At 56.9% G+C, this 55,316-nt stretch carries 58 protein-coding genes, 2 tRNA genes and 2 pseudogenes (2 of these 62 running past the window's edge); 28 read left to right on the top strand and 34 right to left on the bottom strand.

What is annotated here, in order from left to right; all coding sequences use genetic code 11:
* Positions 1-201 carry the 5' end (the start) of a PQQ-dependent sugar dehydrogenase gene (locus BVL55_RS02520; RefSeq protein WP_075995586.1) on the bottom strand. 906 nt of this gene lie to the left of the window's left edge, so only the first 201 of its 1,107 coding nucleotides appear in the window; it begins with the start codon at positions 199-201; its stop codon lies beyond the left edge, outside the window.
* Between the two features lie 96 nt (positions 202-297).
* Positions 298-1,212 (bottom strand): hydrogen peroxide-inducible genes activator, encoded by a 915-nt coding sequence (locus tag BVL55_RS02515; RefSeq protein ID WP_075995585.1) that lies wholly within the window; start codon positions 1,210-1,212, stop codon positions 298-300.
* A gap of 44 nt (positions 1,213-1,256) precedes the next feature.
* On the opposite strand from BVL55_RS02515, the gene BVL55_RS16355 reads away from it, so the two are divergent.
* The 3 genes from BVL55_RS16355 (at position 1,257) to BVL55_RS02505 (ending at position 4,686) form a co-directional block, all read left to right on the top strand.
* Complete coding sequence (locus tag BVL55_RS16355) at positions 1,257-1,469, top strand: hypothetical protein (RefSeq protein WP_156892389.1); 213 nt, start codon at positions 1,257-1,259, stop codon at positions 1,467-1,469.
* A 64-nt stretch (positions 1,470-1,533) separates the two neighbouring features.
* On the top strand, positions 1,534-3,702 hold the full coding sequence (katG, locus tag BVL55_RS02510) for a catalase/peroxidase HPI (protein ID WP_075995584.1): 2,169 nt from the start codon (positions 1,534-1,536) through the stop codon (positions 3,700-3,702).
* Positions 3,703-3,984: 282 nt separating this feature from the next.
* A complete protein-coding gene (locus tag BVL55_RS02505; protein WP_075995583.1) occupies positions 3,985-4,686 on the top strand; it encodes a hypothetical protein in 702 nt (233 codons plus the stop codon).
* Here BVL55_RS02505 and BVL55_RS02500 read toward each other — a convergent pair.
* The 4 genes from BVL55_RS02500 to BVL55_RS16695 form a co-directional block, all read right to left on the bottom strand.
* Positions 4,646-5,560 (bottom strand): bifunctional 5,10-methylenetetrahydrofolate dehydrogenase/5,10-methenyltetrahydrofolate cyclohydrolase, encoded by a 915-nt coding sequence (locus BVL55_RS02500; RefSeq protein WP_075995582.1) that lies wholly within the window; start codon positions 5,558-5,560, stop codon positions 4,646-4,648. The genes BVL55_RS02505 and BVL55_RS02500 overlap by 41 nt on opposite strands.
* A 46-nt stretch (positions 5,561-5,606) precedes the next feature.
* On the bottom strand, positions 5,607-6,512 hold the full coding sequence (gene folD / locus BVL55_RS02495) for a bifunctional methylenetetrahydrofolate dehydrogenase/methenyltetrahydrofolate cyclohydrolase FolD (RefSeq protein ID WP_075995581.1): 906 nt from the start codon (positions 6,510-6,512) through the stop codon (positions 5,607-5,609).
* 317 nt (positions 6,513-6,829) lie between these two features.
* Positions 6,830-7,342 (bottom strand): 3'(2'),5'-bisphosphate nucleotidase CysQ family protein, encoded by a 513-nt coding sequence (locus BVL55_RS02490; protein WP_244530613.1) that lies wholly within the window; start codon positions 7,340-7,342, stop codon positions 6,830-6,832.
* Positions 7,303-7,647, bottom strand: coding sequence for an FIG domain-containing protein (locus BVL55_RS16695; protein ID WP_162841432.1), 345 nt, complete (start codon positions 7,645-7,647; stop codon positions 7,303-7,305). Before BVL55_RS16695 ends, BVL55_RS02490 begins: the two co-directional genes overlap by 40 nt.
* Positions 7,648-7,759: 112 nt before the next feature.
* On the opposite strand from BVL55_RS16695, the gene BVL55_RS02485 reads away from it, so the two are divergent.
* Positions 7,760-8,521 (top strand): sulfotransferase-like domain-containing protein, encoded by a 762-nt coding sequence (locus BVL55_RS02485; protein WP_075995580.1) that lies wholly within the window; start codon positions 7,760-7,762, stop codon positions 8,519-8,521.
* Positions 8,522-8,539: 18 nt separating this feature from the next.
* Here BVL55_RS02485 and BVL55_RS02480 read toward each other — a convergent pair whose 3' ends face one another.
* The 5 genes and pseudogenes from BVL55_RS02480 to BVL55_RS02460 form a co-directional block, all read right to left on the bottom strand.
* On the bottom strand, positions 8,540-9,307 hold the full coding sequence (locus BVL55_RS02480) for an HpcH/HpaI aldolase family protein (RefSeq protein WP_075995579.1): 768 nt from the start codon (positions 9,305-9,307) through the stop codon (positions 8,540-8,542).
* 24 nt (positions 9,308-9,331) lie between these two features.
* Positions 9,332-10,150 (bottom strand): glycosyltransferase family 2 protein, encoded by an 819-nt coding sequence (locus tag BVL55_RS02475; RefSeq protein WP_075995578.1) that lies wholly within the window; start codon positions 10,148-10,150, stop codon positions 9,332-9,334.
* Between the two features lie 101 nt (positions 10,151-10,251).
* Positions 10,252-10,605 carry an arsenate reductase (glutaredoxin) gene (gene arsC / locus BVL55_RS02470; protein ID WP_075995577.1) on the bottom strand — a complete coding sequence of 118 codons (354 nt, stop codon included), beginning with the start codon at positions 10,603-10,605 and terminating at the stop codon, positions 10,252-10,254.
* A gap of 2 nt (positions 10,606-10,607) precedes the next feature.
* Positions 10,608-11,686 (bottom strand): annotated as a pseudogene (locus BVL55_RS02465) (quinone-dependent dihydroorotate dehydrogenase).
* The gene (locus tag BVL55_RS02460; RefSeq protein WP_075995576.1) at positions 11,683-12,054 is read right to left on the bottom strand and encodes a DUF952 domain-containing protein; all 372 of its coding nucleotides are present in this window, start codon (positions 12,052-12,054) and stop codon (positions 11,683-11,685) included. Before BVL55_RS02460 ends, BVL55_RS02465 begins: the two are co-directional and overlap by 4 nt.
* A 213-nt stretch (positions 12,055-12,267) precedes the next feature.
* On the opposite strand from BVL55_RS02460, the gene BVL55_RS02455 reads away from it, so the two are divergent.
* Complete coding sequence (locus tag BVL55_RS02455) at positions 12,268-12,762, top strand: hypothetical protein (RefSeq protein ID WP_075995575.1); 495 nt, start codon at positions 12,268-12,270, stop codon at positions 12,760-12,762.
* Here BVL55_RS02455 and BVL55_RS02450 read toward each other — a convergent pair.
* From BVL55_RS02450 to BVL55_RS02440, 3 genes are read right to left on the bottom strand one after another with little or no spacing between them, the layout of a single operon-like run.
* Positions 12,750-13,139 carry a thioesterase family protein gene (locus tag BVL55_RS02450; RefSeq protein WP_075995574.1) on the bottom strand — a complete coding sequence of 130 codons (390 nt, stop codon included), beginning with the start codon at positions 13,137-13,139 and terminating at the stop codon, positions 12,750-12,752. The genes BVL55_RS02455 and BVL55_RS02450 overlap by 13 nt on opposite strands.
* Positions 13,136-13,594 carry a thioesterase family protein gene (locus BVL55_RS02445; protein ID WP_075995573.1) on the bottom strand — a complete coding sequence of 153 codons (459 nt, stop codon included), beginning with the start codon at positions 13,592-13,594 and terminating at the stop codon, positions 13,136-13,138. Before BVL55_RS02445 ends, BVL55_RS02450 begins: the two co-directional genes overlap by 4 nt.
* Positions 13,591-15,450, bottom strand: coding sequence for a hypothetical protein (locus tag BVL55_RS02440; protein ID WP_075995572.1), 1,860 nt, complete (start codon positions 15,448-15,450; stop codon positions 13,591-13,593). Before BVL55_RS02440 ends, BVL55_RS02445 begins: the two co-directional genes overlap by 4 nt.
* A 93-nt stretch (positions 15,451-15,543) precedes the next feature.
* On the opposite strand from BVL55_RS02440, the gene BVL55_RS17150 reads away from it, so the two are divergent.
* A complete protein-coding gene (locus BVL55_RS17150; RefSeq protein WP_280161712.1) occupies positions 15,544-15,666 on the top strand; it encodes a hypothetical protein in 123 nt (40 codons plus the stop codon).
* A 135-nt stretch (positions 15,667-15,801) separates the two neighbouring features.
* Positions 15,802-16,449, top strand: a complete 648-nt coding sequence (locus BVL55_RS02430; protein WP_075995570.1) for a response regulator transcription factor — start codon at positions 15,802-15,804, stop codon at positions 16,447-16,449.
* A gap of 87 nt (positions 16,450-16,536) precedes the next feature.
* On the opposite strand, the gene BVL55_RS02425 is transcribed toward BVL55_RS02430, so the two are convergent.
* The gene (locus tag BVL55_RS02425) at positions 16,537-20,019 is read right to left on the bottom strand and encodes a PAS domain-containing hybrid sensor histidine kinase/response regulator (RefSeq protein ID WP_342097863.1); all 3,483 of its coding nucleotides are present in this window, start codon (positions 20,017-20,019) and stop codon (positions 16,537-16,539) included.
* A 325-nt stretch (positions 20,020-20,344) separates the two neighbouring features.
* On the opposite strand from BVL55_RS02425, the gene mscL reads away from it, so the two are divergent.
* Positions 20,345-20,767 carry a large conductance mechanosensitive channel protein MscL gene (gene mscL, locus BVL55_RS02420; protein WP_075995569.1) on the top strand — a complete coding sequence of 141 codons (423 nt, stop codon included), beginning with the start codon at positions 20,345-20,347 and terminating at the stop codon, positions 20,765-20,767.
* 168 nt (positions 20,768-20,935) lie between these two features.
* A complete protein-coding gene (locus BVL55_RS02415; RefSeq protein WP_075997832.1) occupies positions 20,936-22,126 on the top strand; it encodes a serine hydrolase domain-containing protein in 1,191 nt (396 codons plus the stop codon).
* Between the two features lie 3 nt (positions 22,127-22,129).
* Here BVL55_RS02415 and BVL55_RS02410 read toward each other — a convergent pair whose 3' ends face one another.
* On the bottom strand, positions 22,130-22,357 hold the full coding sequence (locus BVL55_RS02410) for a hypothetical protein (protein ID WP_075995568.1): 228 nt from the start codon (positions 22,355-22,357) through the stop codon (positions 22,130-22,132).
* A gap of 640 nt (positions 22,358-22,997) precedes the next feature.
* Between BVL55_RS02410 and BVL55_RS02405 the strand changes: the two genes are divergently transcribed.
* Positions 22,998-24,062 carry a tyrosine-type recombinase/integrase gene (locus tag BVL55_RS02405; RefSeq protein ID WP_244530568.1) on the top strand — a complete coding sequence of 355 codons (1,065 nt, stop codon included), beginning with the start codon at positions 22,998-23,000 and terminating at the stop codon, positions 24,060-24,062.
* 521 nt (positions 24,063-24,583) lie between these two features.
* Here BVL55_RS02405 and BVL55_RS02395 read toward each other — a convergent pair.
* From BVL55_RS02395 to BVL55_RS16345, 4 genes are all read right to left on the bottom strand, one after another.
* Positions 24,584-24,916: a PadR family transcriptional regulator gene (locus BVL55_RS02395; RefSeq protein ID WP_075995565.1), complete on the bottom strand. Its 333-nt coding sequence runs from the start codon at positions 24,914-24,916 to the stop codon at positions 24,584-24,586.
* Positions 24,917-25,200: 284 nt separating this feature from the next.
* Positions 25,201-26,424, bottom strand: a complete 1,224-nt coding sequence (locus BVL55_RS02390) for a type IV secretory system conjugative DNA transfer family protein (RefSeq protein ID WP_075995564.1) — start codon at positions 26,422-26,424, stop codon at positions 25,201-25,203.
* 60 nt (positions 26,425-26,484) lie between these two features.
* On the bottom strand, positions 26,485-26,910 hold the full coding sequence (locus BVL55_RS02385; protein WP_075995563.1) for a hypothetical protein: 426 nt from the start codon (positions 26,908-26,910) through the stop codon (positions 26,485-26,487).
* A 47-nt stretch (positions 26,911-26,957) separates the two neighbouring features.
* On the bottom strand, positions 26,958-28,133 hold the full coding sequence (locus BVL55_RS16345) for a hypothetical protein (RefSeq protein WP_156892385.1): 1,176 nt from the start codon (positions 28,131-28,133) through the stop codon (positions 26,958-26,960).
* A gap of 175 nt (positions 28,134-28,308) precedes the next feature.
* On the opposite strand from BVL55_RS16345, the gene BVL55_RS02375 reads away from it, so the two are divergent.
* The gene (locus BVL55_RS02375; protein WP_075995561.1) at positions 28,309-29,106 is read left to right on the top strand and encodes a TIGR02391 family protein; all 798 of its coding nucleotides are present in this window, start codon (positions 28,309-28,311) and stop codon (positions 29,104-29,106) included.
* A 287-nt stretch (positions 29,107-29,393) separates the two neighbouring features.
* Here the strand turns inward: BVL55_RS02375 and BVL55_RS16690 are convergent, their stop codons facing one another.
* The gene (locus tag BVL55_RS16690; RefSeq protein WP_075995560.1) at positions 29,394-29,588 is read right to left on the bottom strand and encodes a hypothetical protein; all 195 of its coding nucleotides are present in this window, start codon (positions 29,586-29,588) and stop codon (positions 29,394-29,396) included.
* 343 nt (positions 29,589-29,931) lie between these two features.
* On the opposite strand from BVL55_RS16690, the gene BVL55_RS02365 reads away from it, so the two are divergent.
* A complete protein-coding gene (locus BVL55_RS02365) occupies positions 29,932-30,336 on the top strand; it encodes an SRPBCC domain-containing protein (RefSeq protein WP_075995559.1) in 405 nt (134 codons plus the stop codon).
* Positions 30,337-30,614: 278 nt separating this feature from the next.
* Here BVL55_RS02365 and BVL55_RS16685 read toward each other — a convergent pair whose 3' ends face one another.
* Positions 30,615-30,845, bottom strand: a complete 231-nt coding sequence (locus tag BVL55_RS16685; RefSeq protein ID WP_075995558.1) for a hypothetical protein — start codon at positions 30,843-30,845, stop codon at positions 30,615-30,617.
* A gap of 300 nt (positions 30,846-31,145) precedes the next feature.
* Between BVL55_RS16685 and BVL55_RS02355 the strand changes: the two genes are divergently transcribed.
* Positions 31,146-31,481 (top strand): hypothetical protein, encoded by a 336-nt coding sequence (locus BVL55_RS02355; RefSeq protein ID WP_075995557.1) that lies wholly within the window; start codon positions 31,146-31,148, stop codon positions 31,479-31,481.
* A 251-nt stretch (positions 31,482-31,732) separates the two neighbouring features.
* On the opposite strand, the gene BVL55_RS02350 is transcribed toward BVL55_RS02355, so the two are convergent.
* From BVL55_RS02350 to BVL55_RS17145, 4 genes are all read right to left on the bottom strand, one after another.
* Entirely contained in the window at positions 31,733-32,599 is an 867-nt protein-coding gene (locus tag BVL55_RS02350; RefSeq protein WP_205410835.1) for a PD-(D/E)XK nuclease domain-containing protein, read from the bottom strand.
* Positions 32,600-32,611: 12 nt separating this feature from the next.
* On the bottom strand, positions 32,612-32,788 hold the full coding sequence (locus tag BVL55_RS16340; protein ID WP_156892384.1) for a hypothetical protein: 177 nt from the start codon (positions 32,786-32,788) through the stop codon (positions 32,612-32,614).
* Positions 32,789-32,911: 123 nt separating this feature from the next.
* On the bottom strand, positions 32,912-34,435 hold the full coding sequence (locus BVL55_RS02345) for a recombinase family protein (RefSeq protein WP_075995556.1): 1,524 nt from the start codon (positions 34,433-34,435) through the stop codon (positions 32,912-32,914).
* 183 nt (positions 34,436-34,618) lie between these two features.
* Positions 34,619-34,753 (bottom strand): hypothetical protein, encoded by a 135-nt coding sequence (locus tag BVL55_RS17145; protein ID WP_280161709.1) that lies wholly within the window; start codon positions 34,751-34,753, stop codon positions 34,619-34,621.
* A gap of 334 nt (positions 34,754-35,087) precedes the next feature.
* On the opposite strand from BVL55_RS17145, the gene BVL55_RS02340 reads away from it, so the two are divergent.
* Positions 35,088-35,414, top strand: coding sequence for a helix-turn-helix transcriptional regulator (locus BVL55_RS02340; protein WP_205410834.1), 327 nt, complete (start codon positions 35,088-35,090; stop codon positions 35,412-35,414).
* Positions 35,401-35,871 carry a hypothetical protein gene (locus BVL55_RS02335; RefSeq protein ID WP_075995554.1) on the top strand — a complete coding sequence of 157 codons (471 nt, stop codon included), beginning with the start codon at positions 35,401-35,403 and terminating at the stop codon, positions 35,869-35,871. The genes BVL55_RS02340 and BVL55_RS02335 overlap by 14 nt, the downstream gene beginning before the upstream one ends.
* Before the next feature lie 116 nt (positions 35,872-35,987).
* Here the strand turns inward: BVL55_RS02335 and BVL55_RS02330 are convergent, their stop codons facing one another.
* Positions 35,988-36,566, bottom strand: a complete 579-nt coding sequence (locus BVL55_RS02330) for a tyrosine-type recombinase/integrase (RefSeq protein WP_075995553.1) — start codon at positions 36,564-36,566, stop codon at positions 35,988-35,990.
* A 201-nt stretch (positions 36,567-36,767) separates the two neighbouring features.
* Here BVL55_RS02330 and BVL55_RS02325 point away from each other — a divergent pair, with 201 nt between their 5' ends.
* Positions 36,768-37,205 carry a retropepsin-like aspartic protease gene (locus tag BVL55_RS02325; RefSeq protein ID WP_162841431.1) on the top strand — a complete coding sequence of 146 codons (438 nt, stop codon included), beginning with the start codon at positions 36,768-36,770 and terminating at the stop codon, positions 37,203-37,205.
* 135 nt (positions 37,206-37,340) lie between these two features.
* Here BVL55_RS02325 and BVL55_RS02320 read toward each other — a convergent pair.
* Positions 37,341-37,415, bottom strand: a tRNA-Thr gene (locus BVL55_RS02320).
* Positions 37,416-37,575: 160 nt separating this feature from the next.
* Here BVL55_RS02320 and BVL55_RS02315 point away from each other — a divergent pair.
* The 10 genes and pseudogenes from BVL55_RS02315 (at position 37,576) to BVL55_RS02270 (ending at position 43,646) form a co-directional block, all read left to right on the top strand.
* Complete coding sequence (locus tag BVL55_RS02315) at positions 37,576-37,770, top strand: hypothetical protein (protein WP_156892383.1); 195 nt, start codon at positions 37,576-37,578, stop codon at positions 37,768-37,770.
* Positions 37,771-37,986: 216 nt separating this feature from the next.
* On the top strand, positions 37,987-39,276 hold the full coding sequence (gene murA, locus BVL55_RS02310) for a UDP-N-acetylglucosamine 1-carboxyvinyltransferase (RefSeq protein WP_075995550.1): 1,290 nt from the start codon (positions 37,987-37,989) through the stop codon (positions 39,274-39,276).
* 128 nt (positions 39,277-39,404) lie between these two features.
* Entirely contained in the window at positions 39,405-39,833 is a 429-nt protein-coding gene (locus tag BVL55_RS02305) for a DUF2948 family protein (RefSeq protein ID WP_075997830.1), read from the top strand.
* Between the two features lie 26 nt (positions 39,834-39,859).
* Entirely contained in the window at positions 39,860-41,152 is a 1,293-nt protein-coding gene (hisD, locus tag BVL55_RS02300; protein ID WP_075995549.1) for a histidinol dehydrogenase, read from the top strand.
* A gap of 68 nt (positions 41,153-41,220) precedes the next feature.
* Positions 41,221-41,705 (top strand): annotated as a pseudogene (locus BVL55_RS02295) (UPF0262 family protein).
* A 95-nt stretch (positions 41,706-41,800) separates the two neighbouring features.
* The gene (locus BVL55_RS02290) at positions 41,801-42,205 is read left to right on the top strand and encodes an arsenate-mycothiol transferase ArsC (RefSeq protein ID WP_244530611.1); all 405 of its coding nucleotides are present in this window, start codon (positions 41,801-41,803) and stop codon (positions 42,203-42,205) included.
* Positions 42,206-42,346: 141 nt separating this feature from the next.
* The gene (infA, locus tag BVL55_RS02285) at positions 42,347-42,565 is read left to right on the top strand and encodes a translation initiation factor IF-1 (RefSeq protein ID WP_075995548.1); all 219 of its coding nucleotides are present in this window, start codon (positions 42,347-42,349) and stop codon (positions 42,563-42,565) included.
* Positions 42,566-42,574: 9 nt separating this feature from the next.
* Complete coding sequence (locus BVL55_RS02280) at positions 42,575-43,198, top strand: Maf-like protein (protein WP_075995547.1); 624 nt, start codon at positions 42,575-42,577, stop codon at positions 43,196-43,198.
* Between the two features lie 2 nt (positions 43,199-43,200).
* Positions 43,201-43,398 carry a DNA gyrase inhibitor YacG gene (gene yacG / locus BVL55_RS02275; protein WP_075995546.1) on the top strand — a complete coding sequence of 66 codons (198 nt, stop codon included), beginning with the start codon at positions 43,201-43,203 and terminating at the stop codon, positions 43,396-43,398.
* A 173-nt stretch (positions 43,399-43,571) separates the two neighbouring features.
* Positions 43,572-43,646 (top strand) — tRNA-Phe (locus BVL55_RS02270).
* A gap of 85 nt (positions 43,647-43,731) precedes the next feature.
* Here the strand turns inward: BVL55_RS02270 and BVL55_RS02265 are convergent.
* Positions 43,732-45,360 (bottom strand): GMC family oxidoreductase, encoded by a 1,629-nt coding sequence (locus BVL55_RS02265; protein ID WP_075995545.1) that lies wholly within the window; start codon positions 45,358-45,360, stop codon positions 43,732-43,734.
* Between the two features lie 249 nt (positions 45,361-45,609).
* Between BVL55_RS02265 and BVL55_RS02260 the strand changes: the two genes are divergently transcribed.
* Both BVL55_RS02260 and BVL55_RS02255 read left to right on the top strand, forming a co-directional pair.
* Entirely contained in the window at positions 45,610-46,770 is a 1,161-nt protein-coding gene (locus BVL55_RS02260; protein WP_075995544.1) for an efflux RND transporter periplasmic adaptor subunit, read from the top strand.
* A 3-nt stretch (positions 46,771-46,773) separates the two neighbouring features.
* Complete coding sequence (locus BVL55_RS02255; protein WP_075995543.1) at positions 46,774-49,881, top strand: efflux RND transporter permease subunit; 3,108 nt, start codon at positions 46,774-46,776, stop codon at positions 49,879-49,881.
* 15 nt (positions 49,882-49,896) lie between these two features.
* Here BVL55_RS02255 and BVL55_RS02250 read toward each other — a convergent pair whose 3' ends face one another.
* From BVL55_RS02250 to BVL55_RS02230, 5 genes are all read right to left on the bottom strand, one after another.
* Positions 49,897-51,930 carry a 3-hydroxyacyl-CoA dehydrogenase NAD-binding domain-containing protein gene (locus tag BVL55_RS02250; protein ID WP_075995542.1) on the bottom strand — a complete coding sequence of 678 codons (2,034 nt, stop codon included), beginning with the start codon at positions 51,928-51,930 and terminating at the stop codon, positions 49,897-49,899.
* 140 nt (positions 51,931-52,070) lie between these two features.
* A complete protein-coding gene (locus tag BVL55_RS02245; RefSeq protein ID WP_075995541.1) occupies positions 52,071-53,060 on the bottom strand; it encodes an ABC transporter substrate-binding protein in 990 nt (329 codons plus the stop codon).
* Between the two features lie 17 nt (positions 53,061-53,077).
* Positions 53,078-53,953: an ABC transporter permease gene (locus BVL55_RS02240; RefSeq protein ID WP_075995540.1), complete on the bottom strand. Its 876-nt coding sequence runs from the start codon at positions 53,951-53,953 to the stop codon at positions 53,078-53,080.
* Entirely contained in the window at positions 53,950-54,834 is an 885-nt protein-coding gene (locus tag BVL55_RS02235) for an ABC transporter permease (RefSeq protein ID WP_075995539.1), read from the bottom strand. The genes BVL55_RS02240 and BVL55_RS02235 overlap by 4 nt, the downstream gene beginning before the upstream one ends.
* Positions 54,835-54,923: 89 nt before the next feature.
* Positions 54,924-55,316, bottom strand: the 3' portion of a protein-coding gene (locus BVL55_RS02230; RefSeq protein WP_075995538.1) for an ABC transporter ATP-binding protein. Its footprint extends 387 nt past the window's final position; 393 of the gene's 780 nt are visible here — the last part of the coding sequence; the start codon falls outside the window, past its right edge; it ends in the stop codon at positions 54,924-54,926.

Here is a 55,316-nt window from a genome sequence, read left to right as displayed (position 1 = left end):
GCCATCGGCAGAAACAAGCAAGAGATCTCCGCCCTTTTCGGTCACCAGCATGCTGCCGCCGGGCAGAAAGGTCATCGCCCAGGGCTCATCGAAAACCGCGACTTCCAGAGCTGTCAGGCGTGTGCCTTCAGTACCGGCAATGTCAAACGCCTGGGCCGGTGCCGGAAGCAACAGCATTGCAAGAAGCCAATATCGCATCATGATTTTTCCTTCATGCCGGTAATGATGTCATTATCCTGTAAGCGATATATGGGGCGATCCCGCGGCAGGTCACCCCACAAAGCCGTATGACGTTATTCAGGCCGCCTTCTTTTGCGTGGCGGAAGCCAGCACAGCCGTGATCAGCTCACCCAGCGCTATATAATCTTCAATGCGTTGACTTCCGCGGCGCCAGACAAGCCCGATGTCGCGGGACGGACAAGGCTCGGCAAATTCCACCAGTTCAAGCGCGCCGTCGCGGTTTTCAAACGGCACCGCCATTTCCGGGAGCAGGGTCAATCCCATACCGCTGGAAACCAGTTGCACCAGCGTTGCCATGGAGGTGGCCTCGAAATTGAAAACCTTGCCCTCCTGCCTTAGCCCGCAGACATCCAGCGCCTGATCGCGCAGACAATGTCCCTCGGCAAGCAGCAGCAGCCTTTGCGCCGGGATCTCATCAATCTGGATGGGACCGGTCAGCACATCGGCTGCACCCGGTGTCTTGGCGATGATGAAATTGTCGCGCCACAGAAATTGCTCTTCAAGACCGGCATCGGAAACCGGCAGCGCAGCGACCAGAAGATCCACCTCCCGGGCAAGCAAGGCTTCGACGAGATTTGCCGTCAGCCCCTCGCGAATTTCGAACTCCAATTGCGGGTAGCGTTCTGCAGCCCGGGGTACCAGCGCCGGCAAAACATAGGGCGCAATGGTGGGAATGATGCCAAGCCTGAGCTTGCCGGCCAGAAGGCCCGCGCTGCTTTCGGCCATTTCCTCCACCGCCTTGGTCTCGTTGAGAATGCGGATGACTGCCGGCAGCAGACGCTCGGCCAGCGCGGTGGGATAGACCCCGGCACGGCTGCGGTCGAACAGTTTGGCCCCGAGCCGGCGCTCCATTTCCATGATCTGGGCCGACAGGGCAGGCTGGGATACGTGCACGGCCTCTGCTGCATGGGCAAAGTGCCTTGTGCGGGCCAGGGCCTCGAAATACTGCATTTGGCGGAGCGTCAGCTTCATAGCTTTTTCTTATCGATCGTTATCGTTTTTCGTATTGGAAACTATTGAACAAACGCGTTAGACTCAAGCAGATTCAGCCGTTTCCCGCTGCTTGGGCGGACAACGGCAGTGGAGGGAAAGCGTTGAAAAATCATCCAAAACCTGCGCCCATTACGCAGGTGAAGGGTATTTCATTTCATCTGCGCAGGGAGAAAATCGTGACATCAATCTCGCAATTGGCACTGTTGGACAAGCCGACAGCAATCGGCAGAAGATAGAAGCGCCAAACCCTCCCTATCCCGGTATTCAAAGAGAATTTCAGAACAAGAACGGAGACAGACGATGGACGCAAAGACAGAAAACGGCGCAGGCAAATGCCCCGTCATGCATGGCGGCAACACCACCGGCGGCAAGGGAGTATACCAGTGGTGGCCGAACGCGCTTAACCTCGACATCCTGCATCAGCACGACACCAAGACCAACCCGATGGGCAAGGACTTCAACTATCGTGAAGAGGTCAAAAAGCTGGATGTTGAAGCGCTGAAAAAGGACCTGCACGCCGTCATGACCGACAGCCAGGACTGGTGGCCTGCCGACTGGGGCCATTATGGCGGCCTGATGATCCGCATGGCCTGGCACGCTGCAGGCACCTACCGCCTGGCCGATGGCCGCGGCGGCGGCGGCACGGGCAATCAGCGGTTTGCCCCGCTCAATTCCTGGCCGGACAATGCCAGCCTCGACAAGGCACGCCGCCTGCTGTGGCCGGTCAAGAAGAAATACGGTAACAAGATTTCCTGGGCCGATCTCATGATCCTGGCCGGCAACATCGCCTATGAATCGATGGGCTTGAAGACCTTCGGGTTCGGTTTTGGCCGCGAGGATATCTGGCATCCCGAAAACGATATCTACTGGGGTTCGGAGAAAGAATGGCTGGGCCGGGGCCGCTACGAAGACGATGCTGATCCCAAGTCGCTGGAGAATCCGCTCGCTGCGGTGCAGATGGGTCTCATCTACGTTAACCCGGAAGGTGTCGGCGGCAAGCCTGACCCTCAGAAAACCGCATATGAAGTTCGCGAAACCTTTGCCCGCATGGCAATGAACGACGAGGAAACAGCCGCGCTTACGGTTGGTGGCCACACAGTCGGCAAGGCACACGGCAATGGCGATGCCAGCATTCTGGGCGCCGATCCGGAAGGCTGCGATGTCGACCAGCAGGGTTTCGGCTGGGGCAATCCAAATCAGAAGGGCCTGGCAAACCAGGCGGTTACTTCCGGACTGGAAGGCGCCTGGACGACCGAGCCGACGAAATTCGACATGGGCTATTTCGACATGCTCTTTGGCCATGAATGGGAGCTGCGCAAATCTCCCGCAGGCGCCAATCAGTGGGAGCCGGTGGACATCAAGGAAGAGGACAAGCCGGTCGATGCCAGCGATCCTACCAAACGCCAAAACCCGATCATGACCGACGCCGACATGGCGATGAAGGTTGATCCCATTTACAACAAGATCTGCCAGAAGTTCATGGCCGATCCGGAGTACTTCAAGGACACGTTTGCGCGCGCCTGGTTCAAGCTGACCCATCGCGACATGGGTCCGAAGGTTCGCTATCTCGGCCCCGATGTACCGCAAGAGGACCTGATCTGGCAGGATCCGGTTCCCGCAGGCAATACCGGCTACGATATCGATGCGGTAAAGGCAAAAATCGCCGATAGCGGCCTTTCGCCTGCCGACATGGTATCCACGGCCTGGGATAGTGCACGGACCTATCGCGGTTCCGACATGCGCGGCGGTGCCAATGGCGCACGCATCCGTCTTGCCCCGCAAAAGGATTGGGAGGGTAATGAGCCGGACCGTCTGAAGCGCGTTCTTTCGGTGCTTGAGCCGATTGCAGCCGAAACCGGTGCCTCGGTTGCCGATGTGATCGTGCTGGCCGGTAATCTCGGCGTTGAACAGGCCGCGAAGGCTGCCGGTTTTGATATCAAGGTCCCGTTTGCACCGGGCCGGGGCGATGCCACCGACGCAATGACCGATGCCGACTCCTTCGACGCGCTGGAGCCGCTTGCCGATGGCTATCGCAACTGGCTGAAGAAGGAATATGCCGTCAGCCCGGAAGAGCTGATGCTCGACCGCACCCAATTGATGGGACTGACCGCGAGCGAGATGACGGTTCTTGTCGGCGGCATGCGCGTGATGGGAACCAACTACGGGGGAACCGAGCATGGCGTGTTCACCGACAAGGTGGGTGCGCTGACGACGGATTTCTTTGTCAATCTGACCGACATGACCCACAAATGGGTGCCGGCCGATGATGGCGTTTATGAAATCCGCGACCGGAAAAGCGATGCCGTAAAATGGACCGCAACCCGCATCGACCTCGTTTTCGGATCAAATTCGGTTCTGCGCGCCTATGCCGAAGTCTATGCGCAGGATGACAACAAGGAAAAGTTCGTCAACGATTTCGTTGCCGCCTGGACAAAGGTGATGAACGCCGATCGTTTCGATCTCGCCTGATTTTGCCCACATGCATGAGATGAGGCCCGGGTGGAAACGCTCCGGGCCTTTTCTTTTGGCTTTAGAGCGTGTCCTGGTTGGATGGGTTCGTTTGAACGCCGGTAACCGGGTCTTCGGCAAGGCGCAAAAAGCGCAGCACTGCAGGCGCTGTCAGCTTTTTGCAACGCGGTCCGAGGGCCCGGGAACCAGGTTCAGGCGATTGCAGAAAACAAAAGCTATTCAAGACACGCTCTAGACACACGAAGCCTTGCGTTAAGGTGACAATATACGCATATACAACTTATGCGTTTATTCCGCTTCAACCGCATCCGGGCTGCTTGCAGCCTTGGCGTGTGCCTTGCCCTGCAGGCCTGCCTTGCCGGCATTGACCCGGTATTTACCGAAACCGCCAGGGTTGAAATCGGCTCCGGCCTGACGGACCCGGTTGTGGCGTTCCGGGAAGTTTGCCTGACAGGAAGAACCACGCCGCAATCGATTGCTGCACTGGCCCTTGATCAGGGGTGGCAGCCGGCGAATGAGACAGACCTTGAAGCGGTCGGGCTAACAAAGCTGAGGAAGCGCGTTCTCGAAATTCCCGGCGGCGGCGCAAAGGTGAGCGAAGAGCAGCATTTGCTGGCACTGCGATCGGAATCCTACAGCGCTCCGCTGATCCTTTCTGCAGAACGGCGCATTGGCGATGCCCGCACCCGGTCAACACGCTGCGCCGTGTATGCGGAAGGACCTTTCCTCAGCCAATGCGAGGCGATGGGACGGCTGGCCGGCAAGGCTCCTGATTCCAATCAGCGCTATGAGGCAACCGGAGCGCACTTCATCCGCTGGCAGGGGGTTGTTGAAAACCGGCCTGCGGCACTCGGCTGCGAGACAACGCCGCAAAGCCCCACCCTCGCCTATTCCGGCACCGTCCTGTCCTTGACACTGGATTACACCCGGCACAAGGAAACCGTCAGAGCCAGCCTGCCTCGCGCTGCCGCTTCAGCGCGGTAAGCGCATTGCGCATGAGAATGGCCACCGTTACAGGTCCCACTCCGCCTGGCACCGGCGTGATCCAGCTGGCGACTTCCAGCAGCCCGTTTGTGTCGGCATCGCCAACGATGTGCATGTTGCCGTCTGCATCGGTGATCTGGTTGATGCCGATGTCGATGACGGCGGCACCCGGCTTTACCATGTCCGGCTTGAGGAAGCCGGGAATGCCAACGGCCACGATAACCGCATCCGCGCGCCTGGAGTGTGCTGCCACCGAGCGTGTCATGTGGTGGCAGACGGTGACCGTTGCCCCTTCCGACATCAGCATGAAGGCTGCCGGCTTGCCGACGATTTCCGAATGGCCGATCATGACCACTTCGAGGCCTTTCATCGCAAGACCGGTCTCGCGGATGAGCTCAACGGAAGCGGCCGCCGTGCACGGCGCCAGCGCCAGATCGTTATAGACGATGTTGCCGATGGATGCGGGGTTCATGCCTTCCACATCCTTGAGCGGATGAATGGCCGATTGCAGCGAGCGGACATTGATATGGTCGGGTACCGGGCGTTGCAGGATGATGCCGAGGATCGAGGCATCGTCGTTCATCGCGGCAATCCGTGCCTTGCATTCTTCCTGACTAAGGTCACCCGGCCAGAACTGATCCTGGAACGGAATGCCCGCCTTTTCGGCAACGCGTTTCTGGTTGCGAATGTAGACGGCAACTGCATCGATGTCCCCGATGGCAATCGATACCAGCCGGCCAACCTTGCTACCTGTCTTGAGCTCGTCCAACTCGCTGCGTACCGATGTAACGATGCGTTGCTGCAGCGCCCGGCCATCCAGATAACGTGGATCGGTTCGGCCAGCTTGCGGCCGTTCAGCCTGGATGACGTTCATCAGATTATCCCGTAAGCGCAATTCCGGTTTGGTCGAAACGGCCCAATCAGTATTTGGGCGGCTCAACGCCTGCAGCGCGGCAGGCCGAGGCAAGCGTGTTTGCCATCAGCATGGCAATGGTCATCGGACCGACACCGCCGGGTACAGGCGTGATGGAACCGGCGAATTCGGCAGCACCGGCATAATCCACGTCGCCGACCAGCCGGGTTTTGCCCTCGCCTTTTTCGGGCGCATCGATGCGATTGATGCCGACATCGATGACGCAGGCGCCGGGCTTTACCCAATCGCCCTTGATCATCTCCGGCCGCCCGACAGCTGCAATCAGAATGTCGGCAGTGCGGCAAAGGCCGGGCAAATCCTTTGTGCGGGAGTGGGAAACGGTCACCGTTGCGTTGGCGGCAAGCAGCAGGTTCGCCATCGGCTTGCCGACGATGTTGGAGCGGCCGACAACCACGGCGTTGAGGCCGGAAAAATCGTCCGTTTCCAGTGCACGGCGGATCAGCACCATGGAACCTGCCGGCGTGCAGGGAATGAAGGCATCGGCCGTCTCGCCGGTTCCCAGCTTGCCGACATTGAGGAAATGAAACCCGTCCACGTCCTTTTCCGGCGCAATGGTCTGAATAACCTTGCCCTCGTCGATATGGCCCGGCAGCGGCAACTGAACGAGGATGCCATGGATGCGGCTATCAGCGTTCAGCTCTTCGACCTTGGCCAGCAGATCCGCTTCGCTGGTATCGTCGGGCAAGGTATAGGTTTCGGAATGAAAACCGCACTCCTCGGCCTTGCGGCCTTTTGAACGGACATAAACCTGGCTAGCCGGGTCCTCCCCAACGATCACCACCGCGATGCCTGGCACAGTAGCTTTGCCGGACACCAAATCGGCTGTCGCCGCCTTGACCGTCTCGATAACATCGGCTGCTGTCTGTTTTCCGTCGATAACCCTGGCTGTCATGCTATTTCACTTTCGTTGAACCGTGCTTCTTATTAGGCGACCTGTGTCTGCTCCAACATCGAAAAGCAGCCAATTTCTTTCCGGATTCCGTCATCGCGATCCTGAAAGGCAAGGCCCTAAAACCCTGCATTGAACCAATTCATTTAACAGCTTGTTCAGACTTGTCCTGTAGGTAGGAACCTGCCGGAATTTCTATGGGGTCTTTGTTCCGGCATGAAAGGTGCGAGGGGCATCTTTCGTCCGGATATCTTATAGCCCGGGTGGAAGTTAGGGGCTTATGCTTCTCGCACCTTATCCCATCTCCTCCTGACATGTTTTCAAGCCAATTCCTCCGGCATGGTGAATTCCACCCCGCTTGCACCGGCAATGAACCAGCCATTGCGGCAGCTCTCCTTTCCATAGGCCATGGGCGATCCGTCCATGGCTGAAACAAACCCGCCTGCAGCCCGCAGAACGGCGTCGCCCGCCGCTGTGTCCCACTCCATCGTCGGGCCAAAACGGGGGTACAGGTCGGCCTCGCCCTTCGCCAGCAGGCAGAACTTCAAGGACGACCCGGCATTCTTGCATTCAGATACGCAATTGGCGGCAATGAAGCTCTCGGTTTCCCTGGTCAAATGAGAGCGGCTTGCCACCACGCGCAATGCAGCATTGTTGGGAACGGCTACGGAAATCGGCCGTCTGTCTTCTGCGCCAATGTCCGATTCCCAGGCGCCCTCGCCCGCGGCACCGGCATAACAAACGCCCAGCGCCGGCGCGCAAACGATGCCGGCGGCCGGCTGGCCATCCTCTATCAGGGCAATGTTGATGGTAAACTCACCGCGCTTGCCGATGAACTCCCTGGTCCCGTCAATGGGATCAACCAGAAAGAATGTGCCCCCGAAAGGCTTTGAGCGTGAGAGGCCGCGCGTTCTTCGGTCACCACCGGCACCTTGTCGAACTGTTGCGACAACAACCGCACGATGAGGTCATCAACTTCCAGGTCGGCACGCGTCAGGGGGCTGTTGTCATCCTTGATCATTACTTCGGTTGCTTCACCAACCATTTCGTAGTGACGCATGGCGATGGCAGATGCTTCAACCATCCAGGCAGGTGCTGTTTCAAGAAGTTTGCGGGCTGTTGAGGAAAGCGGTTTCATTCGGGGAACGCTTTTGTATGGTGATGGCAGACAGGAACCGGTTGGAAGGAACCGGGAAAATGCAGCTCCCTCTCTATATCGATTGGGACAGGCAGGAAACCGGAAGCGCGGCATGACAGAAAAATATTTCGGGAGAAGTGGCCAAGGCCGCATCATCGCCATGTGGTCGGGACCGCGCAACCTTTCCACTGCCATGATGCGCAGCTTTTCGGCGCGCGGGGACTGTGACGCCGTGGACGAACCTTTCTATGCCGCCTACCTTCAGGCCACAGGGCTGGAACACCCCATGCGCGAAGCGGTAATCGCCTCCCAGCCGACCGATCCTGCCGAAGTCGTCTTACAATGTCTGACGGCGCCACAGGATCAAAATCGCATCTTCTACCAAAAGCACATGACCCATCACATGATCGACGGGTTCGATACCGGCTGGCTGGCACAGGTAACCAACGTGTTCCTGATCCGGGCACCGGAGCGTGTTCTTGCAAGCTACGCTGCCAAGACCGAGCAGGTAACCGCCGCCGACATCGGATTTCTTCGTCAGCGCGAATTGTTCGACGAGGTTCACGCCGCCACCGGAAGCGTGCCGGCCGTTATCGATGCCACCGATATCCGGCGTTCGCCTTCTGCAATGCTTGAAAAGCTGTGTGATGCCATCGGCATAGCGTTCGATCCGGCCATGCTTTGCTGGCCCGAGGGGCCGCACAAGGCCGATGGTGTGTGGGCAGCGCACTGGTATGATTCAGTCTGGCGATCGACAGGATTTGCACCGCCGGAAGCCGGCGCACCTGCCGATTTGCCGGATGATCTTGCTGCCATTGCCTGGGAAGTGCGGCCGCATTATGAGCACCTTCGCCGCCATGCCCTGCAGGCGTAGAGACACGAAATTCACGGCTCAGTTTCGGGCAAAACCCTTGATCAGCGCTGCTGCGCCCTGGCGCAACAGTGAGATGTCTGATGCCACAGCGATCATGTCATAGCCCATGCCGGCATATGCCCTGGCAAGTTCAGCATCAAAAGACAGGGTGGCTGCCATCTTGCCTGCGGCATGAATGCGTTCTGCCGCCTCTGCAATCTTCGACTGCACCTTCGGATGGTGGTAATTGCCGAGATGCCCCATGGAAGCGGCAAGATCCGTCGGGCCGACGAAGACACCATCGACGCCCTTGACCGAAGCGATTTCCTCGATCTGATCAACAGCGGTAATCGTCTCTGCCTGAACAATGACACAGATCTGCTTGTTGGCATTGACGAGATAGTCCGGCACCAACCCGTAATGCCCCGCCCTTGTGCCGCCGGCAGCGCCGCGAACCCCCTCCGGTGGATAGCGTGTCGCTGCCACTGCGGCTTCGGCTTCCTGGCGTGATTGAACATAGGGAATGATGAAGGATTGAACCCCGATGTCGAGCAGTTGCTTGATGGTGACGAAATCGTTCCACGGCGGGCGCACGATGACAGGCATGGAATTGCCCTGAACGGCATGTAGCTGATGCAGGACACCATCCAGCGTGTTGGGGCTGTGCTCCATGTCAATGGTCATCCAGTCAAAAGGGGTGGCCGAAAGAACCTCCGCTGCAACCGGGCTGCAAAGCGTGGACCAAACGCCGAGCTGAAACTCCTTTTTCCGGATTGCTTTCTTCAATTCGTTGACGGGATGCTTCATCCGGATTTCCAGTTCAGTTGGCGGTTATGAGGGTTCGGATATTCCGAACGCGGTTTCGATGCGTCGGGTTCTCAGCGTCTCTTCTATCATTGCCATATTCTCGCGGCGCACCTCGGCACTTTTGTAGCTGCGTGGATGATCGAGATGAAGACAGACCGTCGAATAGCGGATCACATATGGCGAGACTCCGGCATGTTGAAGCCGGTATCCAAACTCCCGGTCGCCGCCCCCGTACCGGATGCGTTCATCAAAACCGCGCACGCGCAAGGCATCGGACTTGAAACAGGAAGCATTGTTTCCGTTGAAGGTTCTTGCTGCCGGGGTAAGCCGGTTGAGCAGGCCTGAAAAACCGGATTGCGGCGCTGCTATCTTCAGCCATTTCGGGGTAAAGCTGTAGCCGTGGCGCTTCAGCCAGCCAAGACTGAAGGCCCGCCCGGATACAATATCGTCGCGGCCGATGGCCTTGCTCGTTTCCATTGGCAACTTGCAGTACCCGCCCGACAGGAAACGGCTTGGCCGGGCGAACTCACGGTGGGTACGGACAAGACCGGGATGAGGAATGCAATCGCCATCGGTGAAGATGAGGTATTCACCCTCTGCTGTCTCGATTGCCCGGTTGACGATCTGCCATTTTCTAAAGCCGTCATCCTCGTGCCAGACATGGCGGATCGGAAACCCTGAAGCCGATTTGAAGGCAGCAATCAGTTGGCGTGTTTCTTCCGATGAACCATCATCGGCAATGACAACTTCAAAACCGCCGTCGACCTGGCACTGATAGCCCCAAAGCACCTTCTCCAGCCATTGAGGCGAATTGTAGGTCGAGATGATGACGGAGAATTTCATGGCGTCCTGCTGCGGGCATCCGTTTGCCAATGCTATTCAGACTTTGAGGAAATCGGCAAGGCTGGAACGGACATGGCAGGCGGAAAACAACAAGGTCAAGACTACAGGATTTTCAGCACATCTTCCGGCGGGCGGCCAAGGGCAGCCTTGCCCTTGTGCAGCACGACGGGCCGCTCGATCAGGACAGGGTTTTCCGCCATTGCCGCAATCAGGGCCTTTGAATTTTCCACGCCCGAAAGGCCGAGCTCCTTGTAGACGCTTTCACCCTTGCGCATCAGATCGCGTGGTTCGATGCCGAGCAATCCGATTGTCCTTTCGATCTCCCCCTGGGTTGGCGGCGTCTTCAGATATTCGACGATTTCCGGCTCAATGCCCTTTTCGCGCAGCAGTGCCAGCGTCTGGCGCGATTTGCTGCAGCGGGGATTGTGCCAGATGACAGTTTCTTCATTGACCACGATCAGTCCTCCAGTGGTTTTGCCGCCCACTCAGCGGTTTTTCTACCGGTGATTTCGCCAAGGCCGGCAATGCCTTCGCGGGTCATCCGCGCTGCCAGATCCCGGCAGATATTGCGTGCGATTTGCGGCCCCTCATACACCATGCAGGAATAAAGCTGTATCAGGGATGCCCCGGCTTCAAGCTTTGCCCAGGCGGTTTTTCCATCGCAAACCCCACCAATTCCGATCAGCGGAAACGCGGGATCCAACATCTCGCGGAACCGGGCCAGCACAATGGTGGAACGGGTAAAAAGCGGTGCGCCGGACAGCCCGCCTGTTTCTGCTGCGTGGTGATGATGTTCAACGCCATGACGGGAAAGCGTCGTGTTGGAAACCATTAGCCCGTCAAGCGGCGAACGGCTGACAATGCCGGCAATCTCCTTGATTGCCTTATCGTCGAGATCGGGTGCAAGCTTGAGAAAAACCGGCGGCTGCCGGGACATGCCGGCGCGGGCCTCAAATACACTGTCCAGCAGCCGCGGCAGCGCTTCGCCAGCCTGCAGATTTCTCAATCCCGGTGTGTTGGGCGAGGAGATATTGACGGTAAAGTAACTGGCAAGATGGGCGAAGGCCCGAACCCCCTCAACGTAGTCTGCAACGAAATCCGGACTGTCCTTGTTGGCGCCGATGTTGACGCCCACAATGCCGGACTTTCTGCGGCTCTCAAGCCGCTGCAACACTGCTGAATGGCCTTCATTGTTGAAACCCAGCCGGTTGATGACGCCGCGTTCGGTTGCCAGACGGAACAGCCTGGGTTTCGGATTGCCGGCCTGCGGGCGCGGTGTAACGGTTCCCACTTCCATAAAGCCGAAGCCCAGCTGCAGAACCGCATCCGGCACCTCTGCATTCTTGTCGTATCCCGCAGCAAGGCCAACCGGATTGGGAAAATCCAGTCCGGCCAGTTTGACCGCAAGGCGCGGGTCATCGATTGGCGGGGGGATGGTATCAGTCCTGTCTTCAGCGCCTTGATCGACAGGTCGTGCGCGGTTTCCGGATCAAGGCAAAACAGCGCCCGCTTGCCCAGATTTTGCAACATGCTCATGCCATCCGGCTTTCGTCATCTGCAAACCAGTCAGGAAAGCGAAACGTGCCATCGGCTTCAAGCTGGATTTCCTCCCAGATTACGGCATTGTCCACCGGCAGCCTGGCATAAAGATGCGGAAACAGGGCTCCGCCGCGTGACGCTTCCATTTTATAGTGCCGAGCCATCGGCCCGGTTGCGACCTTCACCAGCATGAGCCCATCCTGGCCTGCAAAGTGCTTTTGTGCAGTCTCGCGCACCTGGGCAATGGTGGAGAAGTGAATATAGCCGTCTTCAAGATCTACCGGCGCCCCATCGAAGGTTCCCTTCTCTAGCGCCTCATCCCATTGTTCGAAGGTTGCAATTTTGTAGACAAATTCCGGAAGCATGGCAGTCTGATAGCGTGGCAAAGTGTGTCATGTGGTAGAATGTGTGAAGTGGCACAGTCCGTTGGCTGGCACAATGCCAGGATGAAGGGACGTGCAAGAAAAACGCCTCAATACGGCCCGTATCCCCCTGTAGCCTTGTGATAGCGGCGGATGCGGCCGACGGTTCGATCCATGGAAGAGCCGGCTGGATTTTGAGGCGGGAAAGGAGTTTCCATGACCAGATTCAAAAGATACATCAATCCGCAGTTTGCATCAGCGGCTGTCCTGCTGTTCGGATTTTCAGCCGCCATGCTGCTTCAGCCTGCAAAGGCCACCGAAAACAGCGACGACACTGAACCGGATTCGGACCGCTATGAACTTTCCCGTGACGGCGATGATTTCATCCGCCTCGACAAACGTTCCGGCCAGATGTCGATCTGCCGAAAGCAATCCGGCCAGCTGATCTGCCGCATGGCTGCCGACGACCGCGAAGCGATTGAGGAAGAGTTCGATTCCCTTCTGGAGCGATTGGATCGTCTGGAGGCAAAGCTGGACGGGCAGGATGACAGTGACGGCGAACGTCACAGTTACCGGTGGGATGACGAGGATATGGACGCCATCGAGCAGGAGCTTGACGAGGCCCTCGACTTCTCCGCCCGCTTCCTCAAGCGGTTCCATGGAAAGATGAAAGACTGGCGGCACGAATTCCGCGATCTCTACAAGGACTGATCTGCCATATAGTTCGTGAAGCTTTCCGGCAGCGGAACAGCACGTCTTGTCTCAAGATTCATGACGAGGCAGCACGCCTCACCCCGCGCGACAGGCCGGCCGTCTTCAAGACTGCGCAATGTATGCGCCAGCCTGAACGTTCTGCCCTGGTGACCGGCAACCCTTGAAATCATGCCGAGCACTTCTCCCGGTTCAACCCCTGCCACTGGCTGGACCTTCATTTCCACCGAAACCCGCCCATGATTGTTGGTGTTGAGCCATGCGGTGGTCACGCCAGCATGCTCCCATATGTGCGAGGCGCCGTCGGAAAAGCAGGCAACAATCCGGTCGGTCCGCAGCCTGCCGGCAGCATCGAGATCATCGGTTGCAACGATCATCTGATTGGTCGTGATGGCCCTGCCTGCCTTGAGGCTCTGCTCAAGAAAAGCATCATCGTCTGCCTGGGCGTCACCTGATGCGAGTCCGCGGGGGATGCTGCCTCCAGCGTGTCGAAGTCTGATGCTGTTGCTGCGACCTGCAGGCCATCAAAACAATCAAGGGAGGTGGCGCAGATTCTGCCGGTGGAAATATCCTTGAGCACCTGTACGAGATATCCCTTGAAAGGCCCATCGCCGGGAACCGCCGCCAAGGTGAGGGTACTTTCTGCTTCCAGCAATTCACGATGATAGCGAACGTGCCGGTGCCGCAGGATAGCTGCACTGCCATTATCTGAATGGGATGCCACAAACACCGCTGCCCCCTCTTCGAACCGGCGCAGATAGAACCGAACATTCATATGCCCGTTCTCGTCACACTCCCAGGTGTTAACGAAGGACCGGTGTATCTCGATCATGTCGTATCAAGTCCTGAAACTGAAGTCTCATCCAATGTCTCCTCGTCATCTGCTGCCGGTTGGGTACGATCCTGAAAAGCAACGATCAAAAGCGCAGCAACCAGAATTAGTCCGGCTGCTGCAGCGCCGGGAAGTCCGCCAAGAAAGCCGGGCAAGCCTTCCGGCATTCCAGGCAGCGGCAACCGCACCTCATCGCCATTGGCAGGAACGAAATCGATGCCGCTTGTTGCCAGCACGAAATACAAGACGCAGATCGTAAAGCCGGTGCTGATGGCGGAGGTCACGGACGGAAAGCCAAGTTGCGGAAGATAGAAGACTGCAATGAGGGCAGGCAGAGCTGTGCTGGCGATGATCGACATGCCAAGCAGGAATGAAACATCCGGATCGATCCAGTGCCCGTGAACAGCCAAGGCCGCGAGCACAACCAGAGCTGCGATGACAAGCCGGCTCCAGAAAGCCCGGTGGCTGCCGGTGGCCTTAAGTTGCGGCATATAGAATGCGCCGGTGAAATTGCTTGCCATGGCAAGCGCCGTGCTGGCGGAAAAAGTGATCAACGCAAGGATTGCGGCCGCCGTCAGGAACCCGGACAGTGCCAGGGGATAGCCGTTGAAATCCGCAGCTGCTGCAAAGAAAAGCCGCGCGTTTACGGAAAGGTCCGAGGTGCTGAGGATGTGGTCGCTCTCTTCGGGACAGGCTGTCATAAGACCTTGAGCATCATTGAGTACCGTACCGCACACCGTGACCAGATCGGCGATGCGCCCGGGCCACGAAAACAGAACAGGCGCTTCGATCCTGGCCTCGCTGACCGAAAGGCCAAGCAGGGATTCATAGAACCCGTAGGCTGAATATACCAACACGGCGACAATGGAGGCAGCAGCAAAGCCGGCAAGCAGGATGGCTTTCGTGCCCGCATTTTCAGCCCTGTCCGGTGTTGGGCTGGCTGCATAAAACTGCAGCATTGGCGGATAGGCGGCGATGGCGAGCAGAATGAGAATGCCGATGGCGAGATGGACACCGGGCGCATGGAAGAAGAGTGGCGAAACACCAATCATGATATCCGATAGCCGGCTGAACTGAAGACTTTTCAACTGGTCTTCAAGATCCCACATCGGCTCAAGTGCCGCCGCCCCGAAAGAAAGCTGGCCAATCGGTATTCCCTCGCCGTCAATCGCCATGAAGAAAAGCAGAAGGTTGAGGGCCAGAAGCAGCGCCATCATGGCCACGCCTCCAAGCCTGGCTGTCGACAGCACGCCCCCCAGACCGGCCGTCAGGATTACCATGCCCGCTGCCAGAAAAATCGCCATGCCGCGCGACAGGCCGAAATACCAGGCGGCAAGATAGCTGACTGCTTCCAGCGCAGATATGATGAGCAACAGCCCTGCGATGATCAGCAATAGCGCAAGAGACTGCGCGGGAAGGCGGGACTGATACTGCCGGAACATCAATTCGCAGGGGTCGGAAAATCCGGTGGCCCTGAAACGGGCGCCCGTCAGCAGAATGCCAAGCGCAATGCCCGAAACGGTTGCCGCGCCCAGCGTGATGAGAAAGCCGGGGGCAAGCGCGGCAAATGCACCAGCTTGCATGAAGATCAGCGGAAACAGCAGACAGCCGGCGATTGCTGCAGCGCTAAGCGGCGGGCGAATGGCGTGTTCGGCAAAAAAGAATTTTGTTGCCCTGGTGGTGCCGCCTGAAAGGGTTGCAGCTGCCCACAAGACCACCGTGAACACTGCCGTGATCGCAATGACATAATTACGGGGCACACCGACCTTCTCCATCGTGTAGCCCGTCAGGAGAAGCAGGGCGCAGGCGATGAGGAAAGCCAGAGCCGGCCAGGAATTGCGATTTTTGCTGTTCATCTTCGCGTTCGCTCAATGTGCCTAACCGCCTGCCGGACGACAAGAAACAAGGCGACCGGCAGCAGGATGAGGCTGAAAAACCAGACAACCGGCATGGCCAGCAGCGAATCGGAATTGCGTCCCTGCAAGGCAGAGCCCAACGCCAGGATGAAGAGCAACGCACAAGCTGCCACGGCCATCCACCAGGCTGGCCGGGCACTGCGTTTCAACCGGTAAAACGAAAACCAACGCATGAAGCTGCATTACCGCAAAACCCTGCGCCGGGCTACAGCAAGTTGCCGGTTCACCAGCCACTTGCCTTTCGCGGACGTTCTGGCATGATTGCCGAAAGCCATTGCTGGGAGGACAGGCTTGCAAGCGGAAACTACAATTCTTGTAGCCGATGACCATCCGCTTTTCAGAGAAGCGCTGGAAAACGCGGTGGACAGTCTGGACCGGGGCATCGAGGTGCGTACGTCCGGTTCCTTTGAAGAAGCCGTAGCGTTGCTGGATGAGGCCGAGTCTCCGGACCTTCTTTTGCTTGACCTCAACATGCCCGGCTCGCAAGGCGTGACCGGCCTTACCCAAATCAGGGCGCGGTTCCCGGCGGTTCCGGTCATTGTCATATCAGCAACGGAAGATGTCGCCACGATCCGCAAATCAATTGCGCTTGGCGCCTCCGGCTATGTTCCCAAATCCTCGGGCCTTGAAGACATCCGCAAGGCGATCATCGAGGTTCTTGACGGCAAGGTGTATGTTCCCGGCGACATTGATCTCGATGCGGTGGATGACGACGAGACAGCCGAGCTGATTGAACGTCTTCAGAGCCTGACGCCCCAGCAGACAAAGGTTCTGGGCATGTTGGCCGAAGGGCTTTTGAACAAACAGATCGCCTACGAACTCGGCGTGTCGGAAGCGACAGTCAAGGCACATGTTTCGGCGATACTGCTGAAGCTGAAAGTGGACAGCCGCACACAGGCCGTTATCGCCTATTCCCGCTTGGGCGGCAGTGCAGCGTAGCAGCCGAGTACGCTTTCTATCGGAAACTGCGGGAAATCAACCAGGCGTTTGCGCTGGACGGTGACGTTTCAGCGCAATCCCCCGCAGCTACTCGGCTGCCATTGCCATTCTGTTGATTTGTGAAAGCAGTGCGCGCAGGGCTGCGGGTTTTACCGGCTTGTTGAGAATGGGCACACCGGCGCTTTCGGCCTGTTTCTTGATCTCGCTGCTGCGGTCTGCAGTTACCAGCACGGCAGGCAGTTCGCTGCCCGCCTTTGCGCGCAGCTTGGCTATGGTCGCAAGGCCATCCTCGCGATCGAGATGATAGTCGACCAGCGCAACATGCGGCATCCACCGGCCGTTGCTCAGGTGACGCAGCGCGCCCCTGCTGGCTGCGGCGGCCTTGACCGTGCAGCCCCAATGTTCGAGCAGGCCGCGCATGCCCTCCACAATTGCCGGATCGTTGTCGATGCAAAGCACCTGCAGGCCATCGAGCGTAGCGCCTTGAGGCGGGCCCTCAGAGGGCTTTCTGAGTCTTTTGTACTCCGCCAAGGTGCGCGGTGCACGAATGGAAAAAATGGTCCCCTTGCCGGGAACGGAGCGAACCGAAACGTCGTGCCCCAACGCCTTCGAAATCCGGTCGACGATGGAGAGGCCAAGCCCCAGCCCCGGCGCCAACCGCGCGCCTTCATCGAGCCTTTCGAACTCCTTGAAGATGGTATCCTCATCTCCCTCCGAAATGCCGATGCCGGTATCGGCAACCATCAGCACCACGTCCGTTCCCATGCGCCGGCACCCAACGAGCACCTTGCCCTCATTGGTATACTTGATGGCATTGGAGACCAGATTCTGCAGAAGCCGCCGCATATAGGCAGGATCCGATTTGATCCAAAGGGACGTCGGGACGAGCCTTAAATCAAGTTTCTTTTCCTGGGCCAGCGGCCGGAACTCGATCTCGATCTGGTCGAGCAGGCGCTGCAGCGGAAAGCCGCTTATGGACAGTTTGTGGCTGGTGGTGTCGAGCCGCGAGATCGCCAATACCGAACCAAGGATTTCCTCAACCGACTCAAGCGACCTGGAGATGTTGTTGCCGAGTTTTACCGTGTCCGGCTTGCGGCTTTTTTCAAGCAGGGTGGAGGTATAAAGACGGGCCGCATTGAGCGGCTGCAGCAGGTCGTGGCCCGCCGCGGACAGGAATCGCGTCTTGCTCTGGTTTGCCAGATCGGCTTCGCGGGTCGCCTCTTCAAGCTGTGAGTTGGCGCGAACCAAATCCCGTGTACGCTCTTCCACGCGCTTTTCCAGGCTTTCATTGGCTTCTTTCAAAGCCTCCGCAAACATCATCCGCTCCGTGACGTCGTTCCAGGCAATCACAATACCGCCATCCGGCATCGTGCTGGTGCGGATTTCCAGAATGCGCTCCAGCCTTGGAAGCGCCAGCCCCCAGGTTCTGCGCGGCACAAGCACGCGCTCCTCCAGCTTGTCAAAGCTAGTATCTTCCGGCCCGGCCCGATGTTTGGCGGCAATTTCGCCAACAATTACAGAAAGCGGCGTTCCGGCCTGACCGATGCTCTCGGGAAGATTCAATAGCCTGCGGAACTGCTTGTTCCAGAAGGAAAGCCGGTTATCGGCATCGAACACGGTAATGCCCTGGTCGAGCTGGTCAAAGGCTGTTCTCAGGAGCGACTGGTTGTACTGGATGGCGGCCGTTGCCTCATCCAGCAATTGCAGATTTGTCGTGGAGGTTTCCTCATAACGCTGCAGCAGGAGTGAATGCACCAGCCGGGAAGAGGACGATCCGATGGCACTGGCAAGCGTTTCCTCCGAATAGCGGATCAGATTGGCGCTGGCGGGTTCCTGCTGCTGGGCCTGATACCCCGCTTCCTGCCAGTAGCGCTCGAAGGCGCGCCGCGCCCGGTTGCGCCCCAGATACCGTGCCAGCGTTGTGTTGATTTGACCGACGGTGACAAGCCCCACACCGGGTGCAACATCCTGCCCCTGCCCGGTGCGGAATGCCACGAACACCGTTGCCTGATGATCTTCAAGCGAGGATGCCCGGCGGGTGAACGAGCCGAGCACGAAACCGATGGTGTTGAAGGAAAGGCTCCACAAGACGCCGTTTGCAAGGGGCGAAAGGTCCAGATCGATCAGCCGCTCGGTTGAGAACAGCTGAAGCCCGAAAATCACCCCTTCGGGCGCAATCGTCGGCAGCAAGAGCGTATAGGCCCAAACGACAAGCCCCAGCACCATGCCGGCAATCGCACCGCGTGCATTGGCGCCACGCCAGAACAGCCCACCGAAAAATGCCGGCGCCAGTTGCGCTGCGGCGGCAAAGGAGACGAGCCCGATGGAAGCCAGCGCCTGGGAATTGTCGGCCGCCTTGTAATAGGCATAGGCAAGCAGCAGGACCAGGGTGATGGCGGTGCGCCGGATCACCAGGATGCGCTGCTCCATATCCGTGGGATCTTCCCGGATATCGTAGCCGTCGCCCCGCAGATAGGCAGGCAGGACAAGGTGGTTGGAGATCATGATCGCCAGCGCCACGCAGGCTACGATGACCATCGCCGTCCCCGCCGACAGGCCACCCAGAAAGGCAAGTGCTGCCACGATGACGTTGCCCGTGGTTTCGGGAAGCGCCAGAACGAAATGATCGCCGTTTACCTGGTCACCGAATGTCAGGATCCCTGCCGCGGCAATCGGCAGGACGAACAGGTTGATCAACACAAGATAGAGCGGAAACAGCCAGCGCGCCCGGTTGAGTTCCCGTTCAGAATAGTTCTCCACCACCGCGACGTGAAACTGCCTGGGCAGGAGCATGAACGCCAATGTGCTGAGCACCGTCAGGACGATCAGGTTCGTGCTTTCTATCCCGGAAGCGACAACCGCCTGGATGTGTTCGTTGGCGGCCGCCTTGGCATAAAGATCGCCAAGCCCGCCGAACATGAACCAGGTAATGAAGATGCCGACAATGAGAAAGGCGGCGAGCTTGATTGCCGATTCCAGCGCGATGGCCAGCATCAGCCCGTCCTGGTGTTCAGTGGCATCAGCATGCCTTGTGCCGAAAAGGATGGTGAAAACCGCAAGTACAACGACGATAAACAGGGAGAAGTCGCCAAGCACCGGCAATGCGGCCGCCTGTGCAACACCGCCTGGCGAAATCAGCAGCGACAGGGAGGTGGAAACAGCCTTCAGCTGAAGCGCGATATAGGGGACGGTTCCCACGACACAGATGATGGTGGCAACCGCTGCAACCCGCACGCTCTTGCCGTAGCGGGCACCAAGAAAGTCTGCGACGGACGTAATGCGCTGCTGTTTTGAAAGGCTGATGACTTTCTTTAACACCGGAAAGCCCACGGTCATGACCAGAATGGGGCCGATGTAGATGGTGAGAAAACTAAGCCCGCTGCTGGCAGCCAGCCCCACCGAACCGAAAAATGTCCAGGTGGTGCAATAGATCGCCAGCGACAGCGGATAGATGGTGGCGTGGGACCGCAGCCGGCTTCCTTCCCGATGGGCATCGCCAAAGCGGGCGACAGCAAACAGCAGCAGCAGGTAGCAGAAGGCGAGCGCGGCCAGCAGACCCGGATGCATCATGTCAGGTCACCCGTCTGCTCCACAAGCGCGCTGCTGCGTGCAAGTCCCATTTCGGCGTTCTCCCGTGCCTGCTGCCTTTCATTCTCCCAAGGGGGTAAACAGCGGACTGTCGCATCCGCATGGCACCTGGCACCTGCAATCTATCGTTTTGCGGCGGGAAGTGGCAAGCCGCTGGCAAAACAGGCGAAGGCAGTTTTTTTGCTTAACGCATCGTAAAGTTTCCTTTATAGGCCAAACACCGGCTGGCGGCGGAGCATTCCGGTATTCCAGGGCATTGCATGACCGCCTGCCGGGTTGCCCGGGACCGGAACCACAGGGGAAGCAAATGATTGAGGAATTCAAAAAGTTCATCCTGAAAGGCAATGTCATGGACCTTGCCGTCGGGGTTATCATCGGTGCCGCATTCGGCGCCATTACCGCGTCGCTGGTCGAGGATGTCCTTATGCCGATTATCGGCGCCATATTCGGGGGCCTGGATTTTTCCAACTACTTTGCGCCGCTGTCCAACGGCGTGACGGCTACGACGCTCGAAGCCGCCAAGGAGCAGGGCGCGGTCCTTGCCTATGGCAATTTCATCACCGCAGTGATCAATTTCATCATCATCGGATTCATCGTCTTCCTGATGGTCAAAGCTGTCAATCGCCTGATGGAAAAGGAAGCCGAAGCTCCCTCCGCGCCGCCGGCCCCGACCAAGGATCAGGTTCTGCTGGAGGAAATCCGCGATGCGCTGGTAAAGAAGAAGCGCTGAACTTCATCCAGATGGTTTTCCGCTGTGTTCGCTCAGGGCATGGCGGAAAACCTCAGTGCTGCGGGCAAGACCAGCAGTTTGCAAACCCCGCCCCTTGTGGCGGGGTTCGTTTTTGAGGTGCAAAGGCCGGGCTTGCCGCATGACGGACATTATGACAGGGCATTTGTCATGTCCGCGTTCGAGAACAGATATGGCATTGCCCGCCCGTCGATCACCCTTGCCAACTGGCGCGAGAGGCCGGCCAGCTGCTGGTCGTTTACCCATGTCAGTGAACTGGTTCCGTCGGCGGTCATTCATGCCGGCGGTGGCCGCCGGGATGGAAAAGACAATCATGCACCACCGCCGTTGCCCTTGCCGGATGTTCTGGTGGAGGTTGCGGGAAAGCCGGCGAGCCTTGAGGATTTTCTTGCCCATTCCATGAGCGACCGGTTCGTGCTTTGGCGGGACGGGCATCTGAAAATTGACTGGACCGCGGCGCATTCGGATGCCGCGCTGCCGCATCTGCTGTTTTCGATTTCAAAATCCCTGACCGGCCTGCTGGCAGGCATTCTCCAGGATGAGGGTATCCTCGATCCGGCCAAGCCGGTTTCGCACTACCTGCCACAGACCGCTGGCGGGGGTTATGGCGATTGTCCCTTGCGGCATTTGCTGGACATGCGCACCAGCATTGAGTTTCTGGAAGAATATCTGGACCGGGACGGGGACTATGCCCGTTACCGCCGCGCCATGCTGTGGAACCCGCCCGAACCCGATCTGGAACCGGAGCCGCTTTCCAGCCTGCTTTTCCGGCTGAAGAAAGGGGAAGGGGCCCATGGCGGCCCGTTCTGCTATCTTTCACCCAATTCCGATCTGCTGGCCCTGCTGGTCGAGCATGCAGCGGGAGCGCCCTATGCCGAACTGATGTCGCAACTGGTTTGGCAAAAAGCCGGAGCCCGAAGCGATGCCTTCATCACCGTCGATGCCAAGGGCGCACCGCGCGGTGCCGGCGGTATTTCGGCAACCGCACATGATCTGCTGCGTGTGGGGCGGCTGTTCCTTGAAGAGGGCAGCATCGGCGGCCGCCAGATCGTCTCACCGGCCTGGATCGCCGATACAACAGAAAATGGCGATCAAGCGGCCTGGGATACTGGCAATTTTGCCGACTTCCTGCCGGGCGCCCGCTACCGCAATCAATGGTATTGCCTGGCGCGGCCTTCACAAGTTGTACTGGCGATCGGCATTCACGGGCAGTTTCTTTATATCGACCGCCGCACGAAGACCATCATGGTCAAGTTTGCGTCCCACGCCCTGCCCCAGAACGACCAGTGCGACATCAGCAATCTGGAATTCCTCAAGGCCGTCGCGGCGCTGGACTGGTAGGGGTTACTCCCTGGTCGCGACAGCCTGCGGTTGGCGTTGGCGGTGTTCGAGCTCATCGGCGTCAATGGATGTTGGCTTTGCAGCACTTCCGCGCATGTGGCTTGGCTTGATAACGGCGAGCAGGACCGCTGCGATGGTTGCGTAGAAGCTGGCCACGATGAGTGCCTTGATCCAGTCGTTAAGAGAGCGGAACATGCTCAGCAAGTCGGCGAAAAAACTGTATTCTTCCAAGGTCCAAACTCCCTTGCCTGGAGAAAGCGGTCACCAGAAACACTCTGGTGACCGGGGAGTTAGTAAGCCGCCCGCAGACGACCGCCACGGCCTTTAAGCCGAAGCTCTGGACATACGCCGCAGCCTCCCCGGCCATAAAGGTCGAGGAGGTGCCATTGCGGTCAGCACCGACCGCTGCGGGTGAGGTTACTAAGCCCCGGGATCGGCAAATCACCAATCCTGGCAACACCTTAATACGATGCCCGGTTTATCGAAAGGGAAATGATTTGCCCATTGTCCAGCGCTTCCGATTGCGACGGAAAACACGCAGGTACCCTGCTAAGACAAATACCACGACGCAATTTGTCAAATAGAACTTCTAAAATTATATGATAATATCAAAGGGTTAGTGGTGCTGCTGGAGAGAATTGAACTAGATTTTCCTTGCGTCTCATAGCTGCTCAATTTATTGTTTTATATACAGATAGTTAGTTGTCACCCTGCTCATAGCTGAACATAGCGAGTCCACCCTTTGCATACCAATAGGTGGACTAAAGGGGGGGCTGAAAAAGGTGGACTAGTGATATATAACACCCTCAATCCCATGAAAGCCAAGAGTCTAGCGGCTGGTAAATACGCTGATGGACAAGGACTATGGCTCGTGAAGCGCAACCAGCACGCTGGCAAGTGGGTCTTGCGCCTCTCAGTATCTGGCAAACGGCGCGAGATGGGGCTTGGTGCCTTTCCCGAAGTTCCAATCGCCGAAGCCAGAGCCAAGGCGCTCGATGCGAGGGCGGCGCTTCGCGCTGGCTCTGATCCGGTGGCGGCGCGTCAGAAGGAACGGCTCCGTACCCAGCGGCTGACGCTCAAGGAGGCGGTTGATGGATGCTTCAAAGCCCGACAGGCAGAACTCAAAGGCGATGGAACGGCGGGGCGGTGGTTGTCTCCCCTGTCTGTGCACATCTTGCCGAAAATCGGAACCGTACCAGTTGAGGATGTCGATCAGCATGTTCTCAAACGCACCCTGGAACCGATCTGGCATGACAAAGCTGATACCGCACGCAAAGCCCTGACCCGGATCAATCTGACCCTCAAACACGCTGCTGCGCTGGGTCTTGAAGTTGACCTCCAAGCCACCATGAAAGCACGGGCACTCCTTGGCAAGCAGCGGCACGAGACCAAACATGTCCCATCCTTGCCCTACCAAGAAGCACCCAAGTTCTATCAGTGGCTGTGTACCCAACCGCACCAGTCATGTTTCGTATTGCGCTTTCTGCTTCTCACTGCTGCTCGCACCGGCGAAGTTCGTTTTGCCAGCCATGACGAGATCGTGGACGATGTACTAGCAATCCCGCCGGAGCGAACCAAGACCGCACGTGAGCATAAGATACCGCTAACCGATGAAGCGCTCAGAGTGATCAAGGAAGCCCACAAATGTGAGGGGTCAAATCTGTTGTTCCCCTCTGCCAAAGGAAAACCACTCTCAGACGCCACTATGAGCCGGTTTATGGAGCGGGAAGGCTATGAAGCCAGACCTCACGGGTTTCGTGCCACCTTTCGCTCTTGGGCAGAAGAATGCACGGATGCGCCGTTTGAGGTGAAAGAGGCATGCTTGGGGCATGCAGTGGATACGGGCGTGGTTGGAGCGTATCAGCGTGGGGAGCGTTTAGCGCAACGCTTTAACTTACTCCAGTTGTGGCAGGAGCACTTACTTCGTAGTGGGTAGGATTTTCTGAGAAAGTACCAATTTTTTTAAATATGGTACAATATCTCACGGCGCGACCTAAGCCAGCGCCCTACAGCTAAGTACCTTACTCACCTACCCTGTAGGTGAGTTTTTTTGAAAAAAAAGGCGAGCTGCTTCAGCTCGCCTTTTTCGAAACCTATTTATCGCGTGCTGCAATATCCAGTTTCACCGGCTTCATTCATCATCTTCATCAAGACTTGTTTTGTCTTCTATTACTTTTCCTCCTTTCTCCGTCCCTCTAAGGGATCCGGTGTAAATGCTGAGCCAGTCTCGGGCTTCTCCGCGCAGCGCGTTGTACAAGGACTTCGCCGCGAGAGCCATCAAAACGTAGTTGGCTCGGTTCCCGAATGTTGGCACTAGCCAGTCATCAAACTCTCTCTTGACTTCGCTGACTGTGTCTTTGCGCTTATGCCAACCGGCAGAAATCGCAAAGACTGCTAGCGCCAACTTCGAGGGCTTCAGCGCTTGGGGATTTACGGTCCTCAATGCCTCAGCTCCTTTCAGCTAAGTTGCGGCTCCCAAGAACCTGCAATCACAGCATCGGTGGTCGCCTTTCTATCCCGGATTGCCTGTAAGCCCGATTGCTCGATTCGATAGAGCCTTCGTTTACGACCACCTTGTACAGGCAGGGGATCGGTTTCCTCGGAGGTTAGTAGTTCCTTTTTCTCCAAGCGGTTAAGCGCAACGTAGACTTGCGAACTTGCAAAATTGTCACCAGTTTTTGTCCGCAGGTAACGTGAAATTTCGGCTCCAAATGCGTTAGAGCCAAGTGCTTGAATTGCGAGAAGTGTGAGGTATTCAAACTCTCCGAGGACCTTCCTTTTCTGGGTCAATTTCTGTCCCTTCTATGCTCCATTTCAACTTCAACAGAGACGTCTGGATCACAGAAATCGACTACTCATTGAAACGTTCAACCAGGTGCATGATTTTGGTGTGTCAGCCGTGAACGAGATAAGCCCGGCTTGGGGGAATTTTGCTGACTTGATCTTCATGGATTTGTCCTCTTGCTTGTTTGGTCTTCTGATGCGCATCCCAGTGGATAACACGCAAGCAAATCATTAACATATCATTTGCTAGGGATACAAGGAAAATATTTCTTGAGGTGAAGCTGCCGTTCTCAACAGCGTTCGAAATGTTGCTTACTATCGGTAAGGTGCGCAACTGAAACCCTTGGCATCAGCGGTGCAATAGTCTTCGCCGAAAACGGCTTGCTCTGCCGTCCTTCAATCATCAGCTTCACGAACATCCGGTAGTTCGGAAGGTTCACGAGATCACGGGGCGTGGGGATATCCGCTGCCAGTTGATTAGCCAGCAAACCGGCGTCCGTGGCACCGACCCGAAACACCATGAGGCTGCCAACATTACCGATAATCGCTTCCAGCACCTCCTTGGAAAGTTGGGTGGTATGCTGGTGGGCGAGCACCAGTGCCACGCGGTATTTACGCAGTTCTGAGAGCATGTCTGCCAGTATGTCACTGGTCAGCGTATGAAACTCATCAAGGTAGAGGAAGTATGGACGGCGGGCGGCTTCCTTGGTGTCCTGCCGTGTATAGGCGGCATGGGTGATACTGGAGACAATCACACCACCAACTACGTTGGCGATGTCATTACCCAGTCTTCCCTTCCCGAGGTTCACGATGAGCGTTGTGCCCTGATCCATGAGGTGCCGGAAGCGCAGCGGCTGCTCTGGCTCACACACTGCTTTCCTAACCAGCGGATGCGCCAGAAAGGCACCCAGCTTGTTGGCGATGGGGGCTACGCCATCCACCGCCGTTTTGAAGTTCATGGCAGTGTATTCCACCTGCCAGAAGTGGCGGACTTGCTCGTCCGTGACGGTCGCCAGCACCCGCGACCGGAAGGGCTTGTCGAGAAAGAGCGGGATCACGTCTCTGAGGGTGGCATGGGGGTACGACAGCAGCGCCAAGAGCGCATACCGTAACAGGTGTTCCATCCGCACCCCCCAGGCATCGCTCCATTGCTTTTTGAGAGTCTCGATAAGACCAGAGGCGACCAAGGGACGGTACGCTACTGCTACGTGTGTGAGGGGGTTGTATCCATAGGGTGAGCTAGGGTCAGCGACATCCCAGATGATGGCGGTGTCGGTGGTGTTTTGAGACACCGCTTCAGCCAGATCACCATGGGGATCGATGAGACACAGTCCTTGCCCCGCCGCCGTGTCTTGGCGGATCATGTTCTCAAGGAGCGTGGTCTTGCCGGTACCGGTCTGCCCGATGACGTATTGGTGGAAGAAGCGGTCAGATTGGTGAATGCCAAAGGACTGATGTGGCGGGCGGGCGTGGGTGATGCCGAGGGTAATTGGGTTGGATTGCTCAGAGTTCACCGATCCAATATGTACGAACCAATCACTCTGGGATAGACACCCTGAGTAGATGCGCTTAAGTCAAAGTGTCAGAGATTGGCGCAGTGCCTCGATCTTTGCTTTTGACGTCTTCGCGATACGAAGCCAGTCTTCTGCGACACCAATTTGAATCTGTCTGCGGGAGATTAGTTCATCCCATTGTTCGACACTCAGACGATCTGCTCGTGCCGACAGATGCATTTCCCTTTGCTCTTCAACTTGCGCCATAGCGATTGCCGATTCATCGCACCGACATTTCAATTCTTCTTCGATCTCCGCAACATCCAGTCCCGCCGGTTTGAGTTGCCGTTCAAGTATGATCTTTGCGGCAAGCAGTTCCTCATTGGCTTGCCGCAATAGCCCTTCGTATTTCACGGTCAGCTTGTTTAGTTCCCGTTTGCGGTCGCTCACAAAATGTCGGTTTTTCTGAGTCAATCCGAGGATGGACAGGATGGCGGAGAATGGCATGGTGGAAATAACACCTTGCTGTTTTGGTTATGTACCGGTGGAAACTGCTACGCATCCAATTTCGGCAGAGGCGACTCTAAGCCCTTATCGCCAATTTCGAGAAATAAGTTGAAATAGGTAGCGCTCAACACAGACTGCGGACATCCAAAGTCCCGTCGGGAGTGCTTCACATCCCACTTATTGGCTGTCGCTCGGTCGGCTTTTCTCTGCACAGCACCAATAAAATAGTTCTTACCTTGGTATCGAGGCACGCCCTCTTTTGCCAAATAGTCCACGGTGTCGCGTACAGCCATCCACGTAATGTTGAAGGTCTGCGCAATCGAGTAACGTTTTAAAATGTCCTCAAATGTGGAGTGTGTTTTCTCACCAAATTTATCGATCTCAAAATCACGCTGCCTGAGAAGGTAATCGAAATACTCCAAGCACTCATACTTTCCAATTATATGGTAAACCGTATCCGCTTCGCCGTACCAATCTTCCCGCCAGTCACCATGCCGAACGAGCTCTTCCGTATCATGAAGAAATTCACGCTTTTCATGTGCTGAACAGCCTGGCAAAAATAGCCATTGCACTCTTGTCGGATAGTATCCTTCAATATCATCCATTGCCTCGTTGAACGTGAAAGCTTCAACGTCGCTTTCTTCGCTGATCCATAGATATCCCTTTCCGTACAAGTGCCGGACTAAGTCGTTGGTGATCTCAAATGTTGGAGCAAATTTAGGTTGATTTTCTGAGTATGGAGATACGGTTACAAGGTTTTCGCAGAGAGAATGCCGCGCTAGTGATAACAAGCTTAGCGCATCCAAAAACGTCAGCGATCTTGACAGATCGCTCGTTTTCTTAGGTCCATAGAACCGCTGTATAACATCGCGCCTCTTTGCTTCTTCAGCGGCACGGATTTGCTGTCTTTGGCTGACGCAATTTTTACAACGACAATCACGGATATTCTGATGATTACAACTAGGGCAATAAGGACGTTCACGACTATAGCCAGAACGGCTACTGCGCTTTGAGATCATAGACTGCCCATCACAATACGGACAGTGCAAGTCATCATGAACTTTTGGGGGAAACAACCCCACAAGCGCGCTTGGTCTCACATCAATATCAAACTGCTCAAGCAAGGAAGCTATTCTCTCGCCTGCGTAGTATCGGTCCAGTAGTTCGTCGATTTTACCCTGTGAAAGGTGTGACAACTTTTCATGCGTTGCGATTCTCGTCATTTAACAAAAGTATCAAATCCATTGCAGTGGGCAACCTTTGCGCGTGGCTACATTGTTGTATAAAGGCGAACCCATTCACTCTAGACATCCACAATTGGCAGTCCCGTCAGACTGTGAATTAGGTTTTGTTTCGCATCGCAGTTTGCTGTTGTGCGAAGTGACAGAGGAGTTCGCTATGTCAGATGATGGAGCGCAAATAAAGCGTGTTGAAGCAAACCTGTCGCTACCCGCAATGGAGGCGGCTATTCCAAAAATCGAGCGCCGAATTGCTGAATTGGAAGCGTTTGATGTGAATTCCATCGAAGATCGAATGGACCCTCGAATTTCAACACTGGAATCAAAACTGGACGCTCTAATGACATCAGTATTTGGCGTTCACACGGTTGAATACGCCAGATACGCTAGAGACGTCACCCATCTCGATAGGGCTAATATCAATGTCTATAAGAAACCGACCACTCCAGAAATACAAGAAGGTCTTACACGCGGAATTGCCGCTGCCAAAACCCAACTTCAGTCCATACGAGATGGGTTTATCGAAGAAATAGAAGACGCTGGCAGGGGTGTTTCTGCCAAGCCTTTGAAAGCCTACGAGGGACTTGAACTGCATCCGGTAATCGAGAAAGCCTGCGGCGCCTTGTTCAAGGACGGGCATTATTCAAATGCAATAGAAGATGCGGTGAAAGCACTAAATGGGCTCGTTCGGGTCCACAGCGGAATCGACAACAAAGACGGCACATCGTTGATGGAAACGGTATTCAATCCTAGCAAGCCGATTCTAAAATTTAATGATCTGGCTGATCAATCTGACGCACAGGAACAAAAGGGTTTCATGATGATGTTCTCTGGGGCGGTTGCAGGGTTGCGCAATCCGCGTGCGCACAAACTGATACAGGATGATCCAGAAAAGTCCCTAGAGTTCATTGCGTTCGTCAGCTTGCTTGCAAAACTAACCGAAAGTACGAAGAGGTAGTGAGTAATTCAGCACTATGCATGAAGCTCGATCATATGATGTAGGAAATCTGTTTCGTCGCTAGCCTCAGCTAACGCCTCAATCATTTCCTGCCTGCTTCGAGGACTGGGGTTGTGAGGGTCACATCAGCATGTCAGGTGTCCTAGACAGCAGAACCGCTCAGTTGAGCGATTTTGCTGCGCGGGCAGAGACCTGTTTTGCGTAATACCCCTGAAGGACCTCGAACTAGACAAAAGAGAAAGCCGGACATGTGGTCCGGCTTCTGAGATTAGTCTGCGCTACAGTCCTTACCATTTTGGAAAATCTTCAATCCTCCCACTCCTGAAGCCCTTGATGAGTCCAGGAATTATGGAGGCAAAAATTGCAGCAACAACGCAAAGAGCCGTCGGGGCTATTATAAGCGGGAAGAAGTTTTGATTACCCCATAAGGCAATAACAGATGCAACCCACAGCCCAAAGAACATTCCGTGAAAAAAACGCATTGAATCCTCCTCTGTAACCGCACATCACGTTGGTGATATTTCACGGTATGCAGAGGACGACACTCTGTCCCTATTGAATCATCTCAAGGCTTAGATGACAAACCTTCGGGCACAGACACTTCTCTTTCCGCTGCAATCAGTGTCTCTATCATTTCCTGCCTGCTTCGAGAATTGGGGTTGTGAGGGGCACAATCCGAAGCGCAAGCATGTCAAGAACGGGATACTGTCGCCCGTCGAGTTCGAACGGCAGCAGGAAATGAAAACCGAGGGCGTCTAGAAGACTCGGGGCTATTCTTACCCCACAGGGTGTTCCGAACTTTTGAAGTTTGGTATAATACAATTTATGAGTGCAAAACTTCTCGAAGCATCAATCACAATCCAAGCACCCGTCGCAAATGTATGGCGCGTGTTTGTTGACCCAACGCTCACGAGACAGATGGGTGGAGAGTACGTGACCGACTGGAAAGTAGGGAGCCCACTCAGTTTCAAGAAGCCCGACGGAGCGGAAGTTATCGCTGGCACACTTCTCAAGTTTGAGCCAGAAAAACTACTGCAACATATAGTACGAAATGCAATGAGGTCGATAGACGCTACGCTTACATATGAGTTCAGTGAACAGAACGGCGTCACCACCCTCAAGGGAAGTGAGGAGTTCACCGAACCAATATCTGATGAAGAATATGCTGACTCTTTGGCAGGATGGGATGCCGCTTTGAATATGGTGAAAGAAATTGCAGAAAAACAATAGTTCACCGATATAGACATTTCTACGAGCGAACATCACAGCAGACAACTCCTGTATACCAAGAGCTATATATGCACGCTGGTCAACAAGTTCTGAAAGCCAAGCTGTGGGGTCACATCAGCATGTCAGGTATCCTAGGCAGCAAAACCGCTCAACTGAGCGGTTTTGCTGCTGTTGGGTAGCGTATCTGACAAGACCCCGATAAACAGCTCGAACTGAGAAAGAAAATGACCGGACTTTCTAGTCCGGTCGAGTGCGGTCGTGATCTCAGTCAAGATCAGTCAGCGAGTATGTAGCTTCTGTTGGATTTCTTTGTGGTGGGTATGAGCTGTGGCAAACACCCAGCCCAGGAATAAGACCCAAACGAGACACCCGATAGTAGCTGCCATCAAAAGAAACGATGAGGGCATTTGGTGTGCAAACTCAAGAATGAGATTCCGTGCACCGGAAAATGCCAGGGTGACGATACAAAGTGCATAACCGACGCAGAGTCCAGCATAGAATTTGAACATTGTGTCCTCCTCTTTAACCGCACATCACGTTGGTGATATTTCACGGTATGCAGAGGACGACACTCTTATACTATTGAATCATCTCAACGTTCAGATGACAAACCTTCGGGCACTAGCACATCTCTCTCCACTGCAATCAGTGTCTCTATCATTTCCTGCCTGCTTCGAGGATTGGGGCTACGAGGGTCACATCAGCATGTCTGGTATTCTAGACAAATACCTAACCTATGGTAAGGTTCGAACAGTTTTCTCCTGTCACGTGCGCCGGAATTGGTCCGGTGCGAGTATCAGGAGGAAATCATGCCAACAGCAGAAGTCGCTGCCAGCACAAAACCATTCGAAATTGACCTGAGAGGGTTATCTCCCGAAAAAGTCGTTGAGGAGTTGACGGCTGCTGAATTCAGTGAAGTCAACGCTCATGACACTGATGTCTATACATGGGAATCGGTTTGTTGCGCAGAACCTTTCAGTGATCGTGTGGTCTGCGTTAGCATCAAGGATGAGGAGGCTGACCGCCTCACAGTAACGGTCTTTGATGGAACAAAACACACCCTTCGCGCAGGGCAAGACCTGTACTGGTTTGATAAGAAAGAAGGCGGCTGGGGTTACGCCCGGACAAGTTACTTTTACAGGTGATCTGACTCGTCATGATCACACAAGGTCAGCTCCGGCTGACCTTTTCCTTTAATTCTAAACTTTTTTCAGCCTCCATCAGAGCCTCAATCATTTCCTGCCTGCTTCGAGGACTGGGGTTGTGAGGGTCACATCAGCATGTCAGGTATCCTAGACAGCAAAACCGCTCAACTAAGCCGGTTTTGCTGGTGTTGGGTAGCGCATCCAACAAGACCCTGACAAACAGCTCGAACTGAGAAAAGAATGACCGAACATCAAACCACTACGATTGTGGTTTTGATGATGCCTTTGTCGTTTTTGCTTTCCCCTGATAAATCTCTCACTAATCCACCAGCGTTTTGTATGTACTGGTTTGGATCGTAGAGCACGCACCATAGGTAGGTGCAATCAGGATGAACTCGATAATGATCGATATCGATGATCAGCTCATCGCCAACTTTACGAGCATGTGCTTTGTCGCGCACCAGTTTGGTTTCAATAACTACAGAATGCTCCGGGAGAAGAAAATCCATCCTGGTAGCCGTACCAGCGTAGCTTGGCGTAAACTCCTCCGGACGCACGTCCGATACCCAAGGACGTAACATAGCGTGAAGCAAATCCTGAATATCGTACTCTGAATTGAAAGAGAGACTGGTGGCGCCCTTTCTGCGGTTTGCTAGCGGATATACCGCTCGCGGCAAGCCCTTCACTAGTACACCTAACAGCTCATCAAGTGATGAAGGTCTAATGGCAGATTTGCTTCCTTTGGGCTGTATTGTTGGCTCGTCTTGCTTTTCACCATTTGGTAGAACTCGACCGCCCTGAAAATAGCGAAACCCATTCGCTTCAAGAGCTTCCACAACACGGGCACGCTGCAGTCCCCAATCGTTGCGGTCATCGGGATCAATCGGTGGCACGTCCATAAATTCCTCTAGAACATCGCCAAGCACCGCGAGGCTATCGACCGACTCGTCTTGCCCGGCTCGAAAAAGCCATTCCTTCCACTTTGAATGGTGTGCGAGATCAGGCGGATCGCCAGGCGCTCCAGCTGACTTGAAGAGCGCATCAAGAGTCGAGTGAGAGCCGGGGATAGCTTCACCTACAATTGCGCAAAGTCCGCGGGATAATCTAATATTGGACATGTAGTGATTTTATCATTTCTTGGATATTAGGGTCTCATCATGATTTTCAAGCAAACCGAGATTTGCTGGGAGCTTGATTCTCCAACCTTCTGGATCGACTATCCACCGCTCGGAATTGTTGCGCACCATGCGCTCATCTCCCTGCGCAATAAGTGCAAATTGTTCTTCAAGGTGCCCCTCCAGCATCATTGGTTTGTGCTCTTTTCTTAATGCAGAACTGTACGCTTCATCCAGGATAAAGCCACTTCAAAACCGGAAGTTCAGTGTTCTGTGTAACAGTGGAGGACGACGCTCTCGTGCTATTGAATCATCTCAAGGAAGAGATAACAAACCTTCGGTCGCTGACACTGCTCTTTCCGCTACAATCAGCGCTTCAATCATTTCCTGCCTGCTTCGAGGATTGGGGCTGTGAGGGTCACCATCGGTGCCACTGCGCACAGCTTCCACTGCTACCAGCCAATTAGCTGGCTCTAGATATACGTTTTTTCGCTCCACCAGACAGTTCGATGTTGCCCAGCGCACGATCTCCCGTCTTTCCGTGGCAATCGCTGAAATAAACATGGTTTTCAGGCTTTTTATCCGTTCGAGGAAGTACCGGATACGGTCAGGTTCGACATGTGCCTCGGTTTGCTTGGCGAGCGATTTCTCAAGACGCAAGCGTTCAAGTTCCAAGGACTGCTTGCGGTTGGTGAAGGTGTCTTTGTCAATCAGCTGATCAATGAGAGCATCCGTGAGGCGATCCAGCCGCCGCTTGGTGTGCTCCAGCTGGAGGCGGATACCGTCACGGGGATCGTGGGCAGTCTGTTTGCTGTTCCACGCTTCGATCTCTTCGGTAATGCGGGTAATGTCTTCGGGCGATAACGCCACCCGCTCCAGAAGGTCAGCCACCGCTGCTTCCAACACGTCCTCCCGCACACAGGTGGTGGGACACTGCGTGGTTTGACAGCGGTAGTATACGTATGATTTTTGCCGCTCGGGGATCATGGCATAGCCACACAAGGTACACCGAAACAGCCCGCGATAGGTGTGGCGGTGTTTGGTGACCTTCTTGCCGCATTTGCCTGCCCGCACGTCTGCAACGGTATCAAACAAAGAAACCGGTATCAGCGGCTCATGCACACCCTGATAGGTCTCACCGGTTGTCTTGATGCGGATCAGTCCGGTGTAGAAGGGGTTGGCGAGGATGGTTTCGATGCCATGCTTGGAGAGTGGCTTGCCACCCTGGTTGCGCAACCCGCGCTCGTCCATTTCCATCACCAAACTGCGCAGTGAGTATTCCCCACTGGCGTAGAGTTCAAAGACCTGCTGGATAAGCGGTGCCCGCAGTGGGTCAGGGGTTTTGGGTTTCCCGCCACCGTTATCGCAATACCCGATCGGGGCTTTGAACGGATACAGACCCTGCTTCAATCGCCCGTTGATGCCTTTGACGGTCTCTTCGCGCAGATTGCGGATGTAGTCTGCGGCGATGACGGCTTGGATGTCAGCCGAGAGCCGTCCACTGCGGGAGCGAAAATCGAGGCTCTCGGTGGCAAAGCGGACATCGGTGCCGGCATCAGACAGTTCACCAATCGCCAGCCAGTCAGCGCCATTGCGGGCACTGCGGTCGATCTTGTGCATGATCAAGCCCGTAGCTTCCCCATTGCGGAGGGCTTTGATCATGGACAAAAAGACCGGACGCCCAGCTTTGGCGGCAGTTTCTTTTTCTTCAAACCACTGGGTGATGGTGAGACTATGGGCGGCGGCGTAGCGTTCTATCGCTTCCCGCTGGGCTTCGAGTGAGACGCCTTCACCCTGTTTGGGAGTGGAGACGCGTACATAAGCGAAATACTGGTTCATACATTGTTTTGGTTATTGCGAGCGGCTGACAAAGCATGGGTGCGAGCCGAATTGCCGCCGCTTGGGCACGGCGACAATTCACTCACTGATTCCCGCCACCCTGATGGTGAACGTATGGGCTGCTATGAGTGGCGGTGTTGAGGGATAGGCTCATTGTTCTAGGGGGATACGGTATCCCCCAGTCTATCCCCGAGATGTTGGCGGCAGTGGTGGCGCATCCAGGTCACCAAATGCCCACGTGCCCTCGCGCTCCATCCGCTGATACATGCGCCAGCAAATTGCCAGAAACTGGCGGACGTGTTCTGGTTGGTCGTTCATGACAGAAGTCTACGCGCCATTCGTCTCTAAGAAAGAAGGCTTCATGTGCGGTAATCGTCAGTGGAGCCTGCTTGTATCGGTTTGCAAGAAACCGGTATCATCCCGCCTAGGAAAACACACTGGCACTAGGACTGTAATACCATCCGCTCGGTTTGTGATTGGAGGGGTTTCACCCCTCCAACCAACGCTCACCAGACAGAGCGGATGGTGTTGTGTCTAGACTGGTCTTAGTGCCAATACTGCACATTGGGGGTACTACGCCCGAAACGATGCCGGTCTTAAACTGGACGAGCTTTAACAGTTTAAGCACCACCTTATGAACAACACCTTTGCCTTGGATCTGCGGGTCGCCCGCCGCAAAGCGGGTCTCACCCAGGTCGATTGCGCGCATCTTCTGGATGTGCATCCCTCACTTATCTCACGCTTTGAAAGCGGACGCAGTACACCGTCCATTCAGAGCATTTGCACGCTCTCACTGCTCTACGGACGTTCCTTTGAGCGCCTGTTTGGAGAGGCGTTTGCCAGTGCCCGTACGGAACTCGCCGAGCGTCTGCCATCACTGCCGGATGCGCCCACGCACTGGCTGCCCCGCCCCAACCGCCAGCACACGCTAAACCAGCTATCAGCCCACCTAAGTGAATCGGAGAATGGCGCGGCTTAAGGTGCTGGCGATTGCCGTTGCCACCGGCAAAATCGGCTATGTCTATCTCATCGGCGAGAAGCTGAAAGACTGGGGCTTGTCGCGCAAAGCCAGCGTCTCAACTGAGCAGGCGGCAGGCTATGCGCAACGCCTGATCAATGATTTGAAGCCCGATGTGCTGGTAACTGAGAAAGTACAGGCAGAGAGTAGCAAGAGTGCCAAGACCCGTTCGCTCATTGCCGCTATAGAGCGGATCGGAGAGCATAACTACCTGCTCGATGTATCCGTGGAGCGAGTGAAACGCTTCAAGAACAAGTATGATGAAGCGGTTGCTCTGGCAGAGCGGTTTCCCGAGTTATTGCCATGGGTTCCCAAGCCTCGGCGTATCTGGGAGCCGGAGCCGCGCAACACCATATACTTTGAAGCGCTGGGGCTGGCGCTTCTAGCTATCAGCCCCCGCGCTAAATCCTATCCCTAAAGGATAGACATGGAGTCACGGACGGATGTGGCTGGCTTCTGCAACAGCATGAACCGCTCTGACCCACAATGTCCCCACATACACCACCCACATACGGGTGGTGTTTTGGTATGTCCTCACCACATCCGTTTCGCCACCGCGTATTCTTCCGGTCCCATGGCATTGGCATAGATAGCCGTGACACCGATATTGGCGTGTCCCATCCATTTCTGGAGGAGATTAAGCGGCACACCGGCTTGAATGGCGGCGACCCCAAAGCCATGGCGCAAGCCCTTGGGTGAGGCATGAATGCCGGTCACGTGGGCAGTTGCCATCACCCGTTTGATACGCCGCCAGGCGGTGGTGCGGCTGATCTGCCAGAGTCGTTGGTCGAGGGCTTGCTCGGTGAGGGTATGGTCGGCTGACAGCAGTTTGATCAGTGCCGGTGGCACCGGCACTTCCCTGATATGGAGCTTCTGGCGTTTCTTCAATGACCGGAAAGCTATGACGTTGTTGGTGGTGTCTATGGCACTGCCCTGCAGGGCGAGGGCTTCGCTGACACGGCACCCTGTATAGGCAAGGGTGAGGCAGAGGCTTCGGGTGGGTATGGGGGCTGTTTTGGCTACCCGCATGAAGCTCAGTCGCTCGTGGCGATTGAGGTAGAGCCGCGCACCACTGGCGGCATGAAGTTGCATGGACACGGGGGTGGATTTCATAGGAGGAAGCCTTGCAACAGAATTGGTAATTCAGTTGCACGGCTCTGCAATCACTGTCATTGCAAGGACATACCGGTGACTGGGAGAGTTCAAGGAACGCGCTAAAGCGCCTCTCGATAGCCCCAAAACCAGCCACCCACCTCAGCATACAACACAATTACCAATTCTGTTTCACCGCTCTGTGCACAAGGCGGTGGTGTGGTGAAGTGGTGGTGGTTTCTCGGGGTGTTGGTATTGGCGGGATGTACCGGCAAGCAGACAGCGGTGCCGCTCCTATTCAGCACCCCAGCACAGGTGTTTCTGGTGGAGGTCTCTATTGCTGGTCAGGCTGGCAAAGACGCCACGGTGCCACTGATCTTTGATACGGGTGCGGCAGTGACCATTCTCGATGAGACAACACTTCAGGCGCTCGGTCTCTCGCCCCTCAGCACCGAGACCATTTTGCTTCCGAATAACGTCACCCACCAGATCACCCGCTACCGGCTCACCAATTTGCGGCTTGGCGATTGTGTGCTTCGTGATGTGGATGTCTATGGCTCACCCGCACTGGTGCAGGGCGTGTTGGGGTTGGATGTGTTGGGACCACTGCTGCCGATGACGGTGACGAGTGCGGTGGTGGTGTTTGGGTGCTCTCAATAGCTTGGCTGGTCTATAAACTCAACGTAGCGGTTCATACCAGCCCATATCATCGCACTAATAAGGGTGGGCTAAACGGGGGTCTGAAAAAAATAAAACTAGATTTTTGTAATAAAAACAAGTAGTTATATGGGTAGCTGGTGCTGCTGGAGAGAATCGAACTCTCGACCTCTCCCTTACCAAGGGAGTGCTCTACCTCTGAGCTACAGCAGCGTCCGGCAGGGTTTCGCCAAAGCTAAAAACGTCTCAACGCCAGTCAGGCAGAAGCCATGGCCGTTTGCGAAACCGCGTGCCTTCTGCCATATGGGCAGGGGTGTTGCAAGCGCAGAATTCCCTGCCCGGGCAGCAGGGCGGCAGGTCCGGTTTTACGATCATGGCAACTGACAAGAACACTTCCAAACCCGAACCCGACCGCCGCAAGCAGGCATTGCGGGAAAACCTGAAACGGCGCAAGGGCGCGCTGCGCGGCATTACTGCCAAAGCCGATAGCGGCGAGGCCCCGGCCCGGCCACAGGCACGGCACGATGCCCTGAAGCCCCGCAACCGGGGAAAAGAGTCCGGAAGCTGACAAAATTGCCGCTTGGACGGGCTCAGGTTAACCCTTCGGAAACCAACTGCTTGATGCGGTAGGGGCTTTCGGCTAAGAGCTTGCATCTTTCAAAACGAGGTCAGGGCACGGCGCCGAGCAGGCACGCGCCGGCAGGGCGGTGATTGTTTGAACCTGCCCTGCTGTGGCCAACATTCCGTCCGAAAGTGGCAAAGAAGCAGGTAGGGATCGGGTTTCATGGACAGTATCAAGGTAACGGGCGGCCACCGCCTGAATGGCGTAATTCCGATCTCCGGCGCCAAGAACGCAGCCCTGCCCCTGATGATCGCTTCGCTGCTGACTGCCGATGAGCTCATCCTTGAAAATGTCCCCCATCTTGCCGATGTGGAGTCGCTGATCCGCATCCTGACCAATCATGGCGTGGATTATCACGTCGAAGGCAAGCGGCGCGCGCACAATGGCCAGCAGGGCCGCAACATTGCCTTTACGGCGGGCGAGATCGTCGATACCACCGCGCCTTATGACCTTGTCTCGAAAATGCGCGCCAGCTTCTGGGTTATCGGCCCGCTGCTTGCCCGCATGCACAAGGCCAAGGTCTCGCTGCCCGGCGGCTGTGCCATCGGCACGCGGCCGGTAGACCTGTTCATCGACAGTCTCCAAGCCCTGGGCGCCAAAATCACCATTGATGGCGGCTATGCCGTTGCCGAGGCTACAGGCGGCCTGACAGGCGCCGACTACACGTTCTCCAAGGTTTCCGTCGGCGCTACCCATGTGGCCATGATGGCGGCGACCCTGGCGAAGGGGAAAACCGTCTTGCGCAACTGCGCGCGCGAACCCGAAGTCACCGACCTTGCCAATTGCCTGATTGCCATGGGCGCGCAAATCAGTGGCGCGGGAACATCGACCCTCACGATTGAGGGTGTCGAGGCGCTTCACGGCGCACGCCACCGGGTATTGCCGGACCGGATCGAAACCGGCACCTATGCCATGGCGGCGGCGATTGCCGGCGGGGAAGTGCTGCTAAAAGGTGCCCAGGCATCCTTGCTGCAGAACGCACTGGATGTGCTGGTGCGCGCAGGAGTCGAGATCGAGGAGAAAAACGACGGCATCCGCGTCATGCGCAACGGCCATGGCATCAAGCCCGTCGATGTGACCACCGAACCCTTTCCGGGCTTTCCAACCGATCTGCAGGCACAGTTCATGGCGCTGATGACCCAGGCAGAAGGGACCAGCACGATACGCGAAACGATTTTTGAAAACCGCTTCATGCACGTTCAGGAGCTTGCCCGTCTCGGCGCCCAGATCACCCTGGACGGGCAGGAAGCCACCGTTCACGGCCCTTCTGCCCTGAAAGGTGCACAGGTAATGGCAACCGATCTGCGTGCCTCGGTTTCCCTTGTCATGGCAGGACTGGTTGCAGAAGGGGATACGACGATTACACGCGTTTACCATCTCGATCGCGGCTTTGAACATCTGGAACAAAAACTGTCAGCCTGCGGCGCCGCCGTAGAGCGGATTTCGGCCTGATCGCCATCAAACGGGAAAATACCGCTCAAGCTCTGCGACCATCGAAAGCCTTGCTTTTCAACGTCAGCTTTTCTACCTCAACGGCGAAGGTAAACATGCACCCCGAACCGGGTACGCAGGAAGCTGCCATGAAGGAAAACCGAAGAAAGCTGGTTGCACTGGATGCAGAGGATCTGGCCGCAATTTCCGCCCATTGCCAGGACGCCGTTCTCAAGCTGAAGGATGTCCGTTTTCTTCCCGCCGAACGCCGGTTTGTCCTCGAACTCAACCGGTTTGCCTGGGAAGAAGGCGAAAAACAGAAAGAACGCCGCAAGTCGGTTCTGCATTTCGAGCGGGTCCAAAATGCGGCAACCCAGGGCATCAACCAGCGCGACAAGGAGCAGGTCCTTTGCCTGCTGGCAGTGCTCTATACCCCTGAAGATCCGCCGGCAGGAACCATCGATCTTGTCTTCTCCGGTGATTTTCAAATCCGCCTGACGGTGGAGTGCGTCGAGGTTCAACTCACCGACATGGATGCTTCCTGGCAGGCATCCTCTGTCCCTGTCCACAAGGATTGAACCTGCGGCAATCGAGAAAGCAGCCCGTGCCCGAAAGACTTGACAGCACCCAGAAAGATTTTGACGCGCAATTTGCGTCGATCCTCTCCGCCAAGCGGGAACAATCCGCCGATGTTGACGCAGTCGTTGCCAGCATCATCGCCGATGTGCGCAAACGGGGTGACGCCGCCCTGCTTGATTATACCGCCCGCTTCGACCGTTTAACGATTGAAGCGGAGCAATTGCAGGTTTCGGCGGATGAAATTGCCGCTGCAACGGATTGTGTCCCCAAAGAACAGCTTGATGCGCTGACCCTGGCCCGCGACCGCATCCACTCCCATCACGAAAAACAGATGCCGCAGGATGACCGCTATAGCGATGCAGCCGGCGTGGAGCTTGGGTCACGCTGGACAGCGGTGGAGGCTGTAGGGCTTTACGTGCCTGGAGGAACGGCAAGCTATCCAAGTTCCGTTCTGATGAATGCCGTTCCGGCCAAGGTTGCCGGGGTTGAACGGCTAGTGATGGTAGTCCCCTCTCCCGGCGGCGAACTCAACCCGCTGGTTCTGGCGGCGGCCGATCTTGCCGGTGTCGATGAGGTTTATCGTATCGGCGGCGCACAGGCCGTGGCGGCTCTTGCCCATGGCACACAGACCATCGCCCCCGTTGCCAAGATTGTCGGGCCAGGCAATGCCTATGTTGCCGCGGCCAAACGGCAGGTTTTCGGCACGGTCGGCATCGACATGATCGCCGGCCCTTCCGAAGTGCTGATCGTGGCCGATGGTGAGAACAATCCCGACTGGCTGGCCCTCGACCTGCTGGCCCAGGCAGAACACGATACCGCCGCACAATCGATCCTGATTACCGATTCGCCGGAACTGGCCGCCAGCGTTGCCGAAGCCGTGGAACGGCATTTGCAGACCTTGCCAAGGGCGGAAATTGCCGCGGCAAGCTGGCGGGACTACGGTGTCATCATCACGGTTGAAAAACTTGCCGATGCCCTGCCGCTGGTAAACCGCCTTGCACCCGAGCACCTTGAAATCGCCACCGCAGACCCGGAAGCCCTTCTCGATGGCGTGCGCAATGCAGGCGCCGTGTTCCTGGGTAAGCACACGCCCGAGGCAATCGGCGATTACGTGGGCGGTTCAAACCATGTTCTGCCCACCGCGCGCTCGGCCCGGTTTTCCTCCGGCTTGTCGGTGTTGGACTTCGTCAAGCGCACGTCGATCCTCAAATGCGGGCCCGATCAACTCGCCGCCATCGGCCCGGCTGCAGTAACCCTGGCGGAAGCCGAAGGATTGCAAGCCCATGGCAGGTCTGTTTCAATCCGGATGAATCGCTGATATTGACCTTTGCGATGCCGGAGCGGTTCCGGTTTCCTCCAACATTTCCGTGAGCCTGTTTCGCCGTCATGTCCGCGCAAGATCAATCCCAGAACCGTTTGGTGGACGTTGTCCTGGACAGCGACTCCTTCGGCCGTGCAACACCCGATGTGGAACATGAACGGGCGGTGGCCATCTTCGACCTGATTGAGGAAAACTCGTTCCTCCCGAAGGCGATTCAGGCGGCCCCTATAAACTGTCCCTGTCGCTCGCCGAAAACCGGCTGGTTTTCAACATTACGCGGGAAGACGACATGCCGGTTATCGTGCACATGCTGTCGCTGACCCCGTTCAAACGGGTCATCAAGGATTATTTCATGATCTGCGAGAGCTATTACGAGGCGATCCGCACGTCCTCGCCGGCGCAGATCGAGGCGATCGACATGGGTCGGCGCGGCCTGCACAATGAAGGGTCACAGACCCTGCAGGAACGCCTGAAGGGCAAGATAGAGGTGGATTTCGACACAGCCCGGCGGCTCTTTACCCTGATTTGCGTGTTGCATTGGCGCGGATGAGCGGGACAGACGATAGAAGCGGCAAAGCCGGTCAGGTGCCGTCAAAAGCAGATGACGATGCTGCGCCGGTAACCTCGGTCCTGTTTGCCTGCACCATGAATTCCATCCGCTCGCCAATGGCCGAACGCCTGTTCAAGAACCTTTACGGAACCACCATCTATTGCGATTCCGTCGGCGTCGAAGAGGGTGCAGCCGATGGCTTTGCAGCTGCTGTCATGAGCGAGCGCGGGCTCGACATGACCACGCACAAAACAAAGCTGTTCGATGACCTTGAGGACATCTACTTCGACCTTATCGTCACCCTTTCGCCGCAGGCCCATCACAGGGCCCTGGATGTCGCTGCCGGACAGGCAATCGAGGTCGAATACTGGCCGACCATGGACCCCTCCACCATCGCCGGAAGCCGCGAACAGGTATTGGAGGGCTACCGGCAGGTTCGCGACGCATTGGAGGAAAAAATACGCAGCCGGTTTGCCACTCCCACCCAGGGGGAAAAATAGACCGGCTTTTAATCTTGACAGTTCACTTTTGCGCCGTGCTGGGATAGGTTCCGCGCGGATCAACCCCGGCAGCACCATATGGCCGGGAAAACTGCCACCGGATGACAGGCAAGGCTCCGGGGCCAATATAAAAGAGGTAGAATGCCGAAAGAGGAAGTTCTCGAGTTCCCGGGCGTGGTGAGCGAACTGCTCCCCAACGCCACTTTCCGCGTCAAGCTGGAAAACGACCACGAAATCATCGCCCACACGGCGGGCCGCATGCGCAAGAACCGTATCCGCGTTCTGGCCGGCGACAAGGTGCTCGTGGAAATGACGCCATATGATCTGACCAAGGGTCGGATCACCTACCGTTTCAAATAGGACCGCAACATGTCGGGCAGGTTGAAGCTCATCCTGGCCTCCGGTTCGCCCCGACGCCTGCAGTTGCTGCAGCAGGCGGGCATCGAGCCTGACCATCTTTGCCCCGTCGACGCCGATGAAACACCGGCCCGGGGGGAGGCACCGCGCACGCTTGCCAAACGGCTTGCCCGCGAAAAGGCGGAACTGGCGGTCGAAAACGCCTCGCGCACGCCGGAACTCCAGGGCTGTCTGATATTGGCTGCGGACACGGTGGTTGCACTGGGGCGCCGCATTCTGCCCAAGGCGGAAATGCTGGACCAGGCATCGACCAGCCTGCGGCTTCTGTCAGGCCGGTCCCATCGTGTATATACCGGCATCACACTGGTAACGCCCAAGGGCGCTTTCCGGCACCGGCTGGTGGAAACCCGTGTGCGCTTCAAACGGCTGTCGCGCGAGGAAATCGAAGCTTATCTGGCTTCCGGCGAATGGCGCGGAAAGGCCGGCGGTTATGCCATTCAGGGCCTCGCCGGTGCTTTTGTGGTCAAACTGGTGGGGTCCTATACCAACGTTGTCGGCCTGCCGGTGCATGAGACGGTATCCCTGCTGGCAGGCGAAGGGTATCCGGTTTATTTCAACTGGGTGAACCGAACCTGATCATGAGCGACGGAAAAGACAAGGTGGCGCCTCTGCGCAAGCCGGTTGCCTGCCCCAATTGCGGCAAGCCCTCGAGCCGCGACACCTATCCGTTCTGTTCCACACGATGCTCCGACGTCGATCTCAACCGCTGGTTTTCCGGCAGTTATGCGGTGCCTGCCGAACCGGCTGACGACAGTTCCAGCGGGGCGGAAAACTAGTCCATGCGCCATGCAACAGGCAATGGAAGCGACCTGCAAACCAGCATGCCTGATCCGGCTGAAATATTTGTTGCGGCAGACTTCCAATCCACTGGACAGGCCACGGGACAGCCACTATAAACCGCGCAGTCTTGAACGGGGCTTTGCTCCGTCACCCCATATCCTGCAAAGATGCCCGGGTAGCTCAGGGGTAGAGCAGCGGATTGAAAATCCGCGTGTCGGTGGTTCAAATCCGCCCCCGGGCACCATTCTTCCAAATGATGCATGCATGTTGAACAGGCGTTTTTGATGGGGCGTCCAAATAACACCCAAGAACGGTGTGCCGGGCTCTACTTAATGTGCCGCCGCATCCTTCAAAATGGCATCGGCTGCCTTTTCGGCGATCATTATTACCGGTGAGGCGGTATTGCCGGATACGATCTTCGGCATGATGGAAGCATCGACGATGCGCAAACGGCCAAGGCCGTGCACTTTCAGGTCCGTGCCGACCACTGATCGTTCATCCTGTCCCATCCTGCATGTGCCGACGGGATGAAAAATCGTCGTGCCGATGTCACCGGCTGCGCTTAAAAGCTCATCATCGGATACGACCGCTGGTCCCGGCAGCAGTTCCTGCGGTTCATATTGTGCCAGTGCCCTTGCGGTCATGATGCGGCGTGCCTGTCTTAATGCCTCGACTGCAACCTGCCGGTCTCGCGCTGCAGACAGATAGTTCAGCCTGATTTCGGGCTGGTGGGCAATGTCGCGACTGACGATGTGGCTTGAACCAACACTCTCCGGCCGCAGATTGCAGACCGACATGGTAATCGCGGGAAAATCATGCAGCGGATCGCCAAGCTTGTCTGTCGACAGGGGCTGGACGTGATATTCCAGATCCGGTGTGGCCAGGGACGGGTCTGATTTGGTGAACATGCCGAACTGGCTGGGCGCCATGGAAAGCGGGCCTGAGCGTGTCAGGGCATATTGAAGGGCCATCCGCGTCTTGCCGAAAAGGGAATTAGCCAGTGTGTTCAAAGTCCTTGCGCCGCGCACCTTGTAGATCGTCCGAAGTTGCAGATGATCCTGAAGATTTTCCCCAACGCCGGGACTTTCATGCTCCACATCAATGCCGAGGGCGTTCAACACATCGCCCCGGCCGATACCGGAATATTCGAGAATTCTGGGGCTGTTGATCGAACCGGCGGCAAGCAGAACCTCACCCCTTGCACGGGCGGTTCTTTTTTCCCCGCCATATCGGAATGCAACGCCGCGCACTTCGCCGTTCTCTATGATCAGATGTTCGGTTTCCGCGTGGGTCAGAACCTTCAGATTGGGACGTTTCATTGCCGGTTTCAGAAATCCCTTGGCCGTATTCCAGCGCACGCCCTGTTTCTGGTTTACTTCGAAGAACCCCGAACCCTCATTGTTTCCGTCATTAAAGTCGTCGCGCGGCATGATGCCGAATTCTGCTGCACCGCGCTGAACGGCTTTGAGGATTTCCCATGAAAGGCGCTGGCGGGTCACCTTCCACTCGCCGCCTGCACCATGAAAATCCGTCTTTCCGGCATGATGGTCTTCCGACTTGAGGAAATAGGGAAGGACGTCATCCCAGCCCCAGCCGGTATTGCCCAATTGCCGCCAGTGATCGTAATCGGCCGCTTGTCCGCGCATGTAGATCATGCCGTTGACCGAACTGCATCCCCCCAGCAGCCTGCCGCGCGGATAGACCAAAGACCGGTCATTCAGCCCCGGCTCGGCGGCTGTTTTCATCATCCAGTCGGTTCGCGGATTGCCGATGCAGTACAGGTAGCCGACGGGGATGTGAACCCAGTGATAGGCGTCGGTCCCGCCAGCTTCCAGCAACAGAACCTTTTTCGATGCATCGGCGGTCAGGCGATTGGCCAGGACGCAGCCCGCCGTCCCGCCACCAACGATAATATAGTCGAAATCCCCTTCAAGAGGGCGTGCCTTGTCCTGATGCATGCTGTAATCCGCCCGGGCGTAAAATGTCCCGATTTCTGCAATATCGCGGCGCGCTGGGAAAGGGAACGGCTATTTTGCCCATGGAGTCCGCCGATTGTGGCGTGCGATATGCCGGTTCCAAACCCATTGCATGCCATGCGCCGAAGGGTGCAGCTTTCTAACCGAAATTTCACGTGACTTTCCGCCATCCTCCATGGGACACTGGAAACACAGTGGTTTGATTTTTCAAGTTTTGCTTCAGGATCCTACATGGCCTCGTGGAAACAGCTATTGATCATAGCAGCGCTGGGTCTGGTGTGCCTTTTTGCCTGGACGCGGATTGACCCGAATGCAGCCGCGCGCCTTCAGGCCCTGGGGCTTGATCCTGCTCTGGCAAAGCGTATTGCCGGCACGGATGCAACGACCGCCACCGGCTCAATCGGCGGCAGCGGGCCAAAGGCAGGAGGCGGCCGGCGCGGTGGTGTCCTGGTCGTCGCCGCTCCGGCGTTTACCGCCACGGTCGATAATTCCGTAACCGCCATTGGCGACGGAGAAGCCGCACGCTCGATCACGCTTGTACCATTGGAATCCGGTGTTCTTACTGCGGTGAATGTTTCTCCCGGGGACCGGGTCAAAAAAGGCGATGTTGTTGCCGAACTGGACTCCGACAAAGAGCGTATTGCCCGCGACCGTGCAGCCCTTCAGGAAAGACTGGTTGCCAACAAGGTTTCAAGAATTGAACAGCTTACCCGTTCCCGGGCCGCGACCACGGTGCAGCTAGACGATGCAAAGGGCGAACTGGAGACTGCAAGGCTTGCCCTGCGTGATGCGGAAGTTGCCTTGCAGCGCCGCCTTATCACGGCTCCTGCCGACGGCATAGCCGGCCTGGTGCCGGTGGAAGCCGGTGCCTATGTTACCCCTCAGACGGCAATTACCACCATAGACGACCGCTCTTCGCTGATTGTCGATTTCTGGGTGCCGGAACGATTTGCTGCCCTTGTCAGAATTGGCCAGCCCGTGGAGGCGGAAGCGGTTGCCTTTCCGGGCCGGCCTTTTGAGGGCACGGTTTCCCAAATTGCCAGCCGGGTGGACCGAGACAGCCGCACGCTGCAAATTCGCGCAAGCATTCCCAATACCGGTGATCGCCTGCGCCCTGGAATGTCGTTTCGCGTCAACATGAAGTTTCCCGGCGAACAGCATGTCGCCGTTGATCCGCTGGCCATTCAGTGGAGTTCCCGGGGCCCGTATGTGTGGAACGTTGCCGACGGCAAGGCAAAGCGGCTTGATGTGCGAATCATTCAGCGCAACAGCGATGCCGTCATGGTATCGGGGGAAATTCAACCCGGCGACCTGACGGTGATCGAGGGCGTACAGAGTGTACGGGAGGGCGTTGCCCTGAACATTGCCGAACAGCCGGCGGGCGGGGCATAGCCGATGATAACGGCTCCGCAATCAGATGGCGGATTTGCCGGCCTGTTCGTGCGGCGCCCCATTCTTGCGCTTGTTCTGAGCGCGCTGATCATTGTCGGTGGTCTTGCCGCGCTGTTTGGCGTCGAAGTGCGGGAACTTCCCGAGGTGGACAGTCCCGTGGTTTCCGTTCGCACGGAGTATCCCGGCGCTGCGCCCGAAACCATTGACCGGGAAGTTACCGCCCGTATCGAAGGCGCTGCGGGGCGTGTGCCTGGCGTGGATTCGATTTCTTCCTCTTCCACCTTTGGCCGCAGTTCGGTGACGGTCGAATTCACCGCGGAAACCGATATCGACGTCGCGGCCAACGACCTGAAGGATGCCATCAGCCGCGTATCGCGCGACCTGCCCGACGACATCGAAGACCCCCGCGTGATCAAGAGCGATGACAATGCACAGGCGGTTTTGCGCGTTGCGGTTACTTCCGCCAATCTTTCGGTTCAGGAACTGACCACGCTGGTTGAAGATGAGGTCATCGACCGGCTGACGGCGGTTCCCGGTGTTGCCGATGTTTATGTCTATGGCGACCGCGACAACATCTTCAGGATTGACGTTGATCAGAGCAAGCTTGCCAGCCGGGGATTGAACGCCGGTGACATTGCTGCTGCACTTTCCAATGCAGCGTTCGATTCGCCGGCCGGAACGCTGACCAGCTCGTCGCAGGACATTGTTGTTCGCACAACCGCCGGCATAGACACTGCGGCCCAGTTCGAGGCACTGGTCATCCGGGGAAGAACCCGCATCGGCGATGTGGCTGCGGTATCGCTCGGCCCGGATCCCGGTGACAGTCTGCTCAGGGCGAATGGGCGCACCGGTGTTGGCATGGGCATCGTGCGGCAGGCCGGTTCAAACACGCTGGAAATCTCAAAGGGTGTGAGGCAGACCGTTGCGGAGATCGCCGAAATCCTGCCCGATGACGTCAGCATCCAGGTAACCAGCGATGACGCCACCTTTATTCAGGGGTCGATCAATGAAGTGCTGTACTCGCTTCTGCTGGCCGCCTGTATCGTTATCGCCATTATTTTCGTTTTTCTGCTGAACCTGAGGGCAACGCTGGTACCGGCCATTACCCTGCCGGTGGCGCTGATCGGCGCGGTAGGCGGCATCTGGCTTGCCGGGCTTTCGGTCAATATTCTCACGCTGCTTGCCCTCGTACTCGCCACCGGGCTGGTAGTCGATGATGCCATCGTCGTTCTGGAAAACATCGTCAGCAAACGCAATGCCGGCCTCGGGCCGCGTGCTGCTGCCGTCGTTGGTGTGCGGGAAGTCTTCTTCGCCGTCATAACCACCACGGCGACGCTGGCCTCCGTCTTTATTCCGATTTCCTTTCTGCCCGGCAAGGTCGGCGCCCTGTTTGGCGAGTTCGGCTTCACCCTTGCGCTGTCTGTTACCATTTCATCGCTTGTCGCGCTGACGCTCTGCCCCATGCTTGCCTCGCGTTTTCTCACTTCTGCACCCGAAAAGAGCGGTGGCGGCCCGGCAAGCCGTTTCGGTGAGCAGCTGATTGCAATTTACTCGCGGCTGTTGAGGGCATGTCTTGCCGCACCGCTGGTGGTTGTCGCCGTATCGGTTGCGGCTGCCCTTGCCGCGGTGGTGCTGTATGGGACCCTTCGCAAGGAACTGACCCCGCCGGAGGACCGTGCCGTCATCCTGATGTTCGTGAGCGCGCCACAGGGCGTCAGCCTGGATTTCACCAGCACACAGACGCGCAAGATAGAAGCGCTGGTTGAACCGTTGCGAACCAGTGGAGAGGTTACGAACGTTTTCTCCATTGCCGGAATACGCGGCCAGGCAAACAACGGTTTTGCCGTGCTCACCCTGGCCCCCTGGGACGAACGCGAGCGCAGCCAGCAGGAAATCGCCGCAGAGGTCAACCGAAAGCTGGCCACCGTGCCGGGTATCCGCGCCTTCGCCATTCAGCCCAACAGCCTGGGCATTCGCAATGCGGGTGAAGGGCTCAAAGTGGCCCTGCTGGGGGATGACTATGATGAACTTGCGGCGGCGGCTGAGGAACTGATGGCCAGGATGGAGGCTGACCCGCGTTTCGGCCGTATCCGGCTATCCTACGAGACAACACAGCCGCAGCTTTCCATTTCCATCGACCGCGAACGCGCTTCCGATCTGGGGATCAACATTGACGGGCTGGCGCCGGTCGTTCAGGCGATGCTGGATGGCCGCTCCGTCGGGTCGGTTTTTGTCGGCGACCGTGCCGTTGATGTGAAGATGATTTCAACCTCCAACCCGATCAACGATCCATCCGATCTTGAAGATATTTTCCTGAAGGCTTCAGACGGAAGGACCGTTCCCCTCTCGTCGATTTCCACCCTGGAAGAAAAAGCGGTCGCACCATCGCTCGGGCGCGAGCAACGCCGCCGTGCCGTTACCTTGACTGCAAGCCTGGACGGCAGTTTTTCAATCGCCGGGGCGCTCGCCGAAGCCCAGCAACTTGCTGCACCGCTTCTGCCTGCCGGGGCACGGCTTGCACCGCTGGCGGAAGCTGCCACGCTGAAAGATACCGAAAGCGGCATGCGCACCACATTCCTGTTTGCCATTGTGGTCGTATTGCTGGTTCTGGCGGCGCAGTTCGAGAGCTTTGTTTCTGCGCTGATCATCATGCTGACCGTCCCGCTCGGCCTTGCCTGCGCAGTCTTTGCGCTGGTGCTCACGGGAACAAGTCTGAACGTCTATTCGCAGATTGGTCTCGTCCTGCTAGTTGGCATCATGGCAAAGAACGGCATCTTGATGGTCGAGTTCGCCAACCAGTTGCGAAACAGCGGCATGAGCGTTGCCGACGCCGCCGAACAGGCGGCCATCCGCCGGGTGCGGCCGATCATGATGACGATGGTTTCAACCGTCCTTGGGGCCATACCGCTGGTACTGGCAAGCGGAGCAGGCGCCGAAGCGCGGGTGGCGCTTGGCTGGGTGATCGCCGGCGGGCTTGGCCTTGCAACCACCGCCACGCTTTTCGTTACACCGGTAGCCTACCGTTTGCTGGCTGGTCTTTCTTCCCCGGCGGCACTGGAAGAAGAGCGCTTGCGGCAGGAACTGAACAGCGCCCGGAGCGAGACAGCGTAGCGAACATGACGAGGGTCAGGAAAGCAGTTTCGAGAGCTTCCAGGAATCAGGGCTTTGTGCCGCAACCGATTGCATGAAGCCAGCAATTTCGCCAATGCCACGGCTTTGCGCGTAAAACATGGGCCCGCCGCGCCAGCGGGGAAAACCATAGCCATGCAGCTTCACCACATCGACGTCATCGGCCGAGCAGGCGATGCCTTCCTCAACAATCAACGCACCCTCATTGACCATGGCCGCGATCAGCCTGCCGGAAATCTCTTCCGGTGAGAAAGCCTGCCGCGTGATCCCCTGTTCGGCGGAATAGCGGGTGATCAAGGCTTCCACAGCCGGATCGTGCAATGGTTTCTTCGACCCCGCCTCATAGCGGTACCAGCCCATCGCGCTGCGCTGGCCGAAACGTTCCATCTCGCAGAGCCGGTCGGCGATGGTGACATAGCGCTCGCGCGGATCACGCGTTGCGGCCTGCCGCTTGCGGTTGGCCCAGGCAATCTGCAGTCCGGTCAGATCCTGCAGTTCATAAGGCCCCATCGGCATGCCGAAAGCCCGCATTGCTGCATCCACCTCATGGGGCAATGCACCATCGGCAAGCATGTAATCGGCCTGACGCCGGTAGGCAGCCAGCATCCGGTTGCCGATGAAGCCGTCGCAAATGCCCGACAGAACCGGGATTTTCTTTAACCGGCTGGCAAGTGTAAAGCCGGTGGCAAGTGTCTGTTTGGAAGTTTCCGGCATCTGCACGATTTCCACCAGTTTCATGATGTGGGCTGGTGAAAAGAAGTGCAGGCCGAGGCAGCGGGCGGAATTGGCAATGCCTTCAAAGATCAGCCGCGGATCGATGTAGGACGTGTTGGTTGCCAATATGGCATGTTCCGGCATGACGGCAGCCAGGCGGGAAAAGGTGTCCTTCTTGACCTGCAAATCCTCAAACACCGCTTCGACGGCAAGGTCGGCATTTCGGGCAGCTTCATATTCGCAGCCTGCCGACAGGCGGGCCATTTGCGCGGCGGCCTTTTCCTCTGACAGCTTGCCGCGCTTTATCGCCCCATCAATGTTGGCCTTGACCCGGCCAATGGCCGCTTCCGCCCCCGTTTCGTTCTGTTCGAGAATATGCACGCTGCAGCCTGCCCCAAGACAGGCCGTGGCAATGCCCGTGCCCATCAGACCGCCGCCAACGACCACGATGCGCTCAACCGGCCGCGCCTCGACACCCTTGAGGATTTCCGGTTTGGCGACCTGCCGCTCAGCGAAAAAGGCGTGTCGCAGGGCTTTGGACTGATCTGATGTTCTAAGATCCAAAAAGCGTTCGCGCTCGCGCTTTTGGCCTTCTGAAAACGGCATTGTGCAGGCCCATTCGATCGCTTCCAGCGCCTGGAGCGGTGAATGCTGTCCCCTCGCCTTCTTCTCAAGTTCTGACCGTTTGGCAGCGAACCATTCACTACCCGGATTGAGCGCCTTTCGCTGACTGGCCGGCTCGGGCCGGGGCGGCAGTTTGCCTGCAAAGGCTAGTACCGCATCGCCAAGATCGTCCATCAACAGATCAACAATCCCGGCATCCCACATCTTTGGCGCAGCAAACATGCCGCCCGAACAGATGATCTCCACGGCGGTTTCAGCGCCCGCCAAGCGCGGCAATCTCTGGGTGCCGCCAGCACCGGGAATGATGCCAATATTGACTTCCGGCATGCCGAAACGCGTATCCGGCAAGGCCAGGCGGAAGGCACAGGAAAGCGCGAGTTCAAACCCGCCGCCCAACACGGTGCCATGCATGGCAGCAATCCATGGAACGGGCGAGGCTTCAATCGCATTGCAGAGATCTGGCAGATGGGGTTCAGCGGCCGGTTTGTCGAACTCACTGATGTCGCCTCCGGCGACGAAAGTGCGTCCGGTGCATTTGAGGATTGCTGCCCTTACCTTCGATACAGTCACCTTCTGTACCGCTTCCGCCAATCCCGCGCGCACCGCCTGTGACGTCGCATTGACCGGCGGGTTGTCGATGGTCACAAAGGCCAGCCCGTCCCTGATTTCAAGCGTCACCGGTTCTCTGCCCATCAAATGTCCCTCAACCGATCTGTGCGTCGTTGGGCGCGATAGGTAGCTTCCGGCGAAGCAAAAGAAAAGGGCGATCCCGGATGCGGAACCGCCCTCCTCTCAGCTTTCGGAAAGATAGTTCACCTTTCCGAAAATTCCGCTCAGTTAAGCGCCTTGTCGGTGATCATGTGGGTCCAGGCACCTTCCGGCTTTTTGGAAATGACCGGATCAGAACCACCGGACATCAGGGCCTCGACCGTGCGCTCGTAATCGGCAGGGTCAAGCGCCCCGTTGGAGCCGGCAGTCAGCTTGGCGATCTCGCCCATCATGCGCTTTTGGTGCTTTTCGGTCTGGGCGCCGGTGGCATCGTTTTCCAGCACGATTTCGGCGGCTGCGTCCGGGTTTTCCTCAGCCCATTTCCAGCCCTTCATGGAAGCGCGAACGAAGCGCACCATCTTGTCGACAAAGGCCTCATCCTTCAGGCTGTCTTCCAGCACATAAATGCCGTCTTCCAGCGTCGACACGCCCTGGTCCTCATATTTGAAGACCACCAGATCGTCCGGTGTCAGGCCGGCGTCGATGATCTGCCAGTACTCATTGTAGGTCATGGTCGAAACGCAATCGGCCTGTTTCTGCAGGATCGGATCGACGTTGAAGCCCTGTTTGAGCACCGTGACGCCATTCTCGCCACCATCGGTGGAAAGGCCGAGCTTGTTCATCCAGTTGAGGAACGGATACTCATTGCCGCCAAACCAGACACCGAGGGTTTTGCCCTTGAAGTCAGCTGGTGAGGTAATGCCGGAATCCTTGCGGCAGGTCAGCATCATGCCGGAGGACTTGAATGGCTGGGCAATGTTGACCAGCGGCACGCCTTTTTCGCGGGTAGCCAGTGCGGAGGGCATCCAGTCGAGCACCACATCGGCACCACCACCTGCAATCACCTGCGGCGGGGCGACATCCGGCCCGCCCGGCTTGATTTCAACATCAAGGTCTTCTTCCTCATAAAAGCCCTTGTCCTTGGCAACGTAGTAGCCGGCGAACTGGGCCTGGGTCACCCATTTGAGCTGCAAGGTTACCTTGTCAGCCGCCCAGGCGCTGAAGGAGGCCAGCGACATGGCCGCCGCCAGCATTAACGTGGTCAGTTTTCTCATATTCGGTTTCTCCCTGTTTAAGTCCGCGCTGCGCGCACGGACGGATGCCAGAAGGTGACGGCACGTTCGATCAGTGCCACCACCCCATAGAATGCGGAGCCCGCAAGGGCTGCCACGGCGATTTCTGCCCACACCATATCCGTATTCATCCGGCCGATTTCGGCGGAAATACGAAATCCCATGCCCACAATGGGCGTGCCGAAGAATTCGGCAACGATGGCACCGATCAGTGCCAATGTCGAATTGATCTTGAGCGCATTGAAGATGAAGGGCGCTGCCGCCGGCAGGCGAAGCTTGACCAGCGTTTGCCACCAGCTTGCTGCATAAGTACCCATCAGGTCGCGCTCCATATGACCTGCTGCAGACAGGCCCTGCACCGTGTTCACGAGCATTGGAAAGAAGGTCATGATCAGGACAACGGCAGCTTTCGACTGCCAGTCGAACCCGAACCACATCACCATGATGGGTGCGATGCCGATGATCGGAAGGGCGGAGACAAAATTTCCCAGCGGCAGCAGCCCTCGCTTGAGAAACGGAGAGCGGTCGATGGCCAATGCGGTAAGGAACCCCAGTCCGCAGCCCAGCGCATAGCCGGCAATAACGGCCTTGAGAAAGGTCTGGCGGAAATCGGCCCACAGGATCGGCAGCGAGTTGATGATCCGCTCCCAGATCATCGAGGGCGGAGGCAGCAGCACTGTCGGTATGTTGAAACCGCGGGTCATCCCCTCCCACAGCACCAGAAGCGTGATGCCGAAGACCAGCGGTACCAGCAGGCCAAGAAACCGCCGCGAGAAAAGACCGCTTCCTTCCTGGCGTACCAGCCATTCGTTGAGCGCCCAGGCACACGCCCAGAAGACAATTGCGAAGAAAACCCAGCCCAAGCCTGTCGTCATGCAATCGCCTCCTCACGCTGGCCCATGCGCTTGAGCGTGTAGGAATGGGCAAAGCTCACCAGCATGACCAGGGTTGCCGCCAGAATTGCCGCCATGAACAGGGCTGACCAGATCTGGATAGTCTGGCCGTAATACGAACCGGCCAGCAGCCGCGCGCCAAGGCCGGCAACCGCACCGGTCGGCAGTTCGCCCACGATCGCGCCGACCAGCGAAATGGCAACGGCTACCTTCAGCGAAGTAAAGAGATAGGGCATGGAGGACGGCCATCTCAGTTTCCAGAAGGTTTGCGATGTCGAAGCGTTCCATGTGCGCATCAGGTCGAGCTGCATGTTATCGGGAGAGCGCAACCCCTTCACCATGCCGACGACAACCGGGAAAAAGGAAAGATAGGTCGAGATCAGCGCCTTGGGCAGGAGGCCGGAAAGCCCAACCGCATTGAGCACGACGATGATCATCGGCGCGATGGCCAGAATGGGGATGGTCTGGGAAGCGATCACCCATGGCATGACCGACTTGTCCATGGCCTTGTTGTGCAGAATGCCGACCGCCAGCAGGATGCCGAGTGCCGTTCCAATAACAAAACCGAGCAAGGTCGCCGACAGCGTCACCCAAGAATGGTAGATAAGGGAGCGTTTCGACGTGATCTTCTTGTTGACCGTCGTATCCCACATTTCCGCCACCACCTGGTGTGGTGCGGGCAGGATTGGCCGATCCTGGCTCATGGTTGCCGAGACTAGCTCGGAAAAATCCGGCACCGGCTGGTCGAAGCGTTCTGCCTGATCGTATTCGAACGGCGCATTGAGCCAGACCACACAAGCATACCAGATCGCCACAATGATGGCGACGATGGTGAGAACAGGAATGGTCTTGCCTTGTGCCATGCTACTTCTTGCCTCAATCGCAACGCTCGGGCACCTTTGAGAGGTGCCGAGGCTGAGCTTGCAAATGCCGAGGCGGTGAGGGGAACTTTTTACTCCTCATAGCTGTGCCCCGCTCGCAGGCCCTCGCGAACGCGGTGGGCGATCTTGAGGAATTCCGGTGTTTCGCGAATGTCAAGCGGCCGCTCCTTGGGAAGGGTGGATGTGATGATATCGGTCACCCGGCCAGGCCGCGGGCTCATCACCACGATCTTGGTCGAAAGATAGACTGCCTCGGGAATTGAATGCGTCACGAAGCAGATCGTTTTGTTGGTGCGGTCCCACAACTGCAGCAATTGCTCGTTGAGATGATCGCGCACGATCTCGTCAAGCGCACCGAAGGGTTCGTCCATCAAAAGAAGATCGGCATCAAAGGCAAGCGCCCTGGCAATCGAGGCACGCTGCTGCATGCCGCCCGACAGTTGCCAGGGATATTTCTTGCCGAA

Source organism: Salaquimonas pukyongi, assembly GCF_001953055.1.
Classification (GTDB): Bacteria; Pseudomonadota; Alphaproteobacteria; order Rhizobiales; family Rhizobiaceae; genus Salaquimonas; species Salaquimonas pukyongi.
The sequence above is the reverse complement of the archived record's forward strand: the minus strand, read 5'-3'. Positions and strand labels throughout refer to the sequence as shown.

Bases quoted from the DNA above. Each gene is read 5' to 3' on its own strand.
- BVL55_RS16695 (WP_162841432.1), bottom strand. From the start codon at position 7,647: ATGAAACCGCTTTCCTCAACAGCCCGCAAACTTCTTGAAACAGCACCT.
- BVL55_RS02415 (WP_075997832.1), top strand. From the start codon at position 20,936: ATGTCCGCGTTCGAGAACAGATATGGCATTGCCCGCCCGTCGATCACC.
- BVL55_RS02245 (WP_075995541.1), bottom strand. From the start codon at position 53,060: ATGAGAAAACTGACCACGTTAATGCTGGCGGCGGCCATGTCGCTGGCC.
- BVL55_RS02475 (WP_075995578.1), bottom strand. From the start codon at position 10,150: ATGAAATTCTCCGTCATCATCTCGACCTACAATTCGCCTCAATGGCTG.
- BVL55_RS02515 (WP_075995585.1), bottom strand. From the start codon at position 1,212: ATGAAGCTGACGCTCCGCCAAATGCAGTATTTCGAGGCCCTGGCCCGC.
- BVL55_RS17150 (WP_280161712.1), top strand. From the start codon at position 15,544: ATGGCCAGCAGCGAATCGGAATTGCGTCCCTGCAAGGCAGAGCCCAAC.
- BVL55_RS17145 (WP_280161709.1), bottom strand. From the start codon at position 34,753: ATGAACGACCAACCAGAACACGTCCGCCAGTTTCTGGCAATTTGCTGG.
- BVL55_RS02305 (WP_075997830.1), top strand. From the start codon at position 39,405: ATGAAGGAAAACCGAAGAAAGCTGGTTGCACTGGATGCAGAGGATCTG.
- BVL55_RS02385 (WP_075995563.1), bottom strand. From the start codon at position 26,910: ATGCCATTCTCCGCCATCCTGTCCATCCTCGGATTGACTCAGAAAAAC.
- BVL55_RS02355 (WP_075995557.1), top strand. From the start codon at position 31,146: ATGCCAACAGCAGAAGTCGCTGCCAGCACAAAACCATTCGAAATTGAC.
- BVL55_RS02335 (WP_075995554.1), top strand. From the start codon at position 35,401: ATGGCGCGGCTTAAGGTGCTGGCGATTGCCGTTGCCACCGGCAAAATC.
- murA (WP_075995550.1), top strand. From the start codon at position 37,987: ATGGACAGTATCAAGGTAACGGGCGGCCACCGCCTGAATGGCGTAATT.
- BVL55_RS16345 (WP_156892385.1), bottom strand. From the start codon at position 28,133: ATGACGAGAATCGCAACGCATGAAAAGTTGTCACACCTTTCACAGGGT.
- BVL55_RS02345 (WP_075995556.1), bottom strand. From the start codon at position 34,435: ATGAACCAGTATTTCGCTTATGTACGCGTCTCCACTCCCAAACAGGGT.
- katG (WP_075995584.1), top strand. From the start codon at position 1,534: ATGGACGCAAAGACAGAAAACGGCGCAGGCAAATGCCCCGTCATGCAT.
- BVL55_RS02365 (WP_075995559.1), top strand. From the start codon at position 29,932: ATGAGTGCAAAACTTCTCGAAGCATCAATCACAATCCAAGCACCCGTC.
- BVL55_RS02350 (WP_205410835.1), bottom strand. From the start codon at position 32,599: ATGTCCAATATTAGATTATCCCGCGGACTTTGCGCAATTGTAGGTGAA.
- BVL55_RS02505 (WP_075995583.1), top strand. From the start codon at position 3,985: ATGCGTTTATTCCGCTTCAACCGCATCCGGGCTGCTTGCAGCCTTGGC.
- BVL55_RS02280 (WP_075995547.1), top strand. From the start codon at position 42,575: ATGTCGGGCAGGTTGAAGCTCATCCTGGCCTCCGGTTCGCCCCGACGC.
- BVL55_RS02330 (WP_075995553.1), bottom strand. From the start codon at position 36,566: ATGAAATCCACCCCCGTGTCCATGCAACTTCATGCCGCCAGTGGTGCG.
- BVL55_RS02235 (WP_075995539.1), bottom strand. From the start codon at position 54,834: ATGGCACAAGGCAAGACCATTCCTGTTCTCACCATCGTCGCCATCATT.
- BVL55_RS02425 (WP_342097863.1), bottom strand. From the start codon at position 20,019: ATGATGCATCCGGGTCTGCTGGCCGCGCTCGCCTTCTGCTACCTGCTG.
- BVL55_RS02455 (WP_075995575.1), top strand. From the start codon at position 12,268: ATGACCAGATTCAAAAGATACATCAATCCGCAGTTTGCATCAGCGGCT.
- BVL55_RS02375 (WP_075995561.1), top strand. From the start codon at position 28,309: ATGTCAGATGATGGAGCGCAAATAAAGCGTGTTGAAGCAAACCTGTCG.
- BVL55_RS02290 (WP_244530611.1), top strand. From the start codon at position 41,801: ATGAATTCCATCCGCTCGCCAATGGCCGAACGCCTGTTCAAGAACCTT.
- BVL55_RS02255 (WP_075995543.1), top strand. From the start codon at position 46,774: ATGATAACGGCTCCGCAATCAGATGGCGGATTTGCCGGCCTGTTCGTG.
- BVL55_RS02240 (WP_075995540.1), bottom strand. From the start codon at position 53,953: ATGACGACAGGCTTGGGCTGGGTTTTCTTCGCAATTGTCTTCTGGGCG.
- BVL55_RS02440 (WP_075995572.1), bottom strand. From the start codon at position 15,450: ATGAACAGCAAAAATCGCAATTCCTGGCCGGCTCTGGCTTTCCTCATC.
- BVL55_RS02480 (WP_075995579.1), bottom strand. From the start codon at position 9,307: ATGAAGCATCCCGTCAACGAATTGAAGAAAGCAATCCGGAAAAAGGAG.
- yacG (WP_075995546.1), top strand. From the start codon at position 43,201: ATGAGCGACGGAAAAGACAAGGTGGCGCCTCTGCGCAAGCCGGTTGCC.
- BVL55_RS02265 (WP_075995545.1), bottom strand. From the start codon at position 45,360: ATGCATCAGGACAAGGCACGCCCTCTTGAAGGGGATTTCGACTATATT.
- BVL55_RS02450 (WP_075995574.1), bottom strand. From the start codon at position 13,139: ATGATCGTTGCAACCGATGATCTCGATGCTGCCGGCAGGCTGCGGACC.
- BVL55_RS02315 (WP_156892383.1), top strand. From the start codon at position 37,576: ATGGCAACTGACAAGAACACTTCCAAACCCGAACCCGACCGCCGCAAG.
- BVL55_RS16690 (WP_075995560.1), bottom strand. From the start codon at position 29,588: ATGCGTTTTTTTCACGGAATGTTCTTTGGGCTGTGGGTTGCATCTGTT.
- BVL55_RS16685 (WP_075995558.1), bottom strand. From the start codon at position 30,845: ATGTTCAAATTCTATGCTGGACTCTGCGTCGGTTATGCACTTTGTATC.
- BVL55_RS02250 (WP_075995542.1), bottom strand. From the start codon at position 51,930: ATGGGCAGAGAACCGGTGACGCTTGAAATCAGGGACGGGCTGGCCTTT.
- BVL55_RS16340 (WP_156892384.1), bottom strand. From the start codon at position 32,788: ATGATGCTGGAGGGGCACCTTGAAGAACAATTTGCACTTATTGCGCAG.
- folD (WP_075995581.1), bottom strand. From the start codon at position 6,512: ATGACAGCCAGGGTTATCGACGGAAAACAGACAGCAGCCGATGTTATC.
- BVL55_RS02460 (WP_075995576.1), bottom strand. From the start codon at position 12,054: ATGCTTCCGGAATTTGTCTACAAAATTGCAACCTTCGAACAATGGGAT.
- mscL (WP_075995569.1), top strand. From the start codon at position 20,345: ATGATTGAGGAATTCAAAAAGTTCATCCTGAAAGGCAATGTCATGGAC.
- BVL55_RS02500 (WP_075995582.1), bottom strand. From the start codon at position 5,560: ATGAACGTCATCCAGGCTGAACGGCCGCAAGCTGGCCGAACCGATCCA.
- BVL55_RS02260 (WP_075995544.1), top strand. From the start codon at position 45,610: ATGGCCTCGTGGAAACAGCTATTGATCATAGCAGCGCTGGGTCTGGTG.
- infA (WP_075995548.1), top strand. From the start codon at position 42,347: ATGCCGAAAGAGGAAGTTCTCGAGTTCCCGGGCGTGGTGAGCGAACTG.
- BVL55_RS02485 (WP_075995580.1), top strand. From the start codon at position 7,760: ATGACAGAAAAATATTTCGGGAGAAGTGGCCAAGGCCGCATCATCGCC.
- BVL55_RS02445 (WP_075995573.1), bottom strand. From the start codon at position 13,594: ATGATCGAGATACACCGGTCCTTCGTTAACACCTGGGAGTGTGACGAG.